Origin of the sequence: Paeniglutamicibacter cryotolerans (assembly GCF_014190875.1) — a bacterium.
Classification (GTDB): domain Bacteria; phylum Actinomycetota; class Actinomycetes; order Actinomycetales; family Micrococcaceae; genus Paeniglutamicibacter; species Paeniglutamicibacter cryotolerans.
Map to the genome: position 1 here is coordinate 1,088,713 of NZ_JACHVS010000001.1, position 57,671 is coordinate 1,146,383.

45 protein-coding genes and 2 pseudogenes (2 of these 47 only partly in view) are annotated in these 57,671 nt (G+C 64.3%); 22 read left to right on the top strand and 25 right to left on the bottom strand.

What is annotated here, in order from left to right:
* From E9229_RS05220 to E9229_RS05250, 7 genes are all read right to left on the bottom strand, one after another.
* A protein-coding gene (locus tag E9229_RS05220) for a S53 family peptidase (RefSeq protein WP_221184381.1) crosses the window boundary here: on the bottom strand, positions 1 to 599 show its 5' portion. Its footprint begins 1,072 nt before the window's first position; only the first 599 of its 1,671 coding nucleotides appear in the window; its start codon is at positions 597 to 599; its stop codon lies beyond the left edge, outside the window.
* Positions 600 to 963: 364 nt separating this feature from the next.
* The gene (locus E9229_RS05225) at positions 964 to 1,626 is read right to left on the bottom strand and encodes a response regulator transcription factor (protein WP_183510214.1); all 663 of its coding nucleotides are present in this window, start codon (positions 1,624 to 1,626) and stop codon (positions 964 to 966) included.
* Complete coding sequence (locus tag E9229_RS05230) at positions 1,623 to 3,590, bottom strand: sensor histidine kinase (RefSeq protein WP_183510215.1); 1,968 nt, start codon at positions 3,588 to 3,590, stop codon at positions 1,623 to 1,625. The genes E9229_RS05225 and E9229_RS05230 overlap by 4 nt, the downstream gene beginning before the upstream one ends.
* Positions 3,591 to 3,637: 47 nt before the next feature.
* A complete protein-coding gene (locus E9229_RS05235) occupies positions 3,638 to 4,354 on the bottom strand; it encodes a hypothetical protein (protein ID WP_183510216.1) in 717 nt (238 codons plus the stop codon).
* 242 nt (positions 4,355 to 4,596) lie between these two features.
* Positions 4,597 to 5,253: a DnaJ family domain-containing protein gene (locus E9229_RS05240; protein ID WP_183510217.1), complete on the bottom strand. Its 657-nt coding sequence runs from the start codon at positions 5,251 to 5,253 to the stop codon at positions 4,597 to 4,599.
* Between the two features lie 89 nt (positions 5,254 to 5,342).
* Positions 5,343 to 6,011, bottom strand: a complete 669-nt coding sequence (locus E9229_RS05245) for a response regulator (protein WP_183510218.1) — start codon at positions 6,009 to 6,011, stop codon at positions 5,343 to 5,345.
* Positions 5,999 to 7,225 carry a sensor histidine kinase gene (locus tag E9229_RS05250; protein ID WP_183510219.1) on the bottom strand — a complete coding sequence of 409 codons (1,227 nt, stop codon included), beginning with the start codon at positions 7,223 to 7,225 and terminating at the stop codon, positions 5,999 to 6,001. The genes E9229_RS05245 and E9229_RS05250 overlap by 13 nt, the downstream gene beginning before the upstream one ends.
* Before the next feature lie 131 nt (positions 7,226 to 7,356).
* Between E9229_RS05250 and E9229_RS05255 the strand changes: the two genes are divergently transcribed.
* A complete protein-coding gene (locus tag E9229_RS05255) occupies positions 7,357 to 8,457 on the top strand; it encodes a CPBP family intramembrane glutamic endopeptidase (RefSeq protein WP_183510220.1) in 1,101 nt (366 codons plus the stop codon).
* On the opposite strand, the gene E9229_RS05260 is transcribed toward E9229_RS05255, so the two are convergent.
* The 4 genes from E9229_RS05260 to E9229_RS05275 form a co-directional block, all read right to left on the bottom strand.
* Positions 8,447 to 9,079 (bottom strand): response regulator, encoded by a 633-nt coding sequence (locus E9229_RS05260; protein WP_183510221.1) that lies wholly within the window; start codon positions 9,077 to 9,079, stop codon positions 8,447 to 8,449. The genes E9229_RS05255 and E9229_RS05260 overlap by 11 nt on opposite strands.
* The gene (locus E9229_RS05265) at positions 9,072 to 10,370 is read right to left on the bottom strand and encodes a sensor histidine kinase (RefSeq protein ID WP_312855604.1); all 1,299 of its coding nucleotides are present in this window, start codon (positions 10,368 to 10,370) and stop codon (positions 9,072 to 9,074) included. The genes E9229_RS05260 and E9229_RS05265 overlap by 8 nt, the downstream gene beginning before the upstream one ends.
* An 84-nt stretch (positions 10,371 to 10,454) precedes the next feature.
* Positions 10,455 to 11,861 carry a phytoene desaturase family protein gene (locus E9229_RS05270; protein WP_183510222.1) on the bottom strand — a complete coding sequence of 469 codons (1,407 nt, stop codon included), beginning with the start codon at positions 11,859 to 11,861 and terminating at the stop codon, positions 10,455 to 10,457.
* Positions 11,854 to 13,302: a glycosyltransferase family 87 protein gene (locus tag E9229_RS05275; RefSeq protein ID WP_183510223.1), complete on the bottom strand. Its 1,449-nt coding sequence runs from the start codon at positions 13,300 to 13,302 to the stop codon at positions 11,854 to 11,856. Before E9229_RS05275 ends, E9229_RS05270 begins: the two co-directional genes overlap by 8 nt.
* 121 nt (positions 13,303 to 13,423) lie before the next feature.
* Here E9229_RS05275 and E9229_RS05280 point away from each other — a divergent pair, with 121 nt between their 5' ends.
* Genes E9229_RS05280 through E9229_RS05305 form a run of 6 tightly spaced genes read left to right on the top strand, consistent with a single transcriptional unit; the run spans position 13,424 to position 20,334 of the window.
* On the top strand, positions 13,424 to 14,680 hold the full coding sequence (locus E9229_RS05280; RefSeq protein ID WP_312855605.1) for an acylneuraminate cytidylyltransferase: 1,257 nt from the start codon (positions 13,424 to 13,426) through the stop codon (positions 14,678 to 14,680).
* Positions 14,677 to 15,573, top strand: coding sequence for an N-acetylneuraminate synthase family protein (locus E9229_RS05285; RefSeq protein WP_183510226.1), 897 nt, complete (start codon positions 14,677 to 14,679; stop codon positions 15,571 to 15,573). The genes E9229_RS05280 and E9229_RS05285 overlap by 4 nt, the downstream gene beginning before the upstream one ends.
* Positions 15,574 to 15,596: 23 nt before the next feature.
* Positions 15,597 to 16,682 (top strand): glycosyltransferase family 2 protein, encoded by a 1,086-nt coding sequence (locus tag E9229_RS05290; protein WP_183510227.1) that lies wholly within the window; start codon positions 15,597 to 15,599, stop codon positions 16,680 to 16,682.
* Complete coding sequence (locus E9229_RS05295) at positions 16,679 to 18,091, top strand: polysialyltransferase family glycosyltransferase (RefSeq protein ID WP_183510228.1); 1,413 nt, start codon at positions 16,679 to 16,681, stop codon at positions 18,089 to 18,091. The genes E9229_RS05290 and E9229_RS05295 overlap by 4 nt, the downstream gene beginning before the upstream one ends.
* Before the next feature lie 3 nt (positions 18,092 to 18,094).
* Positions 18,095 to 19,123 carry a hypothetical protein gene (locus E9229_RS05300; RefSeq protein WP_183510229.1) on the top strand — a complete coding sequence of 343 codons (1,029 nt, stop codon included), beginning with the start codon at positions 18,095 to 18,097 and terminating at the stop codon, positions 19,121 to 19,123.
* Positions 19,120 to 20,334 carry a DUF6716 putative glycosyltransferase gene (locus tag E9229_RS05305; protein WP_183510230.1) on the top strand — a complete coding sequence of 405 codons (1,215 nt, stop codon included), beginning with the start codon at positions 19,120 to 19,122 and terminating at the stop codon, positions 20,332 to 20,334. The genes E9229_RS05300 and E9229_RS05305 overlap by 4 nt, the downstream gene beginning before the upstream one ends.
* 16 nt (positions 20,335 to 20,350) lie before the next feature.
* On the opposite strand, the gene E9229_RS05310 is transcribed toward E9229_RS05305, so the two are convergent.
* Positions 20,351 to 20,839 carry a MarR family winged helix-turn-helix transcriptional regulator gene (locus E9229_RS05310; protein WP_183510232.1) on the bottom strand — a complete coding sequence of 163 codons (489 nt, stop codon included), beginning with the start codon at positions 20,837 to 20,839 and terminating at the stop codon, positions 20,351 to 20,353.
* 115 nt (positions 20,840 to 20,954) lie between these two features.
* Here E9229_RS05310 and E9229_RS05315 point away from each other — a divergent pair, with 115 nt between their 5' ends.
* Positions 20,955 to 21,530 carry an NADPH-dependent FMN reductase gene (locus E9229_RS05315; RefSeq protein ID WP_183510233.1) on the top strand — a complete coding sequence of 192 codons (576 nt, stop codon included), beginning with the start codon at positions 20,955 to 20,957 and terminating at the stop codon, positions 21,528 to 21,530.
* A gap of 103 nt (positions 21,531 to 21,633) precedes the next feature.
* On the opposite strand, the gene E9229_RS05320 is transcribed toward E9229_RS05315, so the two are convergent.
* From E9229_RS05320 to E9229_RS05330, 3 genes are all read right to left on the bottom strand, one after another.
* Positions 21,634 to 23,322 (bottom strand): formate--tetrahydrofolate ligase, encoded by a 1,689-nt coding sequence (locus E9229_RS05320; protein ID WP_407671325.1) that lies wholly within the window; start codon positions 23,320 to 23,322, stop codon positions 21,634 to 21,636.
* Positions 23,323 to 24,203: 881 nt separating this feature from the next.
* Entirely contained in the window at positions 24,204 to 24,797 is a 594-nt protein-coding gene (locus E9229_RS05325) for a histidine phosphatase family protein (RefSeq protein ID WP_183510234.1), read from the bottom strand.
* Positions 24,794 to 26,257 carry a CCA tRNA nucleotidyltransferase gene (locus E9229_RS05330; RefSeq protein ID WP_183510235.1) on the bottom strand — a complete coding sequence of 488 codons (1,464 nt, stop codon included), beginning with the start codon at positions 26,255 to 26,257 and terminating at the stop codon, positions 24,794 to 24,796. The genes E9229_RS05325 and E9229_RS05330 overlap by 4 nt, the downstream gene beginning before the upstream one ends.
* A 156-nt stretch (positions 26,258 to 26,413) precedes the next feature.
* On the opposite strand from E9229_RS05330, the gene E9229_RS05335 reads away from it, so the two are divergent.
* The 8 genes and pseudogenes from E9229_RS05335 to E9229_RS05370 all read left to right on the top strand — a co-directional run bounded on the left by E9229_RS05335 (position 26,414) and on the right by E9229_RS05370 (position 38,116).
* Positions 26,414 to 26,959 carry an NUDIX hydrolase gene (locus E9229_RS05335; protein WP_183510237.1) on the top strand — a complete coding sequence of 182 codons (546 nt, stop codon included), beginning with the start codon at positions 26,414 to 26,416 and terminating at the stop codon, positions 26,957 to 26,959.
* Positions 26,943 to 28,664, top strand: coding sequence for a murein biosynthesis integral membrane protein MurJ (murJ, locus tag E9229_RS05340; protein WP_246380366.1), 1,722 nt, complete (start codon positions 26,943 to 26,945; stop codon positions 28,662 to 28,664). Before E9229_RS05335 ends, murJ begins: the two co-directional genes overlap by 17 nt.
* A gap of 139 nt (positions 28,665 to 28,803) precedes the next feature.
* Positions 28,804 to 30,318: an ABC transporter substrate-binding protein gene (locus E9229_RS05345; RefSeq protein ID WP_183510238.1), complete on the top strand. Its 1,515-nt coding sequence runs from the start codon at positions 28,804 to 28,806 to the stop codon at positions 30,316 to 30,318.
* 108 nt (positions 30,319 to 30,426) lie between these two features.
* Positions 30,427 to 31,407 carry a thioredoxin-disulfide reductase gene (gene trxB, locus E9229_RS05350; protein WP_312855606.1) on the top strand — a complete coding sequence of 327 codons (981 nt, stop codon included), beginning with the start codon at positions 30,427 to 30,429 and terminating at the stop codon, positions 31,405 to 31,407.
* Positions 31,408 to 31,461: 54 nt separating this feature from the next.
* Complete coding sequence (trxA, locus tag E9229_RS05355) at positions 31,462 to 31,785, top strand: thioredoxin (RefSeq protein ID WP_183510240.1); 324 nt, start codon at positions 31,462 to 31,464, stop codon at positions 31,783 to 31,785.
* A gap of 3,372 nt (positions 31,786 to 35,157) precedes the next feature.
* Positions 35,158 to 36,370 (top strand): annotated as a pseudogene (locus E9229_RS05360) (IS110 family RNA-guided transposase).
* A 277-nt stretch (positions 36,371 to 36,647) separates the two neighbouring features.
* Complete coding sequence (locus E9229_RS05365; RefSeq protein WP_183510242.1) at positions 36,648 to 37,904, top strand: IS256 family transposase; 1,257 nt, start codon at positions 36,648 to 36,650, stop codon at positions 37,902 to 37,904.
* A complete protein-coding gene (locus tag E9229_RS05370) occupies positions 37,901 to 38,116 on the top strand; it encodes a hypothetical protein (RefSeq protein ID WP_183510243.1) in 216 nt (71 codons plus the stop codon). Before E9229_RS05365 ends, E9229_RS05370 begins: the two co-directional genes overlap by 4 nt.
* An 844-nt stretch (positions 38,117 to 38,960) precedes the next feature.
* On the opposite strand, the pseudogene E9229_RS05375 reads toward E9229_RS05370, so the two are convergent.
* The 10 genes and pseudogenes from E9229_RS05375 to rpmH form a co-directional block, all read right to left on the bottom strand.
* Positions 38,961 to 40,239 (bottom strand): annotated as a pseudogene (locus E9229_RS05375) (ISL3 family transposase).
* A 951-nt stretch (positions 40,240 to 41,190) separates the two neighbouring features.
* Positions 41,191 to 42,471 (bottom strand): ISL3 family transposase, encoded by a 1,281-nt coding sequence (locus E9229_RS05380; RefSeq protein WP_183510245.1) that lies wholly within the window; start codon positions 42,469 to 42,471, stop codon positions 41,191 to 41,193.
* A 596-nt stretch (positions 42,472 to 43,067) separates the two neighbouring features.
* A complete protein-coding gene (locus E9229_RS05385; protein ID WP_183510246.1) occupies positions 43,068 to 44,312 on the bottom strand; it encodes a ParB/RepB/Spo0J family partition protein in 1,245 nt (414 codons plus the stop codon).
* Positions 44,313 to 44,626: 314 nt separating this feature from the next.
* Positions 44,627 to 45,622, bottom strand: coding sequence for a ParA family protein (locus E9229_RS05390; protein WP_281369558.1), 996 nt, complete (start codon positions 45,620 to 45,622; stop codon positions 44,627 to 44,629).
* Positions 45,623 to 45,863: 241 nt separating this feature from the next.
* On the bottom strand, positions 45,864 to 46,505 hold the full coding sequence (rsmG, locus tag E9229_RS05395) for a 16S rRNA (guanine(527)-N(7))-methyltransferase RsmG (protein ID WP_183510247.1): 642 nt from the start codon (positions 46,503 to 46,505) through the stop codon (positions 45,864 to 45,866).
* A 24-nt stretch (positions 46,506 to 46,529) separates the two neighbouring features.
* On the bottom strand, positions 46,530 to 47,126 hold the full coding sequence (locus E9229_RS05400) for a Jag family protein (RefSeq protein WP_183510248.1): 597 nt from the start codon (positions 47,124 to 47,126) through the stop codon (positions 46,530 to 46,532).
* Positions 47,127 to 47,128: 2 nt separating this feature from the next.
* Positions 47,129 to 48,088 (bottom strand): membrane protein insertase YidC, encoded by a 960-nt coding sequence (yidC, locus tag E9229_RS05405; protein ID WP_183510250.1) that lies wholly within the window; start codon positions 48,086 to 48,088, stop codon positions 47,129 to 47,131.
* A gap of 6 nt (positions 48,089 to 48,094) precedes the next feature.
* Complete coding sequence (gene yidD, locus E9229_RS05410) at positions 48,095 to 48,466, bottom strand: membrane protein insertion efficiency factor YidD (RefSeq protein ID WP_183510251.1); 372 nt, start codon at positions 48,464 to 48,466, stop codon at positions 48,095 to 48,097.
* A complete protein-coding gene (gene rnpA / locus E9229_RS05415) occupies positions 48,447 to 48,821 on the bottom strand; it encodes a ribonuclease P protein component (protein ID WP_183510252.1) in 375 nt (124 codons plus the stop codon). Before rnpA ends, yidD begins: the two co-directional genes overlap by 20 nt.
* Before the next feature lie 74 nt (positions 48,822 to 48,895).
* Complete coding sequence (rpmH, locus tag E9229_RS05420; RefSeq protein ID WP_102158631.1) at positions 48,896 to 49,033, bottom strand: 50S ribosomal protein L34; 138 nt, start codon at positions 49,031 to 49,033, stop codon at positions 48,896 to 48,898.
* 504 nt (positions 49,034 to 49,537) lie between these two features.
* Between rpmH and dnaA the strand changes: the two genes are divergently transcribed.
* From dnaA to gyrA, 6 genes are all read left to right on the top strand, one after another.
* Entirely contained in the window at positions 49,538 to 50,950 is a 1,413-nt protein-coding gene (gene dnaA, locus E9229_RS05425) for a chromosomal replication initiator protein DnaA (protein WP_183510253.1), read from the top strand.
* Positions 50,951 to 51,391: 441 nt separating this feature from the next.
* A complete protein-coding gene (gene dnaN, locus E9229_RS05430) occupies positions 51,392 to 52,522 on the top strand; it encodes a DNA polymerase III subunit beta (protein WP_183510254.1) in 1,131 nt (376 codons plus the stop codon).
* A gap of 218 nt (positions 52,523 to 52,740) precedes the next feature.
* Positions 52,741 to 53,940 carry a DNA replication/repair protein RecF gene (gene recF / locus E9229_RS05435; protein ID WP_183510255.1) on the top strand — a complete coding sequence of 400 codons (1,200 nt, stop codon included), beginning with the start codon at positions 52,741 to 52,743 and terminating at the stop codon, positions 53,938 to 53,940.
* Positions 53,937 to 54,497: a DUF721 domain-containing protein gene (locus tag E9229_RS05440; protein WP_183510256.1), complete on the top strand. Its 561-nt coding sequence runs from the start codon at positions 53,937 to 53,939 to the stop codon at positions 54,495 to 54,497. The genes recF and E9229_RS05440 overlap by 4 nt, the downstream gene beginning before the upstream one ends.
* A gap of 260 nt (positions 54,498 to 54,757) precedes the next feature.
* A complete protein-coding gene (gyrB, locus tag E9229_RS05445; RefSeq protein WP_183510257.1) occupies positions 54,758 to 56,851 on the top strand; it encodes a DNA topoisomerase (ATP-hydrolyzing) subunit B in 2,094 nt (697 codons plus the stop codon).
* A gap of 54 nt (positions 56,852 to 56,905) precedes the next feature.
* Positions 56,906 to 57,671, top strand: the beginning of a protein-coding gene (gene gyrA / locus E9229_RS05450; RefSeq protein WP_183510258.1) for a DNA gyrase subunit A. Its footprint extends 1,889 nt past the window's final position; only the first 766 of its 2,655 coding nucleotides appear in the window; it begins with the start codon at positions 56,906 to 56,908; the stop codon falls past the right edge of the window.

Consider the following 57,671-nt stretch of genomic DNA (forward strand, 5'->3'; position numbering starts at 1 on the left):
TAGCTGGTGTTTTCAGCGCCGGCGTGGGCTACGTAAAAGGGGGCGCGGGCCGATGGCCGGTCATCCAGGCCAAGCACCGCTGTGATGACCGAGTCCAGTTCCGCCGGCACGCTCAGCCCGCCGGTACGGTGGCGATGGGTGGTGGTTGTGTGATCGGGCCCGAGGCTGGAGACCCGCTCCAGCTGCGTCCCGAAGATGGTGCACAGCAGTTCAACCGTGCCCGACACACGCAGCCGGCGGGAGGCAGCATCGGTTTCACTGACCACGGCGCCCAGCGCCGTCAGCGTGGAGGTGGCCAGCTCGATGTCGGCAGTCGATGCCCCATGCTCCGTCCGTCCGCCGACCCCGGCGAAGGCAGCCGAAAGTGCGTCTCCAGGCACCGGTTCGGCGCGGCGCAGCACCACGGTGACAGTGATTTCCTGCCCGTACAGCTCCGACTGGCGGGCATCGGGAAGCCGCAGTGCCCGCGGGGCCGGTTCCCGGTGGCTGCCGGGCAGCGGCACCAGTTCCGGGCCGGTACGTTCCCCGGCATGGCGCCCGTGGTGCGGGTCCGCCGGCGTTTGGTTGTTCCGGTTCGTGCCTGATTCATCGATGGGCATGGAAAACACCTTCTCCCTACGGCCGATGCTACGACCGTTTCCGTGCACCAACAATGCTTTGCTCCCAACCACTGGTTTCCCTTGCCCGGCGCAACGTCGGACAGCGGTGGGCTGCACCCCGCCCTTCTCGGAGTCCCCACCGGTGGCACCGGGCGGTGTTTGTTCCAGCGGGGCGGTTCCGCGGTGCTTGGTGGCCGGTGGATGGACCGGGGCATCCGGGCCCAAGAGCGTCTGTAGGAGGCTGTAACCCAGCGGCGCGGCAAACAAGGACAAGGCCGTGCAGCCCATCAACCCCGCCGGCCTGCACGGCGTTGGCCCCGTGGACCATCAGGCCAGGTGGCCCACGGCGGCCAGGTTTTTGGATTCAGCTCAGGGCCCCCTCCCCCAGCCCGGCGTCACGCGCTCTGGCAATCGCCTTGGACCGCGAATTGACTTGGAGTTTCGTGAAGATGAGCGATACAACGTTACGTACCGTCTTTTCACTCAAGCCCTGGGCCCGGGCTATCTCCGCATTGTCCCGGCCCCGGGCCATGTCACCGAGCACGAGGCGTTCACGCGGCGTCAGCCCGGGGAAGGCCAACGGCTTCAAGGCGGCGGCACCGACGTAAAAGGCCCTTAATCGACCAGTGATTTCCGCGGAAAACAAAGCCTCCCCGTGGGCCACCGAACGTACAGCGCGCTCTACCGTATCAGCGTCGGCCCCCTTCAACAGGTAGCCGATGGCACCGGAGCGCAAGGCCGTCATCACCCACTGGTCATCGTCGAACATCGTCAAGATGCAGATCCGCAACCCGGGGTCGATGTCCAATAGGCGAGCAGTCAGCTCGGCACCGTTGCCGTCTGGCAGCTGAAGGTCCACCAGCACCACATCTGCTCCGGATCCCGGAATCAGCTCCAGCGCCTGAGCGGCGGTGGCCGCCTCGGCCACGAGCAAGAAACCCGCGGCATCCAGGATCGCCGACAGGCCCTTCCTGAACGTCGGGTGGTCCTCCACCATCGCCACCTTGATCACCGGTGCAGCGCTCATCGGACCACCCAGGGTTCGGGAGCGGCCGGGGCCGCCGGAAGCACCACGGTGACCCGGGTACCGCCCGTGGGCACCGCCACCAGCTCCCAGCTCCCACCAAGTTCAGTGGCCCGTTCACACATAGAATCCAGGCCGAGCCCGGAGTGGGCGACGACGCCTCCCCGCGGCCCGATCCCGTCGTCCTCGATGTGTACCACCAGCTCCGCTGCGCGGTATTCAAGTGTCACGCCGGCAGTGCGTGCACCGGCATGCTTGATCACATTAGTCAGGGCCTCCTGGGCAATCCGGTAGGCAGCGACCTCGGTCGCAGCCGGCAGCGGCCGTGGTTCCCCGGTCTCGGCCACACTCACTTCCAGCCCGGTCGCGGGGTGCAGCCGGGAAATCGCGGCCACCAGCCCCAGGTCATCTAGGGCTGGTGGCCGCAGCCCCTGGACTAGGCTCCTGATATCGGCCACCGCCCTGCTCAGGTCGACCGAGGCCCCGGCGAGCAGTTCTGCGGCACGGGCCGGACGGGTATCGGCAGTCTTTTGGGCCGCGGCCACCGACAACGTCACCCCGGCAATCAAGGGGCCCAGCCCGTCATGCAGGTCCCTGCGCAACCTCCGCCGCTCCTCCTCCCGGGCGGTCAGCACCTCGCGGCGCGATCGGTGCAGGTCGGCTGTCAGCATGGCCTCGTGGGTGATCAACGCAAGCACCGGTTCCAAATGTCCAATGAGCCGCAGATCCGCCGGATGCACTGCAGCTGCCCCGCGACGCGGCGGTAACTGCAGCCGCGCAATCGGCATGCCTCGCCAGTACAGCTCGACGGCAACCGTCGAGCTCGCCGGGGCCGGTCCCGTGGCGCCCTCTGGCACGATGGCCAGGCCCGGGGAGTGGAGGGCTTCGGCCAGAAGCCGGCCCACCACTTCCAAGGCGCGGCTTCCGTCACCCGCCCCGGCGGCAGCCGCTGAAAGTCCGGCGCCCAGACGTCGGTGTTCGGGTCGGCCTAGGGCAAAAACCCGTTCCACGCGGTGCCCGATCCCCCGGCGCAACGGATCGAACACGCTCGCTACGACCAGCGCGGCCACGAAGGCAGCCGCCACTTGCCCGTCAGCGGCCCCGAACAGGACCCCGACCCCGACCACCGAAAGCACATAGGCGGCCCAGAGCAGACCGAACAGGACAAGGCCCACGATGGCTCGGGTAACCAGGACCGGAATGTCGAAGAGCGAACGCTGCAAGACCGCCCACAGGATCGCGGCGAGGTATCCGGTCGCAGCCAGCGGCGCCACCCACCAGGGGCCAGCGGCGCCCGCTGCCAGCAGCAGGATCCCAGCCAGCGAAACCACCCCGAGCTTCCGCCTCAACCCGGTATCTGCGCCATGCCAGCGGGCCACGATGCTCGCCACCGAGCCGAGGCTGACCATGGCCAGCAAGAGGGCCAGCGGCGCATCGAAGTATTCGAGGGCTGGCCATGGCATGGCCCGGGCCCACCAGGGATTGGGAAGCTGCGGATAAGCAGGGGAATGGGGGCCGGCCATCAACAACGCAGTGAGCAACACCGTGGCGCCCAGCGAACCGCGCCACCACCAGGACCAGAACCGGCCAGGCAGCGGGCGGCCATCGGGGAAGACCTGGGGTAGCAGGCCGAGCCCCAACATCGTGAACGGCGCCCATGACCAGCCGTTGACCCACGCGCTCCACGGTGCCCAACCAGCCGGTTCGGGACGGGCCACCCCGAGGCCGGTAAGCATTCCTGACACCAGGAAGACCCCGGCGAAGAAGCCGCTGGCCAGCATCAGCCAGCCCACCCGGTTGCCCTGGGCATGGGAGACCAGCAGCAGCCCCAACGGGGCGCCGAAAAGCGCGATCGCTGTTTCCACGCCCGTCTGCTGCCAGGTGCCCTCGGACAAGGAGAGGATCCCGGCCGCCACTGCGCATGCGGACAGCAGCCCGGCCAACACCTTCAGGAGTCCGGACATCATCGCCAGCCCTCCGCCCCTTCAGCTTCCAGTGCCCCGGTCTGATGACCCTAGCCCAGCTCCCCGGCATCCGCCCAGCATTCCTCCCCGGTTTTCAACACCGCCCACGCAGTTCCACCGGCAAAGGCCAGGAACAGGACGTGCCAGTCGATGAAGGGCAGCGGCGGCAACACGAAGTCGGCGATCAGGAACGCCAGCAGGGACAGCGTGGCCCACAGCGGAATGATGCGCGAGCGGAGGAAGGCGACGGCGCTGAGGATGATTCCCAGTGGGTTCACGATCATGAACAACGCGAATACGCCCAGGAACACCCATGAGCCGGACTGCCCGTTGATGGCCGCCAAGACCGGGGCAGGGATCTCCGGCGATGACTCGGCGGCCACCGAGTACAGCACCAGCACCGAGGCGGTCATCACGAAGAAGGCCCCCAGCCCCACGATGCTCGCACCCCAAGCGACGCGGGAAAGCACCGGGGCCCGGCGGCTGGCCAACCGCAGCAGGCCCCCGAAACCCAGCAGCATCAGGGGAATCGCCAGCAGGTTCAACGACGTGGCCACCAGGCCCAAGCCAGGGTTCTCGACGAGGGCCACGCTCCGCTCTCCACCCGCGGCATCGAGCCAGAACTGGATCAGCACCGAGGCCAGCAAATTCAGGACCCCGCCTATGATCAGGGCGGTAGCGGTTCCCCTCTTGGTGAAGAAGCGCAGGGCAGACCAATCCGCCTGCGGGCGGATGATGGAGGGCGCGGGACTGCTTTCGGGGATCATCGGTTCGTCTCCTGTTCTCGCTGGCCCGGATGATTCCGGGCCCGTGGAACCCCAGTGTGGGCGCGGAGGTGTCCCGCCCGGCAGGGGCAGGCGTCCCTCGGACCCGGGAAGAAAGTGCGCACTCCGGCACCGCATGATGCCCGCCTACTCGAATGGAATCGATCCGTGGCGTCCCAGCGATGTACGGGTTCGTGCCTACGCTGCCAACGCCCAGAGGTCCCACGGCGGTGAAACCGGGCCGGTCAATGACCCCGCGGGCCGAACAGCCGGGCAAGCCAGCCGCGCCGTGCCGGGGTTGGCGCGGCGGCCGCCGGATCGGGTGCCGCCACCGCACTGCGCTCCGTGCGACGGTCCCGCCAGGCCGTGATTTCCGCATCGATGCCGCGCAGCCTGGTGATCACCGGCGGTCCCCCGGCCAGCTGGCGGCGGGCCTCGATGATGCGGGAATTGAAGTCGGTGAGGATCTCGCGGACCCGCGCCTCGGACCCCTCGGCATCGAGCAGCTCGTCCAGCTCGGCGTCCTCCTTGCGCAACATCAGCGCCGGCGGACCGATTCCGCTGACCTGTTCGCGTTGCAGCATCCCCTTGATCCACCAGTCGGGATCGGAGTTGGTACCGAGTCCGGGGATCGGTTTACCGGCATAGGCCAAGTTGTCGAAGTCCCCGCGAGCCATCGCCGCGTCAATGGCCGAATTAGCCACTTCCCAGACCTCGTCCGTTTCGTGGAAGCGCGTCGGGGCGGTGTCTGCGTCGGCCTCGGGTTCCCCGAAGCGGCGGCCGGTGGACTGCGCGTATTCGTCCACCGGCACCGGATCGGCCGCTTCCTGCCGGGAGTCGCGGTAGCGCGCCGCTTCCAATGCATGGTCCCTAGCCCGTGCTGGATCGCTATGTCGTCCCATGGTGCCGCCTGCCTTCCGTCGACCGAGCGCTGATGTCTTAACGGTAGCCATGCAGGCAGGGTGCGGACAACGAAACGGGCCACCCGCAGCTAGCCGATTCCCGCCGCATGCAGGCACAAGGCGATTTGCACCCGGTTGTCGGCGGGCAGCTTCTCCAGGATCCGGCCGATATGCGTCTTGACGGTGGAGAGGCTGATGAAATGCAGTGCCGCAATCTCCGCGTTGGTCATCCCTTCGGAGATGGCCCGGGCGATCTCGGACTCCCGTTCGGTGAGCCTGGCGATCCGTTGGCGCGCCTCGGCCTGACCGGGATCCGGGGCCCTGCGGGTGAGGGCATCGATGAGCTGCCGGGTCACCGAGGGGGACAGCATCGGCCGGCCGGACGCCACCTGGTGGACGGCTGCGACCAGCTCGGCCGGTGGCGTGTCCTTGAGCAGGAATCCCGCGGCACCGCTCGTCAGTGCCCGTATCACCATGTCATCGGCGTCGAAAGTGGTCAGCATCAGGATCCTGAGCCCCGGATCGCGTTCGAGCAGGACTTTGCAGGTCTCGAGCCCGTCGAGCACCGGCATCCGGATATCCATCAGCACCACATCGGGTGCCGTGGCGCTGACGGCATCCAGCGCCTGCCGTCCGTCGCCGCATTCACCGACGATGCTGATTCCCGGGTCGCCCTCGAGGATCAGCCTCAATCCGACGCGGACGAGCGTTTCATCGTCGACCAGCAGCACCCGTACCGGGGATTTCAGTTCTTCCATGGCAGCCAGGCCTCCAGCACGAATCGATCGTCGGCATCGGGGCCGGCTTCCAGTTTCCCGCCAGCGAGTTCGGCCCGTTCGGCGAGTCCTTCCAGGCCCAGGCCGGAGGGCGGTGCCATGCTCCTCCGCCCGGCGACTTCCGATCCCGCGGCCGATACCAACGGGTTTTCCACACGCACCGTGACGCGTCCGACCGGACGAACGCCGAGCGTCACCGACACCGGCGCTCCGGGGGCATGGCGCCGGGCATTGGTCAGGGCCTCCTGGATGATCCGGTAGAGGTGTCGGCCGGTGGCTTCGGGCAGCAGCACCGGATCCGCTTCCAGCTCGACAGGCAGCGACAGTCCCACCACGGTTCCGGCCCCCCGGTTCTCATCGAGCAACCGCCCGAGGTCGGCCAGCGAGGGTTGCGGCAGCGACACCTCGACGGCGGAGCCGATGGATTCGGTGCGCAGCAGGCCCAGCACCTCGCGCAGTTCACCCAGCGCCAGATGCGCGTTCTCCCGGATCACCCCGGCGGCATCCCTGGTCCGGCCGGGCCCCAGATCGCTGCGGTACTCGAGCGCACCGGCGTGCAGCGCCACCAGGGAGAGGCGGTGGGCCAGCACGTCGTGCATTTCCCGGGCGATGCGGGTCCGCTCGTTGGCGCGTGCGGCATCCAGCTGGGCCCGCTGTTCGCGCAGCGAACCGGCCGCTTGTTCACGCAGCGTGACCAGCAATTGCCGGCGGCCACCGAGGTACAGGCCGATGAGGATCAGGACTCCGGTGCCCACCATCATGATCACCAGCATCAGCCACCAGGGGTCCTGCGAACCGGGGAACACGATCTGCTCCGCGGTGAGCGCCGATGCAACGAAGACGGCCGAGACAACACCGATTTCCCCGACCCGGCGCCGGGTCGCCAGCGAAATCACCGCCATCATCGCAAGTCCGGCCCCGAGTGCGGAGAATCCGGACATTGCACCGATGGCCAGGCTCACGGGCATCGGGAAACGGTGGCGCAGGGGGTACAGGACCAGAAGGAACACCCCGAACAGCATGTCCAGTGCGATCCAGCCCCCGGTGCTCCCGCCGGCTCCCAGCTCCGGTTCCACCCCATGGGCCAGGGCAAAGGCCGTCATCCCCACGGACAGCGCCAGGACCAGGCGCCAGGCACCTCCCCAGAGACGGCGCGGAAGGGCCGCCGCGGGAGTCGTTGCTGGTTCAGTGCTCATTTATCCCATGTTATCGAGCCGGTGCTCCTACCGGCATCGGCCGAAAGAACCAGATGGCACCGTCCCGACGGCGGCAAAAGATGATCCGGAAGATCGATGCCCGGGGCGCCGTACTGTTGAAGAATTGATCCATGAGCACTGAAAACGGGTTCCCGGCACCGGCCGGACCGCCGCCCGAATTGAACGGCGGACAGCCCGCGACACCGGCCCCCTGGCAGGTTCCCGGCTACCAGCAGCCCCCGGCCTACCACCAGGCACCACCGGCGCCGCCGAGGACCAGGAATCCGGCTGGACCGCTGCCCTACCACCGATTGGGCCGCGCCTGGGCGGGATACCGCTGGTACAAACCGCTGCTGGTGGGCTTGATCGCCGTCGGCCTGTATGTGGGAGCCCTGTTCCTGCTGACGCTGGCCGGGTTCTTCGCCGCCCTGCTCAACCCGGTTTTCGCCGGGCAGCTGGCCGGACTCGATGACGCCCTGTTGAACATGGACATGACGAATCCACTGGTTTTCGTCCTGTCCCTGGGCACGATCATCCTGATGCTGCCGGCGATCCTGCTGGCCACGCGCATCCTCGGGGCCCGGCCCACGGGCCTGCTCTCCTCCGTCGCCGGAAGGCTGCGCTGGGGCTGGCTGGGCTGCTGCCTGGCCATGGCCCTGGGCGTGATGGCCGTGAGCTACACCATCAGCTTCATCATCGGCACGATCCAGGGCGAGCCCTTCGCACCGGAGTTCGGGTCGGGCCGGATGTGGCTGATGATCGGGCTCACCCTGCTGCTCGTGCCGGTCCAGGCCGCGGCAGAGGAGTACGTGTTCCGCGGCTACCTGATGCAGTGCATCGGCGGCTGGCTGCGCCACCCGGCCTTCGCCATCGCGCTGCCGATCCCACTGTTCGTGTTCGGCCACGACTACGATCTCTATGGACAACTCGACGTGGGCCTCTTCGCGCTGGCGGCGGGCTGGATTTCCTGGCGGACCGGAGGGCTGGAGGCGGCCCTCGGGCTGCACATCGTGAACAATGTGGTGATCTTCGGACTCGGCGCAGTGGCGCTGGCCGATGTGAATGCCAAGGCGGGCAGCCTGCCCTCGCTGATCGCCTCCGCACTCACCATGGGCGCCTATGTGTGGGTCGTGGTGCACGTCGCGACACGCCGCAAGATCGCCCGCCTACGCGAGCCGGAACCCGGGAAACTGCGGCCGGCTCCGTGGCAGCGGCCGGCCGTCAGCGGATAAGCCGCAGCGCCCGGGCCCGGTCGATGGCCGCGGTACGGTTATCGACGGCGAGCTTGGAGTAGATGTGGATCAGGTGTGTCTTGACCGTTGATTCGGAGATGAACAGCTCCCGGGCGATCTCCTTGTTGCTCATCCCGCGGGCCAGCAGCGCCAGCAGTTCGAGTTCGCGCGGGCTCAGCTCCGCCGCATCGCGCTCCCCCGGTGCCATGCGTGCCGCTACACCGGCAGCGAGCACCTGCTTGCCATCGGCCGCAGCCCGCACCGCGGCGACGAGTTCAGCCAGCGGGGCGTCCTTGAGCAGGTAGCCCGCCGCTCCCGCCTCGAGCGCCGCCCTGATGTCGGCATCCGAATCATAGGTGGTCAGGATGAGCACCGGCGGCCCGCCGGCGGCGGTGATCCGGGCAGTGGCCTGGACCCCGTCCATGCCTTCCATCTGCAGGTCCATCAGCACCACGTCGACGCGTTCGCCCAGGGTCCGCAGCCGGGCGAGCTGGGCGATGGCATCGGCCCCGTCGGAGGCCTCGGCCAGCACCAGCAGCCCGCCCTGTTCGGTCAAGACGGCACGCAAGCCGGCCCGGACCACGGGATGGTCATCGACCAACAGGACCTGCAAGCTATCCATGGGGAACTCCTTCGGTGGCGGGCAGCGGGATTCGCACGGCAATGACCGTTCCCTCGCCGGGGGTCGATTCAATCTCCAGTGTTCCCTCGAACGGAGCCAGGCGTTCACGCAGGCCGGCCAGGCCGTAGCCGGTCCCGTCGGCGCGCGGACCCCGCGGCAGCGCGGCTGTGTCGAGTCCGATGCCGTCGTCGAACACGTCGAGGGTGACGGCATCGGGCAGGTAGCCCAGGCTGAGCACGGCGCGGGAGGCTCCTGCGTGGGAGGCGATATTGGCCAGGCCGGACTGGGCTGCACGCAGCAGTGCCTCGGCAACCGGCTCGGGAAGCCCGCGCGCCGTTCCGTCCTGCGCGAAGCTGCATTCGAGTTCACCGCCCGCTGCACGCACATTGCGTTCCGTCGCGGCGCACAGCCGCTCGAGCGCCGCGGCCAGCGAGCCCTCCTGGGCCGCATCGCCCGAGAGCCCGCGCACGAATCCGCGGGCCTCGGCGAGGTTCTCGGCGGCTGTCTGCCCGATGGTTTCCAGCCGCTGCGCCGCCAGGTCGGTGTTTCCAGATTCCAGTGCGGCGCTGGCGGCACGGGAGACCAGCACGATGCTGGAGAGCCCCTGGGCGAGCGTGTCATGGATTTCCCGGGCCAACCGGGCGCGTTCGGAAAGGGTTCCGGCCCGGCGTTCCTGCTCGGCGAGCGCCGCACGCGTCTCGCGCAGCTCTGCCAGAGCCAGGCGCTGGTTCACGCCCTCCTGGTAGAGCGCCCGGTAGGCCATGCCCATGATCACGGCGAAGACCGCGCCGAGCGCCGGGCCCAGCACCTGGGCCAGACTGAGCGAACCCGAGTGGTACCAGCCGCCGGCGATGTCGACCGCGGTCAGCAGCACCACGGCGAACAGCGCATGGCGCAGGCCCAGGATGTGCAAATGCAGGAAGAAGAGCGGGAATGCGAGCCAGGCGAAACCGGAGCTGAGGTAGAGCAGGATGACCCAGAGGACCACCACCCCGCCGAGCCACCAGATGGCCCAGCGGCCCGGATGGGCGGCCAGGCCCGCGGCATGGCGTTTCTCGCGCAGCGTTCCGGCCAGATAGAGCGCTGCCAGCAGTCCGCTGAGCACCACCACGGTGACCCGCCGGACCGCCGATTCCCCGGAGCCGAGGACCCCGAGCAGCCCAATGCCCAACAGCACGGCGAAGCTCACGTGGAGTCCGACGCGCAGGACCCGCAGCACCATGGCGCCGGCGGTCCCGGGAGCGGGCAACGAATCCGGCATCTTACGCGGCCGGGACACGGAGGTAGTCACACCACCCAGCCTAGTTCGGGCACGGTAGCGGGGGAATCAACCAAAGGGTTGAATTCTCTGCCGCTGCGGGCCGGGGAAAGCGGCTCAGCGGATTCCGAACTCCCGGCGCAGCGCGCTCTTGGCTGCCAGGTGGCCGTTCATGCCGTGCACGGCGGGGCCCGGCGGGGTGGAGCTGGAGGCCAGGTAGATGCCCTTCGCCGGGGTCTTCCACGGGTCGGCCGACAGCACCGGGCGCCGCACCATGCCCAGCAGGTCGGTGGCCCCGCCGGAGATATCCCCGCCGACCAGATTCGGGTTCTGCGCCTGCAGCCCGGGCGCCGTGACCACCTCGGCATGCAGCACCGTATCGGCGAAGCCCGGCGCGACGGCCTCGATCTGGGCGGTCATGATCGCGCCCATGTCGCTCGGATCCGCATTGGGCACATGGCAGTAGGCCCAGAGCACGTGCTGTCCCGCCGGCGCGCGGGAGGGGTCGAACCGGCTGGGCTGGGACACTATCGCATAGGGTGCGCGGGAGATGGCGGTGCGCACGCGGCGTTCCTCGCGCCGCACCATGGACGCTGTTCCGCCCAGGTGGATGGTGCCCGCGTCGGCGAGTTCCGGTACGGACCACGGAACCGGGGCGTTGAGCACGTAGTGCACCACGCAGGAGCCCGGTGGCCGCCGGGTTGACCGCAGTGCCCGCGCATAGCGTTCGGGCAGCACGGGTGCGGCGATCTCGGCGAGCGCCTCGGGCGAGGTGTCGAACAGGACGACCCGTTCCCCGACCTCGGCCAGGTGGCGCACCTCGGTATCCAGCTCGATGCTGCCACCGGCCAGCACCAGCATTGCAGCCAGCGCGTTCGAGATGGCCTGGGACCCGCCGACGGGAATGGGCCAGCCGCCGGCATGCGCCGTGGCGCCCAGGAAGAGCCCGGCACCGGTGGACGCCGGGCCGCGACCGCCGCCTGCGGCATGGGCGCTGAGCCCGGCGAGCAGCGCCGCCGATGACTCGCCGGTGCCCGGCCCGGGGACCATCAGCGCAGCGGCACGCACCCCGAAGACGGCGAGCGCCGCCGGATGCCGCGGGATCCTGAGCAGCTCGTGCATCAGCGTGTCTGCGGTGGCGTCGATCCGTTCCACGATCGGCCCGAGCAGCCGGCGGTAGCCGGGCCCCTGGGCACCGAGCCCCGCTACCGTTCGGTCGAGCTCGCGCCAGGAAAGTGCCGCCCGGCCCCCGGGCAGCGAGTGCGCGAAAGAGAGTGCGGGCACCACGAAATCGACCCGCTCGCGCAGCCCGATCTCGGTGAAGTACGGGGAGGCCAGCGCCATCGGGTGCACGGCCGAACCCACGTCGTGGACGGCCCCGGGGTATCCGAGTTCCAGCGTCCGGGCGGCGCCTCCGACCTGGCTGTTTCGTTCGATCAGCCGCACCGAAAGTCCGGCGCGGGCCAGGGTCAGTGCAGCGGCCAGGCCGTTGGGGCCGGCTCCGATGACTGCCACATCAGCCATCGGCGCCCACGCTCCGGCGTTTGAGCGGCCAGGTGAACCTGTCCGCCGCGCCAGCGAAGGGGCCGGCCTGTGGATCGTCCTGCCCGACCCGGCGCACCGGGTCGAAATCGGGGTTCATGATCGAGTGTGCCACCCGGTACATCAGGTAGCCGGTGGCAATCATGTGGCCCAGCACGGCAAAGACGTAGAACGACGGAGGGAAGGTGTTCGAGGCCTGGATGTCCGCCGTTTCGGCGTACAGGTACATCCAGATCGCCCAGAAGTGCAGCACCTCAATCAGCTGCCACACCAGGAAGTCGCGCCAGCGCGGCCAGGCCAGCGCCGCCAGCGGCACCAGCCAGATGACGAATTGCGGGGAATAGACCTTGTTGAACAGGATGAAGGCGCCAACGATCAGGAAGAGCAGCGGCGCGAAGCGCGGACGCCGCGGCGCGACCAGGCCCAACACCAGCACGCCGACGCAGGAAAGGAAGAACAGGGTGAAGGCGAGCACGTTGATCATGGAGGCATCCAGCGATGGCATCCCGGGCACCACGGCGGCCGTGAGGTTCCAGGCGTGCCAGATCGAGGACAGCCCGGCACCGCGGTCCCCGGTGAAGGTCAGGAAGTAGCTCCACGAATCGAAGTTGGCGATCGCCGCGGGAAGGTTCACGCCAACCCAGGCCACGGCCGCCCCTGCGAGCGAGAGCCAGAGCGGGCGCAGCCGTCCGCTGCGGATCGCCAGCACGATGACGGCGCCGAAGAAGAGCACCGGGTAGAGCTTCATGGCGGTGCCCAGCCCGACCAGGACACCCGCCACGAACGGCATGTTGCGCGACCAGGCCAGCATGGCCAGGGCCAGGAACATCACCGCCCACATGTCCCAGTTGATCGTCGAGGCCAGGATGATCCCCGGCGCGAGCGCCACCATGGCGGCATCCCATGGCCGCCGACCGGCACTGCGCGCGGTGGCTATCACCACGACAAACCAGAGCAGCACGGCGAAGAACACGTTCAGGTCGTAGAACGCCAGCGTGCGGTCGTAGTTCCCCGCCGGTACCAGCGCAGCGGTCAAAGAGGCGACGACAGACATCAGGACCGGATATTCGAATTGCGCGCCGGCGGCAAAGGGGGCGAACGCGTTGTCGGCGAAACCGCGGGCGTGGAAGAGCGCTGCCCAGTCCGAATAGCAGGCCCACTGGTAGGAGTTCTCCCCGCCCCAGCCGTAGAGCCGGCACATGTTCTTGGAGAGCACCGCGAGGATCGCCGCGATGCCGGTCAGCAGGATCAGCACGCGCTCGATGCGCCAGAATCCGGGGGTCACCCGGCCCGGGTCGGTATGCCGGCCCAGCGGGCCGCCCACCACCTCGGTGAGCTGGCGCAGCAACGGGTCGTTGCGGGTCGGCACGGTGATGCGGACCGGTCCGCGGCGGGGCTCCGGGACGGCGGTGTTCTCTGGCATGTGTTTCAGCCTATCGGGCGGCACTGTCGGCGGGTGTCCGCGGCGAAACGACATGCCCCGCTCACCCGTTGTTCACCCACCGGTGGCCAGCACGTTGGAATCGCTGCGTAGCGTCCTTCTTGTGAGCACGAATGAAGCACCGCAGACCCTGGTGGTGATCCCCGCACGTGGAGGATCCAAGGGCGTCCCGCTGAAGAACCTGAGCAGGATCGGCGGGAGCACGCTCTTGGCCCGGGCCATCGGATCGGCGCTTGCCACCCCGTCAGTCAGCGACGTGGTGGTCAGCACGGATCATCCCGGGATCAAGGCCGAGGCCCTCGCCCACGGTGCCGCAGTGATCGACCGCCCGGCAGAGATTGCCGGTGATGCCGCTAGTAGCGAATCGGTCCTGCTGCATGCCCTGCACGTGAGCACCAGGCGGCCCGATCTCATCGTGCTGCTGCAGTGCACCTCGCCCTTCATCGATCCGGCCGGCCTCGAGGCGGCCATCGCCACCGTCACCGCGAAACGGGCCGACGTCTGCTTCGCCGTCGCACCGGACCACGGTTTCCATTGGGCGCCGGGTCCCGTCGGGGCCATCGCCCTGGGCCACGACGCGGCCCATCGACCGCGGCGCCAGGACCGCGCACCGCGCTTCCGCGAAACCGGGGCGTTCTATGTGATGGACGTGTCCGGGTTCCTGGAGCACCGGCACCGCTTCTTCGGCACCCTGGCGATGCACGAGGTCCCCGCCGCCACGGCGCTGGACATCGATGCGGAGGACGACCTGCTCCTGGCCCGGGCCCTCGCCGACATGGCCGCCGACCGGGCCCCGGGGCACCGGGCGCCGGCGCTCGAGGTCGACGCGCTGGTCACCGACTTCGACGGGGTCCATACCCACGACACGGCGCTGCTGGGCCAGGACGGCACCGAGTCGGTGTCCGTCTCGCGCTCCGACGGGATGGGCGTGGCCCGGCTGCGGGCCGCCGGGATCAGGCAGCTGATCCTGTCCACCGAAACCAATCCGGTGGTTGCTGCCCGCGGGGCGAAGCTGCGCATCCCGGTCCTGCAGGGCATCACCGACAAGGCCACCGCGCTGCGCGACTGGATGGCCGAGAGGGCCCTGGACCCGGCCCGCGTCGCCTACCTGGGCAATGACGTGAACGATATCGGCGCCATGGCGCTGGTCGGCTGGCCGCTGGCTGTCGCCGATGCCCGGCCCGAGGCGCGCGCAGCCGCCCGCCACGTGCTGGAGCGCAACGGCGGGGACGGCGCGGTGCGCGAAGCCGCCGAGCTGATCCTGTCCACCCGCGCCGCCCAGACCACCCAGACCACCCACCCGGACAGTACCCCGGAGGCGTTCGCCCCCGGACCCCTAGGAAGAGGAAACGCATCATGAGCATCACAGCCATCCCCGCCATCGCACCCGTCGCCATCGGCGATGCGGTCCTGGGCACCAACCGTTCCGTCTACGTCATCGGCGAGATCGGCATCAACCACAACGGAGACCTGCAAATCGCCAAGCAGCTGATCGACGTGGCAGCCGCCGCCGGCGCCAACGCGGTGAAGTTCCAGAAGCGCACCCCGGAGATCTCCACGCCGATGGACATGCGCTCCAAGATCCGCTCCACGCCTTGGGGCGAGATGACATACCTGGACTACCGCTACCGGGTCGAATTCGATGCCGCGCAGTACCGGGACCTGATCCGCTACGCGGCGAACCTGGGCCTGCACGCCTTCGCTTCCCCCTGGGACGTGCCCTCGGTTCACTTCATGGAGGAACAGGGCGTGGTGACGCACAAGGTCGCCTCGGCCTCGGTCACCGACCTGGAGCTGCTGCGTGCCCTGGCCGAAACACGCAAGCCGATCATCCTCTCCACCGGCATGTCCACGATCGAGCAGATCGATGCCGCGGTGGAGACTTTGGGCACCAACAACCTGGTGCTCATGCACGCCACCTCCACCTACCCGCTGCCTCCTGAGGAGGCCAACCTGCGCACCATCGAGACGTTGCGCGAACGCTACCGGGTGCCGGTGGGCTATTCCGGGCACGAGCGCGGCCTGCAGATCTCCCTTGCCGCCGTCGCGCTGGGCGCCGTCACCGTCGAACGCCACATCACCCTGGATAGGACCATGTGGGGCTCGGACCAGGCATCGTCGCTGGAGCCCAAGGGCTTCGAAGCGCTGATCCGGGATATCCGGATCCTGGAGACCGCCATGGGCGACGGGGTCAAGCGCGTCTTTCCGGGCGAGCTGGCCCCGCTCTCGCGGCTGCGCCGCGTCGACGCCTGAGCGGGAAGGACAACGCCATCACCATGGAGCACCCGGTCCGGATCAGCATCATCGTCCCCGCCCGGGACCAGGCCCCGTACATCTGCGATGCCCTGTCCTCCCTCACTGCGGCGGCCGATGACCGGTACGGCCTGGAGGTCCTGGTGGTGGATGACGGTTCAACTGACGGCACCGGGGAGCTGGCTGCCGCGTTCGCGCAGCGCCTCCCCGGGCTGCGGATCCTGCGCAACGAGGTGCCCACCGGCGTCTCCAACGCCCGCAATGCGGGCCTGGCAGCCGCCACCGGGGAGCTGATCGGGTTCCTCGACCCCGACGACTGGCTGGCCCCGGGCCAGCTGGCGCGGGCCGCCGATGAGCTGCTGGAACTGAACGTGGACTTCGTGCGGTTCGGCCACGTGCGGGTTGCCGGGTCCAAGCGCACGCTGCACCATCCGCCGCAGGCCCGCACCTCCACGGTGCTCGATCCACGCTCGGACATCGGCCCGATCGAGGCCGCCTCCATGGTCGACTACTGCTTCGTGTGGGCCGGGCTCTACAGGCGCACGGCGCTGGAAGCCATGGGCCCGTACTTCGAACCCGACACGCACACCGCCGAGGACCGGCTGTGGATCTGGAAGCTGCACCTGAGTGCCCGCTCCTACGCGGTGATCGATGCCCCGGGCATCTTCTACCGGCGCGGACTGCCCGGTTCGCTCACGCAGGTCCACGACGAGCGCCAACTGGACTTCGCCCCCGTATACGCCAAGCTCTTTGCGCTGCTGGCGTCCGACCCGGACGCCGGGGCACTATGGCCCAAGGCGGTGCGCCAGTTCCTGGCCATCGGCTGCCACCACCTGAACCGCCCGGGCCAGTCCGATGACCTTTGCACCTCCCTGCACCGGGTGCTGCGCACCTCGCTGGCCGGCCTGCCGAAGATCCGGCTGGTGGACGGCTTGGCGGCGCTGGACCCCCGGCGCCGGGCGCAGCTGCTGCCGCTGTGCCCCGCGGGGACGGCCGCTGGCCTGCACCAGTACCGGGAGCCGACGGCGCCGGCGCCCGCCCCCCGCCGGATGCCGGTGGTTCTCGGCGCGCCCGGTCCCTCCCCCGAACAGATCAGGACCCTTCCATGACCCGGCTGCTGGTTGCCTCCACGCTCTACCAGGTGGCCTCGCTGGCCGCGATGATCGATGCCGGCGCGTTCACCGACGACCGGGACCGGGTGCTGGTGCTCGCCAACGGCGCCGCCACCCCGGAGTTGAGCGGGCGGATCCAGGACGGTTGCGGCTTCGAGCTGTTGGCTTCGCGCTTCGAGAGGCATGTCGACCTCACCGACCTCCTGCTGCCCCGGCGCCCCGCGCACTTCGACCCGCGCACCGAGGATCTGCCGATGTGGCAGGGCCTGTTACGTTCACATTGGGCCCTGGGTACCGGCCCGGTCGACCTGGTGGTGGAATCCATCCAGGTCAACCCGGCCGTCGCGCTCTGCCGGATTTTCCACACGGCGGGCATCACCGTGCATTCGGACGGGCTGATGTCCTACGGGCCCACCCGCAACGAGCTGCCGCGGCAGCTCGCCCAGCGGCTCGACGCGTTGATCTACGTCGACCTGGTCCCGGGTCTGCTGCCTGCGCTGCTGCACGAACACGATCCGTTGCTTCGCGCCGTACCCGCCGGGTACCTGCGCGCCGTCTTCGAGCAGCTGGCAGCCGCCGACGATTCGCCGCTCCCCGGTCCGGGATCCCCGGACGGCGGTGGCGCGCTGGTGCTCGGCCAGTACCTGGCCGGACTGGGCCTGATCGACACCGGCCAGGAGGCCTCGCTGCATCGGGACATGCTCGCCGCCGCCGACCGCGGCATCACCGATGTCTATTTCAAGGCGCACCCCAGCGCCGGTCCCGGAGCAGCGACCCGGCTGGCTGCCGATGCCCGGGAGCTGGGCATCGCCCTGCACATCATCGATTCGCCGATGCTGGCCGAGGCGCTGCTGGTGAGGCTGCGTCCGGCGCTGGTGGTCAGCGCGTTCTCCACCGGCCTGGCCACCGCCGCCTACCTGTTCGGCATCCGGGTTGAAGCCGTCGGCACGGCGGGGCTGCTGCGGGAGCTCGCGCCGTACCAAAACAGCAACCGGATCCCGTTGACGCTCATCCATGCGCTCTTCGTCCAGGGAATCTGCGCACCGATCGCCACCGATCCGTCCCATCCGGGGCGGCTGCAGGAACTGGCCGATACCGTGGCCTACTGCATGCAGGCCCAGCGGCTGCCCGGGCTGCGCGGAACCGCAAGCGCCTTCCTGGCCCGGAATCCCCGGGACATCCCGGTGTATTTCAAGCGACGCCGGCTCACCGCGCTTGGACTGCCCGGGGCGCTGGAACCGGTGGTGCGGCTGCCGGTAGCCGCACCACCGGTACCGGTCGGGCAGCTCGCCACAGCGGGGCAGCTGGCGCGCGAGGCGCGGCGGGCGGCACGCTGCGCCCGCACCACCACGCTGCAGGCCCTGGCCGGTTCCCTGGACCGGGCCGCCTCGAAGATCCGCCCATAGTCCATGGCGGCCCGCATCCTCCCCGCCCCGACCGAGGTCACCCGGCCGCGCTTCGGCCGCGCCGAGGCCTGGGTCGAATCTCCGCTGCAGCTGCTGTCGGCCATCGAGGCCCACGGCGCCGGGCTGCTGGGCACCAGCACCCGGATCCACCCGCGCGGCGGGGGCACCGGGCTGGATGCGACGCTGCGCACGCTGATCTCCAGCGCGCCGGCGGGCATCGAATTCGCCCGGCATTCGCTGGCGCTCCCCTCCCCCGCAGTGCCCGAGATCGACCGCTGGGTCACCGGGGACGCGTACTCGGGCAAGTTCCAGCAGGCACTACTGGGCCGCTTGGCCGTGCGCGAGGTGGTGGTGATCGATGACGGACTGGTCACGCGGAGCCTGCTGCGCACCCTGTGCGCCAACGAACCCACCCCGCTGGTGCGCCAACGGTCCGCGGCCAACCCAGCCCGTTCGGCCCTGGGCCTTGCCGCCTGGTACCGGATGCGGGCGCTGGCCCGCACCGGACGGCTCCTGGTCTTCACGGCGCTTCCAGTGGAAGCCGGGCTCGAGGCCCGGTTCCGGGAGCTCGGCGGCCACCTGGAACGGCACCGCTTCGAATGGCTCGGAACCCAACCAGTGGCCGAACACTTCCACCAGCGCACGCTCGTCGTCGGTTCGGCGCTGGCAGCCGACGGGCTGATCGACCCCGGCCCGTACCTGCACTGGGTCAACGGGCTGTGCGCCGACGGACCGCTGGCCTACTTCCCGCACCGCCGGGAGCGGCCCGGTTTCCTGTCCGAGCTGGCCCGGAACCCGCTGATCACCCTACATGCGCACACCATCCCGGTAGAGATGCGCCTGCGCGGCCTGCGCACCGGGCAGACGGTGCGGGCGCTTCCATCCACCGTGTTGCCCTCGCTGCGGCTGCTGCTGCGCCCGAACGGGGTCCGCGTCGAGGGACGCGCGGTGCCGGACCACTGGTGGACCGATGAAGCGGCCCCGGGACTGCGCGAACACTTGAGCACATCACTTCAGGAAGAGGGACCATGAACACCACCCGCCCCGTGATCACAGCCGTCGCCGACAGCGACTCCTACCTGAAACTGGCCTGCGCCACCCTGGAAAAACTGGGCCCGGGCTGGGACCGCAAGGTTCTGCTGGTGCGCAGCCCGCTGCTGCCCACCACCGAGCAGCTGGGTGCCGCCACACTGGGCACCTTCATGGAGGGCATCAACCCGAGGATCCTGCCCATGGGCGCCCTGCCGCAGGCATTGCGGGGCTCAGGAGTCGTCTTCGCCGCCGCCACCGGTCCGATAGTGCAGGAGCTCTTTGCCCGGATCACCGCCGCCGCACCCGACGGAATCCGACGCAGCGCCCTAGTCTCGGCGCTGCCCGGAGTCGCCCTGCCGGCCACCAAGAAGGCGATGCGCTTCCGCTCCCTGGCCGATGCCTTCATCACCCACAGCCATGCCGAGGCCGAGGCCTTCTCCGGACTATGTGCCGAGCTGGGAACGGCGGCCCCCGAACGGATCCTGGTCGCCAAGCTCCCGTTCCTGCATTCACGCGGCTTTCCGGCACCGGACCCGGCACCCGTCACCCGGCTGGTTTTCGCCGCGCAGGCCAAGGTCCCGTCGGCGAAGGCGGAACGCGAGCAGCTGCTGCTGGCACTGGACCGCGCCTCGCGGCTGAACCCGCAGGTGGAGGTGCTGGTCAAGGTACGTGCCTGGCCGGGCGAACCGCAGACCCACCTCGAGCCGTTCCCCTACGACGAACTGCACGACGAGCTGTTGCGCAGCGGTCGGCTCGCATCGTCCCGGGTGCGCTTCCGGGCCGGGTCGATGGCAGCGCTGTTGACCCCGGGCACGGCGCTGGCCACCGTCTCCTCCACCGCGGCGCTGGAATCGCTGGACCGGGGCCTGCGCACGCTGATCCTGTCCGACTTCGGCGTCAACCAGCGGCTGCTCAACGCGGTATTCGAGGGCAGCGGACTGCTGGGAACCCTCGACGACGCGGCGGCCATGGATTTCGGCCGGCCGGGGACCGCCTGGCTGCGGGAAAACTACTTCCATGCCGCCGACGTCGAGCCGGAGGCCGCGCTGCGCTCGCTTGCCCTGCGGGCCGCCGGTTCCGGATTCCGGATCGCCCCGGAGCGGATCGCCCTGGCCGCCGGCATCTCCCGCAAGGCAAAGGTCCGCACAGCGCTGCCGCGGCCCGCACTGCGTGCGGTGCGCCGGTTGCGGCGGATGCTGCAGGGAATTTAGGGGTCCGCCGGCCCCTTTACTTGCACTCCGGCAGGCCCGATGCGCGGGCGGCGTCCCCGACCCGTTGGAGCATGTCGCCCAGGGCGAGGGCCTCTTCCCGGCTGAGCACGTCAAAGAGCGTGGAGCGGACGAATCGCACGTGGTCGGGAGCGGCGGCGTCGATCATTTCCCGGCCCTGCTCCGTGAGGACCAGGTCGGCCCCGCGCCCGTCGCCCTCGATGGCACGGCGTCGGAGCAGCCCCTTGGCCTCCATCCGGCGCACCAGATGCGAGATACGGCTGCGTTCCCACCCCAGCTCCCGCGCCAGTTCCCCGGCGCGCAGGGCGCCACAGGTGTCTTGTGAAAGTGCGGCGAGCACCGAGTACTCTCCCGTGGACAAACTTGAATCACGCATCAATTGCCGGTCGAGCGCCGCGGGAAACTGCCATAGCAGCTGCCTGAAATGCAGCCAGGTCTCGCGTTCTTCGGAGTTCAGCCATTGCACAGCCTCGTTAGTGTCGCTCATCACGCTTCCCTCAATGTTGTTGACACGTCAATCATTACCGTCCATGCTTGAAGCAACAAGTATTTAGTTCGCCGCCCGAAACGGCCGGTGCCACCCAGTGAATAGGATTCAGCACATGACCAAGATTGCCATCGTCACCGGTTCCACCCGTCCGGGCCGCAACAATCTGGGCGTTGCCCAGTGGGTCCTGGACCAGGCCAACCTGCGCGGCGACGCCGACTACGAACTGGTCGACATCGCGGACTTCAACCTGCCGGTGCTCGACGAGGCCTACCCGGCCGGCTACCAGAACTACCAGAACGACCACACCAAGGCCTTTGGCGCCAAGCTGGCCGAGTTCGACGGCTTCATCTTCATCACCCCGGAATACAACCACTCAGTGGCCCCAGCCCTGGCCAACGCCCTGTCCTACGTGAACGTCGAATTGGCCAACAAGGCAGCGGGCATCGTCGGCTACGGTTCGGCCTTCGGCGCACGCGCCGTCGAGCACCTGCGCGGGATCCTCTCCGAACTGCAGGTGGCCCACGTGCAAAAGACCGGCATGTTCTCCCTGTTCACCGACTTCGAGAATTTTTCCGCCTTCAAGCCCACCGAATTCGGCGTGGCTTCGATGGCTCCGATGTTCGACCAGCTGGTTCCCTGGACCGTCGCCATGAAATCGGTCCGCGAAGCCGCCCTGGTTTCCGCCTAGCAGGTGAACATCGCGGGATCCGTTCCCGCGGCAATCGCCGTGCACAACAGTGGCTCCGTTCAACCACTGATGCGCATGGCGATTGCCGCTTAATCGGGCCGTCCTAGAACAGCCCGACGGCACGCCCCTGCGCATCGACGTCCATGCGCATTGCGGCCGGAACCTTGGGCAGGCCCGGCATGGTCATCACCGATCCGGTCAGCGCCACGATGAATCCGGCGCCGGTCTTCGGGATCAGGTCGCGCACGTGCAGCGTGAAGCCCTCCGGGGCGCCGAGCAGGCTCGCATCGTCGGAGAACGAATACTGGGTCTTGGCCATGCAGACTGGCATCGCATCCCAGCCATTGGCATGGATCCGCTCCAACGCCCGGCGCGCCTCGGCCGAATACTCGACCCCGGCGCCACCGTAGATCTCGCGGACGATCGTCGAGATCTTTTCCTCCACGGACAGCTCCAGCTCGTACAGCGGGCTGAATTCCTGCGGCTTCTGGATCGCCGCAAGGACCTTCTGCGCCAGTTCGGCACCGCCGGCGGCGCCACGGCCCCAAACCTCGGCCACCGCCGCCTCGACTCCCCGCTCTCGGCACCACTGAATCACCACATCGAGCTCGGCCTCGGTATCGGTGTGGAACCGGTTGACCGCCACCACGGGGGTGACCCCGAACTTCCCGATGTTTGTCACGTGCCGCTCCAGGTTGCACAATCCGGCCCGCACCGCGTCTACGTTCTCGGCGCCGAGCGCGTCCTTGGCCACCCCGCCATGCATCTTCAGGGCCCGCACGGTGGCCACCACGACGGCTGCCGACGGTTCGAACCCGGCGAAGCGGGCCTTGATGTCCATGAACTTCTCGGCACCGAGGTCGGCTCCGAAGCCGGCCTCCGTGACCACGACATCGGCCAGTGCCCGGGCGGTGTTCGTCGCGATGACGGAGTTGCAGCCGTGGGCGATGTTGGCGAAGGGTCCGCCATGGATCAGCGCGGGCGTCCCGGCCATGGTCTGGACGAGGTTGGGCTTCAGCGCATCCTTGAGCAGCATGGTCATCGCGCCCTGCGCGTTCAGGTCGGCAACGGTGACCGGCTTCCGGTCGAAGGTATAGCCGACGGTAATGGCCGCAAGGCGCTCACGCAGGTCATCGATGCCCGTGGCGAGGCAGAAGACGGCCATCACCTCGGAGGCGACGGTGATGTCGAACCCGGCCTCGCGCGGCATGCCCTCGGTGGGGCCGCCGAGCCCGATGACGATCTGGCGCAGCGCGCGGTCGTTCACGTCGAGCACGCGCCTGAAGGTGATCCGGCGCGGGTCGATGCCCAATTCGTTTCCGCGGTGCAGGTGGTTGTCGACCAGGGCCATGAGCAGGTTGTTGGCGCTGGTAATGGCATGGAAGTCGCCGGTGAAGTGCATGTTGATGTCTTCCATCGGCAGCACCTGCGAGTACCCGCCGCCGGTGGCCCCGCCCTTCATCCCGAAGATCGGCCCCAGCGAGGGTTCGCGCAGCGCAATCATGGTCCGGGTTCCGGTAGCGGACAGGGCGTCGCCCAGTCCGACGGTGACAGTCGATTTACCCTCACCGGCGGGCGTCGGTGACATCGCACTGACCAGCACGACCCTTCCCCGGGCGGTTCCGGTGCGCTCGTGCAGCAGACCCGTGTCGATCTTCGCCTTGTAACGGCCGTACAGCTCCAGCGCCTCCTCTGGGATTCCAGCCCGCTGCGCAATATCCTGGATCGGTTCCAGGTTTGCCCGCGAGGCAATCCCCAGGTCACTCATGTCCATTTCAGACAACGCCGTCATCGATTTGCCTACTTTCTTCCGGCCCTGGGCCGCTCACGAGCTTTGGATCCCGCTGGAACCTCTGTGACTTCAAGTTACCAGCAGGCGGCCCGGGGAGGCAGCGGAGAGTCTCCTTTTAAGCGGCAAAGCCCGCCGGGGAAGCCGGCGGGCTTTGCGGTGCGGAATCCTGCGGTTTTCATCTCTACCTCACCGGTGGTTGTGATGGCCAGGGCCTGACGGATGCTGATATCTGTCATTAGCGCAGGCGGACAACCATTTCGATGGGCAGTTTCCTCTCATCGGCGATGCGGTGCGAGGGGTTGTATTCGGTGGCCAGCCACTTGGGCAGGCGCGGTTTGCGGCTTTCGGACTTCATGCGATTCACCTCCCTCCCTTCAGGTCATGGGTGCGGGTGGGATTCCGGGGTACCCTGGCGGCTGGGCGCGCGCGCAGGACCTCGGGTCCGGTGAAGATGAATTCAGCCGTGGGAAATCGGCTGGTCGCGATCTTTTTGATCGGGTTCGGCATGGCGGGTGTTCCTCTGGATTGGCCTCGACGTGAAACGGAGGCCTCGGGAACGGGTATGCGTCCTGGGGCGAGAAAAATCCCTAGCAGGAAGCCGTTCCGGAGGCGGAGGTGATGGCACGGGTTCGGTAACCGGTGCTGCCGGAGACTGCACGCAGTCCCATCAGGGCAATTGAATTCATCATCATTTCCACCTCCTTTTCGGAAGAACGTGCCGAGTGGGTCGGCGCCAATAGAATCCGCGGATTCCGAAGTCTCATTGAGACTTCTCAATCACAAGTATCAGGCTATACGCGCAGGGCCCCCACGACAACGGGCTTCCTTAAAAGATTCCGTTTTTTTCCACGAGTTCGGCGTGTCCAACGCAACACGCCGAACTAAAGTCCCCAGGCTTCGACGGCGGGGGTATCCCGATCCCATCCGAGGCGGCAGACCTCCGCGGTTCCCAACAGGAAGTGCCGCCCCATGCCGGGTTCCATCCCCAACCAGCGTGCGGCGAGGATGCGGCTGAAATGTCCGTGGGAGAACACGATGGCATTCCCGCCCGCATCCAGTTGCGTGCACACGCGGTCGACGAGCGCATCGGCCCGCGCAGACACCTGCGCCAGGGTCTCCCCGTTGGGCACGCCCTGGTCCCAGATCAGGTATCCCGGACGATCCCGGCGGATCTGCGCCGATTCGACGCCCTCGTAGTCGCCGTAGTCCCATTCCCGTGCCAGCGGCGTTCTTTCGGCGGCATCGAAACCCGCCAGTGCGGCAGTCTCCACGGCCCGCAGCAGCGGGCTGGTGAGCACCAGCCCGAATCCGATCCCGGCGAGCTGGGCCGCCCGCAGGACGTCCCCCGCCCGGTCGGCTTGCAGACGCCCCTCCTGCGTCAGCTCAAGGTCCGTCAGCCCCGTGTAGCGGCCGCTGCGAGACCATTCGGTTTCGCCGTGGCGCACCACCCAAAGCCGCGGATGTTCCTGGGTCATGGCGCTTCCACTCCCCTGACGGGCTCCGGCGCGGATTCGGGCTGCTCGGACCACCAGGCAAAGAGCTCGCGCTCGGCGGTATCCCGATCCATCGGTCCGTTGTCCATGCGCAGTTCCAGCAGGTACCGGTAGGCGCGGCCGACCACCGGTCCGGGCTTGATGCCCAGCAGCTCCATGATCACAGCGCCGTCGAGGTCCGGGCGCACCGACTCCAGTTCCTCCTTGGCCATCAGCTCCTCGATCCGCTGCTCCAAGTCGTCGTAGGCGAAGGCCAGCCGTTCGGCCTTCTTGCGGTTCCTGGTGGTCACGTCCGAACGGGTCAACCGGTGCAGCCGCGGCAGCAGTTCCCCGGCATCGGTGACGTAACGGCGCACCGCCGAATCGCTCCAACCGGCCTCGCCGTAGCCGTAGAACCGCATGTGCAGTTCTACCAGCCGGGCAACGGCCTTAATGCTGTCGTTGTCGAAGCGCAGTGCGCGCATCCGGGCTTTGACCAGTTTCGAGCCGACCACGTCGTGGTGGCGGAAGCTGACCGCGCCGGTGGGTTCGAAGCGTCGGGTCGCGGGCTTGCCCACGTCGTGCATCAACGCGGCAAAACGCAGCACGAAGTCAGGTCCGGGGACCGCACCGTCGGGGCCCGTTTCATGCCCCGCTGCCTGTTCAAGTACCTGCAACGAGTGCTGGTAGACGTCCTTGTGCCGGTGGTGCTCGTCGACCTCCAGCTTCAGCGCCGCTACCTCGGGCAGCACCAGCTCGGCGAGGCCGGTGTCCACCAGCAGGTCGATGCCGGTTCGAGGGTCGGCGCCGTTGATCAATTTGACGAGTTCGTCACGGACCCGCTCGGCGGAGATGATCGAGATGCGTTCGGCCATGTCGGTCATGGCCGTCCGTACTTCGTCGGCGACCGTGATGCCCAGCTGCGAGGCGAAGCGTGCGGCACGCATCATGCGCAACGGGTCATCGGAGAAGGAGAGCGAGGGCGGGCCCGGGGTGCGCACGATGCGCGCCTCGAGGTCGATGGCCCCGTTGTAGGGGTCGACGAGCTCGAGTGACGGCAAGCGCAGGGCCATCGCGTTCATGGTGAAGTCACGCCGGTAGAGGTCGTCGGTGAGCGAGGTTCCGAAGGCCACCAGGGGCTTGCGCGAATCGGGGTCATAGGATTCGGCGCGGTAGGTAGTCACCTCGATGGTGTCCTTGCCCTTGCGCAAGGCGATGGTGCCGAAGGCGCGCCCCACCTCCCAGGTGGCGTCGGCCCAGCCGGCCACCACGGCCAGCGTCTGGTCCGGCGTGGCGTCGGTGGTGAAATCGAGGTCCGGAGACACCCTCCCGAGGAAGAGGTCGCGGACGGGACCGCCCACGAGGGACAGCTCGTGACCGGCATCGAGGAACAGGCGGCCAAGGTCCATGACCACGGATGGCAGAAGGGCCTGAAGTGAGGAGGAGTGCGGAAGCTGCAGCATAGTTCTTTAAGCGTGCCAGATATTTTCCCGGAAGCCATGCCGGGTCGTGTTTCCCGAGCACCCCGGCGACAAATTGCCCGGGAAACACGACCCGGGGCGCGCGAGCTGCGCGCCCAAGGCAACTACGGGCGCTAAAAGGTAGATAAAGTGGACTCCATGGCTCATCCAGTTCCCAGCGCCCCGAAGCGCACGCCGTTGACTGCGTCAATGGCCCATGCGCAGGCGCAGGTGAGTCCGGGGCATCACACCCTTCCCACGGTGGAGGAGGTTTCGGCAGGCGGAGTGGTCATCGACATCACCGATCCGGCGCTTCCGGTGGCCATCATCGCCCGCTATAACCGCGGTGGCCGGCTTGAATGGTGCCTGCCCAAGGGCCATCCCGAGGGCCTTGAATCCAATGAGGAAGCCGCGGTCCGTGAGATCGAGGAGGAGACCGGCATTGCCGGGCACGTCCTCGCCCCGCTGGGCAGCGTCGACTACTGGTTCACCGTCTCCAGCTACCGGGTGCACAAGACTGTCCACCACTACCTCCTGCGGGCCACCGGCGGGAACCTGACCATTGAAAACGATCCCGACCACGAAGCAGTGGACGTGGCCTGGGTCCCCATTGCAGAACTAGGTAAGCGATTGTCCTTCCCGAACGAACGCCGGATTGCCGAATTGGCCCGCGAAGTTCTCCCGCACCATGTCCCAGGCTTCTAGCACCCGCAACGGCCCGTCCGGCGCCGCACCCGCCACCGGAAAGAAGGGCGGCAACTCCAAGGCCTACGCCCTCATGGCCTCCGGGACCATGGTCTCGCGCGGGTTGGGCTTCCTCCGTACGGCCCTGCTGACCTATGCCATCGGCGCCCTGACGCTGGCCGACATCTTCGAGAAGGCGAACGTCATCCCGACGATCATCTTCATGTTGCTGGCCGGCGGCATCTTCAACGTCGTGCTGGTCCCGCAGCTGATCAAGGTCAGCAAGCGGGCAGACCGCGGCTCCGACTACACCAGCCGGCTAATCACCCTCACCGTGGTGGTGATGGGTGCCGCCACCATTTTGCTGACGCTGCTGGCCGGGCCGATCATCAAGATCCTGACCCTGAACTGGTCGGATGCGGAACTGGCCCTGGGCACCACGTTCACCTACTGGTGCATGCCGCAGGTCTTCTTCTACGGCGTCTACGCGGTGGTCGGGCAGGTGCTCAACGCCCACGGACGCTTTGGCGCCTACATGTGGGCGCCCGTCGCGAACAACGTGGTCCAGCTGGCCGTCATCGGCACCTTCATCGGGCTCTTCGGAGCCTACGACGGTGCCAACCGGCAGGTGGAGGACTGGACATCCCAACAGACGGTGCTGCTGGCCGGAGGTTCGACGCTGGGCATCGCCATCCAAGCACTCGTCCTGTTCTGGCCGCTGGCACGCACCGGGCTGGGTATCCGGCCGAAGTTTGGCTGGCGCGGCATGGGTCTGCGCCACGTGGGCAAGTTGGCCGCCTGGACGCTGTCGGCCATGGCGATCGGCAATATCTCCTCGCTGATGTTCTCCCGCCTGGTCTCCGGGGCGACGGCCGTCCGTGCCGAGATGAGCCTCGTCGCTGGTGCATCGGTCCAGGGCGAGGTCCAGCTGAACATCACCCAGCTGATCACCGTGCTCCCGCACTCGATCTTCGCGCTGTCGCTGGCAACGGTGCTCTTCAACGAGTTCACCAAGGCCTTCCACGATAACCGCCACCAGGAGATCGCCCCGTTGCTCTCCCGCGGCCTGCGCAGCACGGCAGTGCCCGTGGTCTTCGCTTCCATCGCCTTCATCGTGCTCGCTGGGCCGCTGGGCCGAATCTTCGCCAGCTCGGCCAGCACGGCAAACCAGACGGGTGCGGCGATCGGCCAGCTGCTGGTGCTCACGGCGCTCGGCCTGCCGTTCAAGAGCATCTCGTTCTTCCTGATGCGCGTCTTCTACGCCGAGGAGGACACGCGCACCCCGATGATCATCCAGTCGGTGGTGGCGGTCCTCGGCGTGGCGACCGCCTACCTGTTGGCGCTGGTCGTGCCGATGACGAAGATCGCCATCGTGATCGCGCTGCTGTTCGGACTCATGAACATCCTCTCCGCCGTAATCGCCCACGTGCTCGTCGTGCGCCGCTACGGCGACTACGGCACCGGTGAAGTTGCCGACGCGTATATCAGGATCGGTTGGATGTCGGCGCTCTCCGGCGTCGTCGGCGCCGTGGTCCTGGCTCTGATGGGCGGCTACAACTACGGCTTCGCGTGGGATTCCATCGGGCACGCGGTCCTGAGCATCGCCATCTCCGGCAGCTGCATGCTGGTGGTGTTCCTGGTGCTGTTGCGCACCGCCAGGTCTCCGGAGCTCGAGGAATTCCTGGGGCCGCTGGCCCGAAGGATCCCCTCGCTGCGCCGCCACTGACCCGCCCGCACCGGGACCTCGGATAACCCACCCTGTGTGAAGCGTCGCGATTTCCCGAGGAATACAGCCCGCACCGGTAGCATGGGACTGGGCGTCCAAGAGGACGCCGCGCATCGCCGAGCAATCACGGGAGTCAATCGTGTCGCAACCCATCGACGCAGGATCCGTACTAGGCGGACGGTACCAAGTCACTGAACTGATACTGACCTCCGCCGACGGGGACCTCGTCCTGGACGGGATCGATCAGGTCCTCAACCGCCCGGTCAGCATCCTGCTTGGTTCGGCCGAGAACTCCAGCCAGCTGACCGCCAGCGCCCGTGAGATAGCCAACGGCGCTCGCTTCGCTGCCATGCAGGTCCTGGACCTCGGAATCTCCGGGGGCCGCTCCTACTTGGTCACCAACCTGGCCGATGCCGCAGACCTGCTCGACTTGGTCATCCAGACCGATGCCCCCTATGTCGAGCCTTTCTTCACCGACACCCTGGGTTCCGAGATCTTCGGCGTTTCCCGCTCCACCGAGCCGCAGACATACGCCGACGACGAGGAATACTACGAGGATCTGGACGCTCAGGAAGAGGGCCGCCCGGCCATGCTGGGCCGTCTCCCGGAGTTCAATCTGAACGACCAGATCACCGGTTTGAAGGGACGTTTCGCCCGAGGCCGAAGCTCCGCCGGCACGCCGGTGGCAGATGATTCATATGATTCCCACACCGCGCCCTCGGAACTCCTCCGGCAGGAAACCGAGGAAACCGGTGAAAACAACGCGGTGTTCCCACCCGCGCCCGCTGCCCTGCCCAAGGTCCAGCGGATCCCTGCTACCCCGCCGACCCCGGTCGGCGAACCCGTCGTGACCTCGACTGCCGCCCTTGCCTCCGCAGCACGGTCCCGCGGGGCTGGAATCGGTCCCGACGGCCAACGCAACGCCACAACCTTCCCCGCCGCCGCACGCGATTACGCTGAGGCCGAAGAGCCCTACGTGGACTATGAGGAAGAGGAAGCCGGCGAGGGCCGCAACAAGACCATGCGCCTGCTCGTCGGAGCCGTGCTGTGCATCGTTCTGGTGGTCGCCGTCGTGTTTGCCTTCAACGCGCTTGGCCCCAAGGCCCCGGGCCCGGTGGCCAACAGCAGTCCCGTCGGCACCACCGAAGGGTCCTCGCCCGGCGGCTCGACCGCTCCTGTGACTACCGCCAAACCCGTGATCAACGGTGTCACCCGTCTGGTTCCCGGCAATCAGGGGCTGAACGCCGACACCGACGGAACCCTGTCCCGGCTGATCGACGGAAACCCGGCCAGCATCTACAGGTCATACTCCTTCTCCACCCCGAAGTTCGGCGGACTTGCCTCGAACATGGTTCTGGTCGCGGAACTCAAGAAGCCGTCCGATGTCAGCAAGATCGAGCTGGTCGGGCTCAACGGTTCGGGCGGCGCCTTCGAGATCCGTGTCGGCAAGACGGACAGCCTGGCCGATTCCAGCGAGGTGAGCTCCGGTTCCTTCACCGGCCCCACCGTCACGGTTCCGGTCCCCTCCGGGGACAACGGCGGCACCGGGGTCCAGTACGTCTTCGTAAACGTCACCGAGCTGCCGAAGCTGGCATCGGGGGGCAACAACTCGCGCCCCTACGGCCTGCAGATCGGCGAGATCAAGGTCTCCTAGACCACCTTCGGGAATAGCGCGTCACTATGGATCGTTATGCCCGACAGAACAACAATCCCATCGTGGTGGCGTTTAGGCGCCGCGACGCCAACGAAAGGTTCGCTCCGCGTGGCCATTGAATCAAACGACGTGCGTGACGTCATCATCATCGGTTCCGGTCCTGCCGGCTACACCTCGGCCATCTACACGGCTCGGGCAAACTTGGCGCCGCTGGTCATCGCCGGTTCGGTGACAGCTGGCGGCGAACTGATGAACACCACCGATGTGGAAAACTTCCCCGGGTTCCCCGAAGGAATCATGGGCCCAGACCTCATGGAAAACATGCGCGCCCAAGCTGAGCGCTTCGGCGCCGAGATCCTCTACGAGGATGTCACTTCGGTGGACCTGTCCACCGAGATCAAGACGGTGACGCTGGGCGGCGGAGAGGTCCACAAGGCACGTTCCATCATCCTTTCCACCGGATCCGCATACCGCGAGTTGGGACTGCCCGACGAGAAACGGTTGTCCGGCCACGGCGTGAGCTGGTGTGCAACCTGCGACGGATTCTTCTTCCGTGACCAGGAAATCGCCGTCGTCGGCGGTGGCGATTCGGCCATGGAAGAGGCACTCTTCCTGACCAAGTTCGCCAGCAAGGTCACCGTGGTGCACCGCCGCGACACCCTGCGCGCCTCGAAGATCATGGCTGACCGCGCTCTGGCCAACGAGAAGATCGAGTTCGTCTGGAACTCCGAGGTCGTTGCCGTCCGCGGCGAGTCTAAGGTCACCGGCCTGGGCCTGCGCAACCTAGTCGACGGAACCGAACAGGAACTCGCCGTCACCGGAGTATTCGTCGCCATCGGCAACGATCCGCGTACCGAGCTGGTCAAGGACCAGCTAACGCTGACGGTCGAAGGTACCATTGCCGTTGATGCTCGAAGCTCCAAGACGAGCCTTCCGGGCGTCTTCGCCGCAGGCGATGTCATCGACCCCACCTACCGCCAGGCGATTACCGCCGCCGGTTCCGGTTGTGCCGCAGCCCTTGACGTCGAGCACTTCCTTGCAGGTCTGCCTGCGCTGACCGAGCCGGCAGCGGAACACGCCAGCATCTAGTAATTCGTTTCCCCGGGTCCTCCGGGGATCACCCCCACCAGAAAGGGGCCGGACATGAGCCAGGCCAAAGACGTAACCGACGCAACCTTCCAGAGCGAAGTCCTCGAGGCCACCAAGCCGGTCATCGTCGATTTCTGGGCCGAGTGGTGCGGCCCGTGCCGCATGTTGTCCCCGATCCTCGATCAGATTGCCGCGGAGCACGCGGACAAGGTTGACGTCGTCAAGGTCAACGTCGACGACAACCCGGGCATCTCTGCCAAGTATGGCATCACAAGCATCCCTGCCGTCTACGTCTTCAAGGACGGCGAGCACGTAGCTACCTCGATCGGTGCCAAGCCCAAGCCTGCCTTGGAAAAGGAATTCGCCGCATACCTCTAACCCGAGGAGCTGAAAATGGGTCTTCCCGTCCGATGCCGGACGGGAAGACCCATTTTTTCTGCCTACCTGGGCTCGCGGAAGCGCTTCATGCCCGCAGGACTGCGCTCACTCAATACGATCACCTATTAAACTATTATCGTTTGTTTTTATACTTTTTAGAATAAATACAGGTCCTGCGTCGGCATTTATGGTCCCTCCTGCGTACATCCGCTTGCGCGCCCTGCCGCTTTCCCGAAGTGCTCCGTGCTAGCTGGGCCCCGGTCCTAAATCCAAATTTTCGCCGGATTTCCGATCACGCTTTTGCCATTCCAATCGCTGCCCGGGTTCTCCTTGCACCGCTCCTCAGCGGCGAGTTTCTCAGTTGAGAGCAGCTACCCTCATAGCTCGGATATCAAAAGTCTCGCCGAGGTCCGGAATTTTCAGCTCTGCTCCCTCATCCATCATGAACGCTCTAGAGCCTTGTTTCACGTGAAACACCCAGGGCTGTCCAGAGCAGACCCGCCCAGCTCCCCGCAGCTTCTGACACCCAGTGTCATCTCCCTTCTTCGCTGGCCACTCCCCCCTTCCCCGCCGTCATCTTCTCTTTTTTCCGAACCCCTCTTCTAGAATCCGCTCGCACCCTTCCTCACCGCGGCAGCAAACTGTCTGTCTCTTCGTTTTCCACCGACACACACTGCCTGCTCCCCCGATGCTACTTCCCGACAAGCAGCGTCTGCTTCGAGCAAATCAGGTGCTGGGCGCCCTCAACCAGCGCTTGCGAAAGCCCCCTAGTGCGTCGGTCCGAAGCTCTACCTGGCATCCTGACTGGCCTCTTTCATCAGGTAGAACTAGCCCGATCGTCCGACGTTTCCAATGCCCGTCCTAGTTCTCAGCCAAGATACACCGGGCAGGTTTGTTGTTCATATCCACCGTGGTTTGCACCTCCATCCCCGGAAACCATCGTGTCTCGACCACGCATTCGCTCGGTGCAACGGGTGCCCCGTTGTCCACTTGATGATTGTTGCCCGACGGACCACCTAACGCAGGTGCGGATCGGTCGGATGATGGTTACCCAAGGTGAAACAACGACAGATCCTGCTCGACTGCTCACAATGACTCGGATCCTCCGTTGCGTTGAACACGAAGTAGCGCAGCACGGTGAACCGGGCTTCAATCCGGTGCCGGTGCGAGCCCTAGAAGGGAACATAGGCGAGTCCGACATGGATCGCTGCCACCCAGTCACCGATTCACGCATCCGCCTCCGTGGATCGGTGCGGTCGTCGTGGTCCAAGACCACCGCTATGGATTCGGTGAGCGGATGCAGCGAACGCAGGTAACGGGCGCCGACCAAGACATCTCGCGCTGTTGGGTCTTGACGTGTCCGTAAAGCCTGTCGATGGAAGAGGTCATTGTCGACGAGCATGTCCCTGACCCCGTACGGGCCCTGGTAGGAGGTCCGCAGGCCTCGTCGGCAAGGGGCTGTTGGTCCCCCGGGGGCAGTCTCTGCCGAGGCCCAATGGTCTTCGGGGTCGGCCTGCACGCCCAGGAGCCCGAACTCGCCCATGCAGATCATTACCAACGGCTCCCGGATACCTGCTTCCCCTCAAAGATTACCTAGAGCGACATGAGGTTCATCCTCCGGGTCGTTGCTGGCCTTCCAGGTTTTGATGGACTTAGAATTTGATGGACTTAAAAGGAGACACCTTCCTTGCGAAGCACTAAGCACAGCCCTTCAGGGGAAGGGTGCCTGGCCATCCCCTGGTCCACCAGATAATCGGTCAGTTTCTACAGGCTCCAGGTGGCGAACGGCAAACCATCATTGTCGGGGCGTCCCAGCGCCATCTAACGGATCAGGCCTCATCGTTCGGAGCTGCCTCTCGGTGGGCGGTCACCGGTGCACCAAGGATGCCGGGAGTAGAACCCATCGTGATTGGCTTTGTGCAGCACGTAGCGGACCGGCATCAGGGCTGGTGAACATGACCTGGGATCATTGCCCGTCCCGACCCTAAGCCGAGCGCAGAGCACCATCGTGGCCCTGCGCCAGATCACCGTCAAGTCCGAACTCCGATGGGCGATCTGTATCAGCCGGCCGTCTTCGTTACCCTGAATTTCCCGAACCTGAACGCGCCATGGACTCGAAATTGCGTCTAAACCTGTGCGGATTTCCGCATCGATCAGACTGCCTCCAAACCACCGTGCATGCACCGGGGCTCCTTCCCGAGTACTCACCGGGACCGAGCGAACCTTGCAGTTCTCGGTTGAATATCTGCTCGTGTGGGAGTCAGGAATATTGCGCATGGGGACCATCGCAGGAAAACGTGCATATTCTCCGTGAGAGCCACCCCCGGCGTTACCGGGAGCCACTTAGCCGGCGGGGTTGTTGGCGCCGCCACGACGTGAGCAGGTCCAGTCTGGACTGGTCGCCCCTGCAGGCTGCCGGGCACTGCCAACCACGGAGAGTGCATAGCGGACACCACCGGCGATAGCGGAGCAGCTGTCTGGCAGGGGCCCTGCGGCGAAGCCCCTCCGTAGGCGGCGCGTACCCAGGGAACAACATTGCAGCCCGCACTCCGTGTTCTGCACGAGGAGTCCGCAGGTGGACCGGCACCGGCGTCCACACCGAGGTGGACATGGGCCGGGACGTCAACCACCGCATCCGGATCTGAGTCGGAAGGTGCACATGACGCGAGAAGTTCAGCGCCATTCAGAAATGGAATGACCCTTTGGAGGCCGGTGGCTCCCACTCGGTGAGGTACTAGCTGCCAACGGCAATATCAGTGGCTCCCAACCGCAATAATGGGTGGTCCCCGAAGCGTCGAATACTTACGGTACTAGCTGTCGCTGGCTTCTGTCCGGATTTTCGGGTTTCTCTGTCACTATCGAGATGTCAGCATTCTTCCTGTTTCATTTTTCAAAGACAATTCGCCCACACCCTTCAGACCTAGAAAGCTGCATGCCATCGTGGACACTTGAGCGTAGCGTCCAGCGAGATATCATCCGCCACGATGAGCTCAGTTGTGCGCTCCACTCGGCACCCCTCCCGAGGACCACCGACAGAAGAGAAGGGACCGATTGCAGTCGCCAAAGGTCACGGAAGTGAATGCACCGTCCCCTCCCCCGTCTTTTGAGTAGCCCTTTACCGGACTTCCCGAGGAAGGATAGGGGTTGCTAGCCTGTCATCCCGGCATGATCTCCTCCCCCTGTTAATCCATGGTCCGGTGGGAGTGCTGTCACCGGGGACCCGATAGGTACCAGGGATATCGCTCATAGAGGCCGGACCAGGACAAACACCATCATCCAAGGTCGGCCGTAACGTGGATGCCAAGCCGTGGAGCCACAGAGGCAAGCCAGCACCGTTTCATCCGATACCGCCCCACCGGGGCGATCCAACGAATGAGGCGCATAGAGATCAACGGTCATGAAACCATCGACGTGTTCATCGGTGTCGATGTCGGCAAGACCAACCACCACGCCGTCGCCCTGGACCGGCCCGGCAAGAAGCTGCTGGGGCAAGGCCCTGCCCCAAGACGAGGCCAAGCTCCGGGCCATCATCCGGTCCCTGGCCAAGCACGGGACACTCCTCTTCGTGGTGGACCAGTCCGCGACCATCGGCGCGCTGCCGGTCGTCATCGCCCACGCCGCAGGCATCCAGGTCGCCTGCCTGCCCGGACTGGCCATGCGCCGGATCGCGGACCGGCACCCAGTGGAGGCCAAAGCGATCCGAAAGACGTGTTCATCATCGCCAACGGGGCACGCACCCTGCCCCACACACTGCGCACCATCGAGGTCCCGCAGGAACAAATCGCCGAACTGTCGATGCGCTGAGTTTTCGATGAGGCCCTGGCCAAGCAGGGAACCGCGACCTCCAACCGGATCCGCGGGCTACTCACCCAGATCCACCCCGCCCTGGAACAAGTCATCGGCAAGCACCTGCACCACTTGGCAATGGCCGAACTCCTCGTCAAATACCCGACCCCCGCAGCGCTGCGCCGGGCCGGCGAAGCCCGCAGCGGACCCTGCTATCCAAGCACCACGCGCCGGAAGCCGCTGGGCGCAGGAGATCACCGCTGCCCTGGCCGCCCAGACCGTGGTCGTTTCCGGCACACAGGGCACCGGTATTGTCCTGCCCGAGCTAGCCCGTACCCTGGCCCAGACCCGGGCGGCCCGGGATGCAGTTCTAGTGCGGGTGGAGGAACTGGTCAAGGACCATCCGCTGCACGTGATGTTGTCCTCCCGGCCCGGGGTCGGGCTCCGCACCGAGGCGCGGATCCTCACCGAGATCGTCGGCAAGGACTTCGACACCCCCGGCCATCTGGCCTCCTACGCGGGGCTGATACCAGTGACATGGCGGTCCGCGACCTCGATCCCTGGAGATCATTCCTCGCGCAAGGGCAACAAGATCCTCAAACGCGCCCTTTTCCTTTCAGCGTTCGCGTCCCTGAACTGCGAGGACCCCACGTCCCGGGCCTACTACGACCGCAAGCGGGCCGAAGGCAAGAAGCATAACCAGGCGCTCATCGCGTTGGCCCGCCGGCGCTGCAATGAACTGTGCGCGATGCTGCGCGACGGAACCATCTACGGGGCACCGGAGGCTCTCGCCGCCTAATATCTCAAACCGCAAGCAGGCCCATAGTCCGGCTTGGACCCTTCAATCCGGACGGAAAGCCATTCCCAAAAAGCACCGTTCCCAGGGTCCCCAAAGGTCTTCCGGGAAAACCCCGAAAGACCTTGCGAAAAAGATAGGGTACCCCCCCATCCTCCAGTAGTAGTGCCCCGTAGAGTGGTGTAACACCCACCAGTGACCTGTACGTTCGTGAAACGGGCGCGGTCACCGTGGGTCCTTCGAGGAAACTCTCACATCCCACTCGAAAGGACATCTCACGATGACCGCTCCTCATATTGTCGACCCTGCCACCGTACTTTCCGAAGCATTAGGCGACGCGTCGCCCGATCTGATGCGTCACTTGCTGCAAACCATGATCAATGCCCTGCTTTCAGCCGACGCGGACGCCGTGGCCGGCGCCGAATGGGGCAAGCCCTCATCCGAGCGCCTGGCCCAACGCAACGGCTACCGCCACCGCGAGCTCGACACCCGCGCCGGCACCATCGATGTCGCCATCCCGAAACTGCGCCAGGGCACCTACTTCCCCGACTGGCTCCTGGAGCGCCGCAAGCGCGCCGAAGCGGCCATGATCACCGTCGTCGCTGACTGCTACCTTGCCGGGGTCTCCACCCGGCGCATGGACAAGCTCGTGAAAACCCTGGGCATCCACTCCCTGTCCAAATCACAGGTCTCCCGCATGGCCACGGACCTCGACGAGCAGGTCCACGCGTTCCGCACCCGGCCGCTGGGCGATGCGGGCCCGTTCACGTTCGTCGCCGCCGACGCACTGACGATGAAGGTCCGCGAGGCCGGGAGGGTGATCAACGCGGTGGTCATGGTCGCCACCGGCGTCAACGCGGACGGTCACCGCGAGGTCCTCGGGGTCCGCGTGGCCACCAGCGAGACCAAGGCCGCCTGGAACATGTTCTTCGCCGACCTGGTGGCCCGCGGCCTGACCGGGGTCCTGATGGTCACTTCCGACGCGCATGCCGGCCTGGTCGAGGCCATCGCGGCGAACCTTCCCGGGACGTCCTGGCAACGCTGCCGCACCCACTATGCGGCGAACCTGATGTCAGCGACCCCGAAAAACCTCTGGCCGGCGGTGAAAGCCATGCTGCACTCGGTCTATGACCAGCCGGATGCAGCCAGCGTGAACGCCCAGTTCGACCGGCTCCTGGACTACGTCGAGGAAAAGCTCCCGAAGGTGTTCGAGCACTTGGACGCAGCCCGTGCCGACATCCTCGCGTTCACTGCGTTCCCGAAGGATGTCTGGCAGCAAGTCTGGTCCAATAATCCCAATGAGCGTTTGAACAAGGAGATCCGCCGCCGGACCGACGTGGTCGGGATCTTCCCCAACCGCGACGCGATCATCCGCCTGGTCGGGGCCGTCCTGGCGGAGCAAAGTGATGAATGGGCCGAGGGGCGCCGCTACTTCGGCCTTGAAGTCCTGGCCCGCTGCCGCCTCACCATCGTGGACTCCGGCCCCGAAACACGCAGCGACCTGCCCGGACTGGAAACCCTGGAAGCCGCCGCATGAGCCACACCCGGACCGCTGCCCCGGAACGCGGGGACGACCCCGCGCTTCTTGCTGCCGGCCACGACACCGGCTGGTGGGACGAGCACGGCTGCCCGGCGCCCTGGCCCGCGGACTTCTGGCAGCCCGACGGCACGATCAACCCCGCTTGGCAGCACGCCGGCATCACCCACGAGGAGGTACCCTTCACCGAGTCAGATAACCACAGCTTCTAGCCCTCACCAACCTCGAAGCACCAAAACGGTTACACCACTCCACGGGACTTGACCCCTCCAGTACGACGAACAGACTCAACCGCCACCGCCACCGCGGACAGCAACTGAATCGTGCCCCGTACACGATCTCCCGAAGCCAAATGATCTACGATCACATAACCATCGCCGACATCGGACGGTGGACCGCCCAAGGAAAGACCTTTCGAGAGACCTGATGCTGCGTTAAAGGATTCATAGCTCCCAATTCTTCGGAGGGCTACGAACCCTCCTGACGTAATCAACGTGAGGTCGTCGCTCCTCTCCATCCCGCAAGGACTACCCCAACTCAGCTTTAGCTGCCCACGTTGCAGCGTCTGGTTTTCAGTAGGAATTTACCTCCGTCTATATTCTGAATGCCAAAGAAACGTCCAAACGTCCGTAACTGTGTGATGGGGATCAACGTCTCCATAAGACCTGTCGGTGGGGGTCCCTCGAACAATCAGGCAACCTTTCACCTTTCATTCTCGGTCCGTCCTTTCCACACAAGAAGGCACTTCGCGGATCAGGCATTCACCACTGTTTTCAAGGGCTCTCCCCTGTCGAACGATGAGCCGATAACATCAGAGATGCTACTACAGCTTAAGCACGGCAGCATAACGAAGCGGCATAAAATTACCGGCCCTGGATCGGCACCGTCGTTCCATTCCCCTGAACGTTTCACGTGAAACAAAACGATAGCGACGTCCTCATTTACACCTTCGGTGCAGGGGTCCCGCGGTCATGAGACCCGTCGGCATCAGGTGATCCGGCTGGATCCATTGTGCCAGGATAAGGGGCTCTTGAACTTTGGACGTGGTGCTGGTGTTCAGCACGGCCGGAGGCCCGCTGTGGACAACAACATCCGAAGCCGATAGTTGCGATGGTTCCGGTAGCCTCGCCCGATTCTCTTCATGTTCTTCACGGTCAGGTTCGCGGCCTCGCTGCGGGCATTGGTCAACCGCCTCACGCAGAACACCTGAAGTTCCACCTTCCACGATGTCAGCGACTGCAGCAGCGATTTCGCCTCCGGCATCGTGGTCACCCGCACGCCGGCTTCCAGCGCCTCCCAGGCCGTACCGAACGCCTGCAGGTCCGTGGTCTTCAGCAGCTCCCGTACCTTCTCCTTCACCGCATAGACGACCCCGAGCTCAATGTCCGCGGCGATGATCTCCTCCAACCGCACCTGCTGTCTGGAGCTCATGTTCTCCACGTTGCAGGTCAGCAACTTCCGGTACTTGTAGCTCGGTTCGGTCATCCGTCCGCGCCGGCCCACCGTCTCGTGGGAGCAGCGCAGCCGCACCACGGCGACCATCTGGTTCGCTCTCATGAGCAAATAGAAATGATCCACGCTGATCTCTGCGGCCGGTAACGCCTCGCACACCGCCTCGCGGAACTCGGCTGACATGTCCATCGCCACGAGCTGCATCCGCGCCCGTCAGGCCCGCGGCCGCTGGGCGATCCAGGAGGTGGCTGTGGGTCCGCGCCGACCATCGACAACGTCCAGGATCGTACCGGTTTCCAGATCCGTGAACACCATCGACCACGGTTCGACCCGCATCACCTTGCCCGTGGTTCCCAGCACGTAGCGGACCTTGGTCGAACCGGTGCTCATCGACGCCCAGCCAGCGCACGTGGCGCCCATCCACGTCCCCGACGCTCTTCTCCGTCGCGGTCAGTTTGCGCATCACCGTCGGCCAGGAGACACCGGTGGCACGGGCGATGCCCGTCACGGCGCGCAGCTCGTTCATGCCGGCGTCCACGATCTGCCCGACCAGGCGCGTGGTCAGCCGGGAGCGCAGCGGCAGCTGCGCGGTGGTCTGCACGAAGGAGCGGCGCTTGCAGGCAGCCTCCCGGCAGGCGAGCCGGCGTTTGCGCACCCAGACCTGCAGGTCCTTCCCGCCGCAGGCCACGTCTTTGACCCGGTGCACGGGTCTGGCCTGGATGCGCGAGGAAAGAACCCCGCAGGAGGGACATCCGGCCTCGGTGGAAGTGGGCTCGACGACAACGGTGCGCCCGGCCGTGGAAGTCTCCACGGACAGCACCCGGTAGTCCTCGAGATTGAACAAAATCGACGCGGCATCAACAGCGCCGGTATCCTTGAACACGGCTCGTAGTCCTCAGTATGAATGTCTTGAACAACACCAATACTTGCAGGGCTACGAGTACTTCCCTTTCTGGGACACCACGCTGTGAGAGAACCGGATAGACTGTTCAACTTTGGACGTGGTGCGAGTGCTCAGCATGTCCAGAAGCCCGTCGTGCACAACAATATTCGAAGCCGGTCATTGCGATGCTTCCGGATAACAGGGCCGATACCCTCCATCTTCTTGGCCATAAGGCTCGCTGCTTCGCTGCGCACGCTGACAACCTTCGTGTAGATGCATATATCCAGATGTGTGTCCCCTCGTCTTAAGGTTCTCGACAACGACCTCGCCTCCGGAGTCGGGGACTCCCGCACCGCAACTCTCAGGGTTTCCCGGGCTGTAGAAAAGCCCTGAATATTGGACTTCGTGAGAGCCAGAAATATTGAGCAAGTAGGTCACGGGTGCACGACGAGAATATTGCCTGTGCGGACTACCTGTAGCATTCCTGGAGCAACGAAATTTGCTCCTAGCACCCTGATCGCAATAGCGGTGTTCTGTCCCATCAATAGTCACAACAGGTCAGCAAAAGACGCCCGGTGAGACATGTCCTGCTTCCGTGAATGTCGCATAGGCCAGCGCTGAGCATGGTCCGCATATGGGATCCGCATGCGGGTTGTGGGCATTGACAGCATGGTTTCCAGCCATCATGCATATGGAACCATGGCATGGCTCATCCACGAAGCCACTGCGGACGAATGCATGCAAAACCCGGGCTGGAGGAGGCCTTAGTGGTTTGGAGAGGGGTCTGGACCATTGGTTTGTAAGCGGATCCCACCAGCGCCGGTCCCGGCCCCAACGGCAACATCAAGGGCTCCCCCTGGCGATGTCCTGTGGTCCTCAAAGCGTCGAATATTCACCAGCTCATCGGGGTCCTGTTAACGGGCTCTTGAACTTTGGACGTGGTGCTGGTGTTCAGCACGGCCGGAGGCCCGCCGTGGACAACAATATACGAAGCCGATAATTCCGGTGATTCCGGTAGCCCCGACCGATCCGTTTCATATTCTTCGCCGTCAGGTTCGCGGCCTCACTACGGGCATTGGTCAACCGGCTCACGCAGAACACCTGAAGCTCCGCCTTCCACGACTTCAGGGTCCGCAGCAGCGATTTTGCCTCCGGCATCGTGGTCGCCCGCACGCCGGCTTCCAGCGCCTCCCAAGCCGTTCCGAACGCCTCCAAATCGGTGGTTTTCAGCAGCTCCCGCACCTTCTCCTTCACCGCATACACGACACCGAGCTCAATATCGGCGGCGATGATCTCCTCCAACCGCACCTGCTGTCTGGAGCTCATGTTCTCCACGTTGCAGGTCAGCAGCTTCCGGTACTTGTAGCTCGGTTCGGTCATCCGTCCGCGCCGGCCCACCGTCTCATGAGAGCGGCGCAGCCGCACCGCGGTGACCATCCGATTACTCAAGGCAACAACGTGGAAATGGTCCACCGTGATCTCCGCTTCAGGCAGCGCCTCGCGGACCGCCTTGCGGAACTCGGCTGACATGTCCATCGCCACGATCCTCACCCGGTCCCTCCAGGCTCGGGGCCTCTTTCCGATCCAGGAGAGCACGGTGGGTCCGCGCCGGCCATCGACGACGTCCAGGATCGTGCCGGTTTCCAGGTCCGTGAACACGATCGACCACGGCTCGACCCGCATCACCTTCCCGGTGGTTCCCAGCACGTAGCGGACCTTACGAAACCGGTGCTCATCCACCCCGAGCCAGCGCACGTGTCTCCCGTCGACGTCCCCGACGGTCTTCTCCGTCGCGGTCAGTTTGCGCATCACCGTGGGCCAGGAGACACCGGTGGCACGGGCGATCCCGGTCACTGCCCGCAGCTCGTTCATGCCGGCGTCCACGATCTCCCCGACCAGGCGCGTGGTCAGCCGTGAGCGCAGGGGCAGTTGCTCGGTGCACTGCACAAAGGAGCGCCGCTTGCAGGCGTCCTCCAGACAGGCGAGCCTGCGTTTGCGCACCCAGACCTGCAGGTCCTTCCCGCCGCAGGCCACGTCCTTGACCCGGTGCACGGGTCTGGCCTGGATGCGCGAGGAAAGAACCCCGCAGGAAGGGCACCCGGCCTCGGTGGAAATGGGCTCGACGATGACGGTGCGCCCGGCCGTGGAAGAGGCCTCCACGGACAGCACCCGGTAGTCATCGAGATTGAACAAAATCGACGCGGCATCAACAGCGCCGGTATCCTTGATCACAGCTCGTAGTCCTCGGTTATGAATGTCTCGACAACACCCATAATCGTAGGGCTACGAGCCCTATCTATATTTGGGACACCACGCTAAAAGTCCGAGAGCCTGTTAACGTGAACGACTACCCCGTGATCCATCCAGGGTCACAAGGAGGACGCTAGATGAATCACGGACCTATCCTCGGGAGCTAGGGCAGTACGACGCGGCTTACACCTTGGGGCCGTCGCAACTCGACCGGATAGTCCTCCATCGTCTCCCAGCGGCCACAGGGAGGGTCTTGGGCGACGCGAGTGGGCACAGGTGCCGATCGTCGTCCAGATTCGCGGGTGTGTGTCATCTGGCGGGCTCCTGGGGTCTTGCAAGCGGACGATTCAGTAGGGAAGCCAGTTCTCGATTCAACTGCGACTTATCCGGTCATTGTGAGCCTCGTGTTTCGTGCTGTCGACCCACCAACTAATACGACAAGAAGTCACAGCATCTCCTTCCCCTGAGTCGAAGAGTCGAGACTTTCTCTGCGTAGTGCTGACACGTTTAAGCAGAAAATCAGGTGGTGGTTTGTTTCACGTGAAACAAACCACCACCTGATTAGAACCGCCGCTTCATCAGCTACCCGGGGCAATAACCGCCATGATCCGGTTCAGGTCGTCAACGCTAGCAAACTCAATGCTGACCTTTCCCTTTCGCGCGCCCAAGGAAATCTTCACATTGGTGTCCAGGCGATCGGAGAGTGCATTGGCTAAGAAATCTAAGCGCTCATGACGGGCCGATGGACTTGGCTTCCCTTCGCGTTTTGGTCGGCGGATTCCATCCGACAGGGCAACGATCTCTTCCGTCGCCCTTACCGAAAGACCCTCGTTGACTATCCGCTGCGCCAGTTCTTCCATCCCGGCAGGATCAGCCAGCGCCAACAAGGCCCGGGCATGCCCCGCAGACAGTACCCCCACCGCTACTCGACGCTGGACCAGTGGAGGAAGTTTCATCAGTCGGATTGTGTTGGAGATTTGCGGCCTTGAACGCCCGATCCTCTCCGACAATTCGTCCTGTGTACAGCCGAATTCCTGGAGCAGCTGCTGGTATGCTGCGGCTTCCTCCAAGGGGTTGAGCTGGGATCGGTGAAGGTTCTCCAGCAGCGCGTCACGAAGGAGATCCACATCTTGCGTTTCACGGACGATGGCTGGGATGACGTCAAGCCCGGCAGCCTGGGTTGCGCGCCAACGACGCTCACCCATGACCAATTCAAATTCTTTATCGCCTGATTCGGTGCTCGGGCGGACGACGATTGGCTGAAGCAGGCCCACTTCCCGGATCGAGTGAACGAGCTCAGACATGTGCTCTTCATCGAAATGAGTTCTTGGCTGCTTTCGGTTCGGGTGGATATTTCCAACCGAAATTTCAAGAAAGCGTGCTCCTGGGACCAGCACCAACCCATTATCAGCCGGAGTGGCTGCATCTCCGTCGTGAGCGCTCGCAGCTGAGCTTGCCGATCCGGGTTTGGCCAGCAGCGGCATTTGGGCCCTGCGCTTCTTCGCCGGGCTCACGCTCGTTTGCTCGCTTGACGATCCTGTTTTCTCTGCCTTGGCAGTTTCTTCCGCTGCCTCTTCCTCGGTTTTTCCAGGCACGAAGAACATGTCCACTGGACGGGCCTTCTTCGTGGCTGCCATCGCGGGCAAAGCCGTCCGCTTCGTCGTGGAGGAAGGGCTCTTTCGGACAGGCTTGGTCGGAGTCTTCTCCGGAGCTGTCGTTTCACGTGAAACGTTCACCGACTCGTCACCATCGGTTGCCGTTGCAGGACTGTTCGAAATCAGGGCACCAAGCCCTCGTCCTAGACCGCGTCGTTTCTCCGCCATTGAAGCCCCTCTCACTCCCAGACACCAAAGATTATTGGTGAACCGTGCTCTGCTTGATTGTACTTGCAACTCTGGGTAATCCGGGGACCGGCATTTGTTCGGAGGGCTGTTCGAATGGAACATTGCCGTTTCCTTCACCCGTGACGCAAAGCCCGTTTCTGGAATCGCTCTCAGATCTAACCAAGCCCATAAAACATTGAATTTAGTATGTTTCAGAGACTCATTTGGTCAGGATGACTCCTGTGATCCACAATAGTTGATTTGAGATTCCCCTAGCCCAGCCCGCACACTCCCCCGGACTAAGATGCAAGGGGTTAGGCCCGTTCCGCGATCTCCGCTGCTGCTTCAAGATACGAAAGCGCGCCCGTTGAACTCGAATCGTAGGTGATGACAGTTTGCTGGTAGCTGGGAGCTTCAGAAATACGAACGCTACGAGGAATCAGTGCCTGCAACACCTGATTCGGAAAATGTTCCCGGACCTCATTGGCAACCTGGGCGGCGAGGTTGGTTCGTCCGTCATACATGGTCAGTAGAATCGTAGAGACAACCAGATCGGCGTTCAGATGCTTCTGAATCATCTCGATGTTCTTCAGAAGCTGGCTCAAGCCCTCCAATGCGTAGTACTCGCACTGTATCGGGATAAGGACTTCTCTGGCGGCCACGAAGGCGTTGACGGTCAGAAGGCCAAGGCTTGGCGGGCAGTCAATGAAAACATAGTCGAGCCGTTCCATCCCCTGGGCCTCGCGGTACTTCGCATAAACATCGAGGGCACGGCGTAGGCGCTGTTCTCGGGCTACTAATGAAACCAATTCGATTTCGGCGCCGGCGAGATGAATCGTCGCAGGAGCAATCAACAAATGATCGATATCTGGGCAGCTGGCAATGACGTCCGCCAACGGCATGTCATTAATCAGAACATCGTAAATACTGTCGACATCAGCGTGGTGTTCCACTCCGAGCGCGGTCGATGCATTTCCCTGTGGGTCGATGTCCACCACAAGCACGTTCAGGCCGGCAATAGCCAGTGCGGCCGCCAGGTTAACCGTGGTCGTGGTCTTACCGACCCCGCCCTTCTGGTTGCTTACAGTCATGTACCGGGTTGTATTCGGCCTAGGGAGCTTGCGTCCACTCAGGCGTTCACGACGCTGGTGCTCGCTGGCCAACTGACTGGCCAGCGGGGAAGTCTCATCCATGGTGTCCATCACGTTTCGAACCGGGGCCGCCTCTGGCCGTTCATTCGCCTTCACTTCGATCGCCTCTCCGTGAATCCTGTTGTCTACTTTTTCGACCACAACTGCCTCGAGAACCATCAATGCGGCTGTTTCCGGAGCTGACTCCGGCGTTGTTTCACGTGAAACAATTTCATCAAATGAATCATTTACAATTGGAATCGAATGTTTTTCGGATAATGCTTCTCTCCGTGTTCCAAATGAGGAACTGAACAGAGCCGCAAAGGGCGGAATCTTGCTGCCCGGCTTCTTCACGACTTATTACTCTCCCTATTGCACGTTTGGTGACCCTATGTCACCGGTAAAGACTATCTGGTGAAACTCAACCTACTTGGATGCGCACCACGGTTGTCGGTTCGGCCAAGATCGAATCCCCGACCGTAAGAACCTCTGTGTTGCGTCCTCCAAGCTTACGGATGACCTTGGATGCCTTGTCCACTTCCTCCACGGCAGAGCGTCCCTTGATCGCCAGGACCTGGCCCTTGCCATGAAGAAGCGGAATGGTAAGTCCGGCAAGGTTTGTCAGTGCGGAGACGGCTCGGGCAGTGGCAAAATCAGCGTCGACCTGCTCCACGACCTGCTCGGCTCGGCCGCGCATGACCGTCACGTTATCCAGTTCCAGGTCCTCACAGACCTCGTGGAGCCAGATGCAGCGCCGTTCCAGCGGCTCGATCAACGTGATGTCAAGGTCGGGCCGGGCCAGCGCAAAGGTAAGCCCCGGAAGGCCAGCTCCGCTACCGACATCCGCAACACGCGCATTCTGGTCGATCAGCTCGGTAACCACGGCACAGTTCAATACATGGCGGTTCCAGAGGCGGGGCACCTCACGAGGGCCCAGCAGTCCACGTTCCATGCCGGTTGTTGCCAAGTGCTGCACATAGCGCTCGGCAAGTCCCAGCCGGTCTCCGAAGACCTTCGTCGCTGCGATGCGTTCCTCGTCGGTGAGTTCAACCTGAATGCTCATGGTGTCTACCTTGTTCCGGGGGTATTAGGCGGCGTTCAGCGAAATCACGATGTGGCGGCTTACGCCTTCACCGTCCGATTCGCTGTGCAGGCCGAGGGTGGCGACTGCGTCGTGGACCAGCTTGCGCTCATAGGCACTCATCGGGGTAAGCGCTACTGCTTCCCCTGTTTTCTTCGCCTTCGCGACGGCTTCCTCAGCGATCTGCTGAAGCTCTCCAGCACGTCCCTGGCGATAGCCGGTGATGTCCAGAACAAGCCGTGAGCGGTTACCCGTGGCCGTTAAAACGGCCAAGCGGGTTAGCTCCTGCAGGGCGTCAAGGGTTGCGCCGTTGTGGCCGACAAGCCGGCGAAGTTCGTCGCTTTCCTCGTCTTCGGCAAGAATCGATATGTAGGTCCGCCCGTTGCGGACCTCAATATCGATGTCGCCGTCCAAGTCGGCAATGTCGAGCAGTTCCTCGAGATAATCAGCGGCAATGTCGCCTTCCTCCTCTACCGAGGTGACGCGCGGTGCAGTAGACACAGCGATTGCCTGTTCCGGCGTCGTCTCAGTCTCGGTGGTTTCAAGGGCCTCTGTGGCCTCACCGATGTCGTCCAGGACAGGGGATTCTTCAACATTGCTCATGGCTACTTCTTCTTCCTGTTCTTGCGCGCGGGCTGCGAACGCTGCACCTTGGGCTCAACGATCTCTGGCACTATTTCTTCATCGGTTTTCTTCTGGCCGAGCGGCGGAAGGCCCTTAGCGGCACGACGTTCGTTCAGCTCGATGGCTGCCTGGGAACCCGGGGTCGGGTTGTTTCGGATGACGTAGAACTGCTGGCCAAGGGTCCAGACGTTGGATGCGGTCCAATAGATGAGCACGCCGATGGGGAAGTTAATGCCACCGATGCCGAAGACCAGCGGGAGGATGTAGAGCATCATCTTCTGCTGCTGCATGAACGGACCCTCGAGGGCCTCCTTGGTCATGTTCTTTGTCATGATCTGCTTCTGCGTAATGAACTGCGAACCAGTCATGGCAATGATCATGATAAGCGCGATGACGATAACGGAGACGTTTGCGGCACCGCTGTTGATAGTGCCCAGGAACGTCTGCGAAAGGGGAGCCCCGAAAATCTGGGACTTATCGAAGCTCTGAATGTGCTGGGCACTGAGTGCGCCGATGCCGACGTTGTCGTTGTTGGCCTGCGAAGCGCTGTTCAAAACCCGGAACAGGGCGAAGAAGAACGGCATCTGTACAAGGATCGGGAGGCACGACGACAGTGGGTTGGTCTTGTGCGTCTTGAACAGGGCTCGCTGCTCGGCAATCATCGCCTGCTGTGAAAGCTGGTCCTTCTTGCCTTTGTACTTTGCCTGCAGCTTCTTCAGATCGGGCTGCAGGGCCTGCATCGCGCGCTGTGCCTTGATCTGCTTGACGAAGACCGGGATCAGCGCGGTACGAACCAGAAGCACCAGGAAGATGATGGACAGCGTCCAAGTCCATCCGGAGTTGGGATCCATCCCCATAAAAGAGAACAGCTCGTGGAAGGCCCACAGGATCCACGAGACCACATACCTGAAGGGTGTCAGCAGAGTGTCAATGAAATTCATTACCGGTCATGCTCCTCGGTCCGCATCTGCGGCATCTTCGTCGGCGGGAATCGGTGGATGATTCAACACCATGATCTTTGGGGTCTTGCCCTCTGGCCAAACCCGGTGTCCGTCGGGGACGTAATCGATCCCACCGTGACTGAACGGGTTGCAGCGCAGAATTCTCCAGCCGGTCAGGACCGAGCCCTTAACGGCACCATGTACCGTTACCGCTTCGAGGCCATAAGCCGAACAGCTGGGAAAATAGCGACAGACGTCACCGTAAAGTGGGGAAATCAGCTTCCGGTACGTCATGAGAAAAATGATTATGAGGTTCCGCGGGATATCGATCAGGAACCATATCGGTCCGGTACGTGGCTTAGCCGTTGACTGAGTCATCTGTACCACCAGCCTTTCGCACGGCCGATCCTAGGGCGGAGTTCACCTGTTTACCGAGCTCGGACCAGTCCTGCTCGGCGGCGCCGGGAAGCGCCCGAATGACAATGTCCAGCCCGACCGGCCCCGTCGCGATGACTTCCGCTGCAAGTGCGCGAAAACGCCGCTTGACTAGGTTCCGATGAACGGCATTACCCACTGCCTTGGACACGATAAAACCAAAACGAGTCGGTTCATCCGCGCCAAAAGTGCGAAGACGTGCATATAGCACTACGTTCCGGCGCCCAGTGCGGGTGCCGGAACGTACGGTAGCTGCAAAGTCCTGCGAGAAACGCAACCGGTGATCCTTGGGCAACACGGCGTTACACGCCGATCTTGATGCTAAGGGAACGCATGGCTGAATGCGTCGCTGCGGGCCAGTACTGCTCGATGTTATGCAGAAAGTTCGGTACGGCCCTTGGTGCGACGGGCTGCCAGGATGGCACGGCCTGCACGGGTACGCATACGAAGGCGGAAACCGTGCTTCTTGGCACGACGACGGTTATTGGGCTGAAAAGTCCGCTTGCTCACGGTAGTAACTCCAAGACGATCAATTGATGCGCCTTGCCCGTTGCTACTAAAAGAGGGAAGAACAGGCCGACGCTCGTATTCACGTGGCCCCCTTGGCCGCCGGCTACCTCCATTCAATGAATTGAACTGAGGGACGCCAAACAATGCCAAAAGTGCACACATAGGACTACACAACGGTAGGGGACAGAAGAGCCCTACGTCAAACCGACCCGATCCTACTCTTTACCCACAGCCTGTGAATAGCATTTTGGAAGCTGTGGATAGTTTTCGGATCAGCAAAGGGGCAACCGCCATGAATGAGAGGTCTTCCACTGACCCCGATGTCAGTGGTTACATGGCAAGTAAGGCTTTGGCAAGGGGAACCTCCCCACGAGTCCCCGATATCAGCTGGCTGTGCATAACACTGTGGATGACGGTTAGAATCTATTCTCTGGCACCCCGATTCCCTCGGGAGGCCGCTCCGTCGTCCGCGTGGACGCCGGTCATTATTGAAGGGGCTTAATTGTGAGCACGGACGAGTCGAACAGCGTAGGCAGTTCTTGGCGACAGGTTGTACGCAACCTGGAACAGGACGATCGCGTGACTCCCCGTCAGCGTGCTTTCGTGGTTCTGGCCCAGCCCCAAGGCCTCATCGGAACGACTCTGCTGCTGGCAGTTCCCAATGAGCTGACACGCGAAGTCCTCCAGACCCAGCTGAAGGAACCACTCGATGACGCGCTGCGCGCCACGTTCCGTTCCGATATCCGTTGTGCCTTCAGCATCGATGCAGATCTCGTCCCCGACAACGAGGAGCCACCTGCAGTAGAACAGCCCCCGGTGCCCAAGGAACGAATCAGCGACAATCGTCCCCAGCCTGCCCCTCCCTCGACATCACAGGAATTCGGCCGCCTGAACCCGAAATACATCTTCGATACGTTCGTGATCGGTTCATCGAACCGTTTCGCTCATGCCGCAGCTGTTGCAGTGGCTGAGGCTCCGGCCAAGGCGTACAACCCGCTGTTCATCTATGGGGATTCGGGACTTGGTAAGACCCACTTGTTGCACGCAATTGGCCATTATGCGCGGCACCTCTATAACGGGATCCGAGTCCGTTACGTGAATTCGGAGGAATTCACCAACGATTTCATCAACTCGATCCGTGACGATGAGGGTGCCACCTTCAAGCAGACCTACCGTAACGTCGACATCCTGCTGATTGACGACATCCAATTCCTGGCAAACAAAGATGCGACGCAGGAAGAGTTCTTCCATACCTTCAATGCCCTGCACAATCACAACAAGCAGGTAGTCATCACCTCAGACCTGCCTCCCAAGCAGCTCGCTGGCTTCGAGGACCGCATGCGCTCGCGCTTTGAATGGGGCTTGCTCACCGATATCCAGCCTCCGGAGCTGGAAACGCGCATTGCCATCCTTCGCAAGAAGGCAACAGCGGAAAACCTGCATGCTCCGGACGAGGTCATGGAATACATCGCATCCAAGATCTCCACGAACATCCGCGAACTCGAAGGCGCGCTCATCCGTGTTACTGCCTTCGCCTCTTTGAACAACCAGGTCGTTGACATGTCACTGGCCGAAACGGTGCTTAAGGACCTGATCACCGATGAGGGCGCCCAGGAAATCACGCCGGCCACGATCGTGGCGCAGACAGCGGAGTATTTCAACCTTTCCATAGAGGAACTCAACAGCAAATCCAGGACCCGAACGTTGGTGACGGCACGCCAGATCGCCATGTACCTGCTGCGCGAGCTCACCGACATGTCTCTACCGAAGATCGGGCAGGAGCTGGGAGGCCGTGACCACACCACGGTGATCCATGCGGACCGCAAAATCCGCGAACTCATGGCCGAACGGCGAGCAATCTTCAACCAGGTGACCGAACTGACGAACCGAATCAAGCAGCGTCAGCGCGAGGGTTAGCCTCCTCACAGCATGTGACGCCCACAGCTTAACCACAGCTGTGGATAAAGCTGTGGATCATTAAGTGGACGAGTGGCATTTACCTGAGGACAACTCGGGGGCTACCTGTGGATCCCTTAATCGGCGCGGAAAGTTATCCACTGGGACGTGACACTGAGTTCCACTCCTGATCACATGTTGTGCACATGCATAAATCCCTGCGTTCCGCGGTGCAGGTCGGTTATCCACAGTATCCACAGGGGTTATTAACACTACTAATCCCAACTTCTTCCTTCTTCCAGATAACAAATTCATTTTTCGGACCGTAAACTCCAGACTTCGTTCACGAGAACGATTTCTGGTTCTAAGTTCGAGAGCCGCGATGTTTCTCATCCTTGGCAACCGCTAAGCTTGCTTCCGAATAGTTGTCAGCAAAATCTGTCGTGAAAGGCGGAACGCTTCGTGAAGTTCAGAGTCGAGAAGGATGTCTTGGCCGAGGCCGTATCCTGGACTGCCCGCTCGCTTTCACAGCGCCCGCCTTCTCCGGTGCTTTCCGGAATTCTCATCACCGCGGCAAGCGGAACGGTTTCCCTGGCTGGTTTCGATTACGAAATTTCTGCCCACCTGGAAATTGGCGCCGATGTCGTCGAAGAAGGAACCATCCTGGTTTCTGGAAAGCTCTTGGCCGAGATCTGCCGCAGCCTGCCGCAGTCAACGGCAACGGTTGAAACCGATGGTTCAAAAGTCACGATCACTTGTGGCCGCAGTCGGTTCCATCTGGCCACCATGCCGGTAGCCGACTACCCGGAACTTCCGGTCCTTCCTGAAGTTTCCGGTGTCGTTGATGGCGAAGCCTTTGCCCAGGCCGTCAGCCAGGTGATCGTCGCTGCGTCCCGTGACGACACATTGCCCATCCTCACCGGCGTGAAGATGGAAATCGAAGACGACCTGATTACCTTCCTCGCAACGGACCGCTACCGACTAGCCATGCGTGAAGTCCGCTGGAAGCCCAGCACGCCAGGACTTTCCACATCAGCACTGGTCAAAGCCAAGACATTGAGTGAAGTTGCTAAGACTCTGGGTAACGCCGGCGAACTAAAAATCGCGTTAGGCGAAGGCAACGAACTCATCGGATTCGAAAGTGGAAGCCGCCGGACTACCTCGCTGCTGGTCGACGGCGACTACCCCAAGATCCGTTCACTATTCCCGGAAAACACACCGATTCATGCCACGGTACGCACCAGTGAACTGATCGAGGCAGTACGCCGCGTCGCTGTCGTTGCTGAACGAAACACCCCGGTGCGGCTTTCCTTCACCTCCGGCCAGCTTTCGTTGGATGCCGGTACGGGCGAGGATGCCCAGGCCGAGGAATCCATCGAAGCACAAATCGATGGCGAGGAAATCACCGTTGCGTTCAACCCCGCCTACCTGGGTGAAGGACTAAATGCGTTCGACAGCGACTATGTGCGCTTCTCATTCACCAGTGCACCGAAACCGGCCATGATGACGGCCCAGGCCTCGCTCGACGGTGAAGACAATGGCGACTACCGCTACCTGGTCATGCCCGTACGACTGCCGAACATCTCCGGCTAGAACGGCCCAAAACCCCGATTCCCGGGACCACCAACCATCAAATCCAGCGTGGAGGATTCATGCACATCGGACTAGTCGGCCCCGGGAAAAGTGTTCTCACCTCGCGGCCGCATGCGGCTGGTTTCGTGGCATCCCCCACCCTGGCGCCCGCGGTAGCGCCGGCTCACCCCTGTGGCGGGGCCACAGCAAATAATGCCCGAGTCTAGCGAAGCCACACGGTGTACATTTCACATGTTTCGCTGACGGATTTCCGCAGCTACGACCAGCTCGACCTTGAGCTGGCTCCCGGGACCAACGTACTGGTCGGAGCGAACGGCGTGGGTAAGACAAATATCGCGGAAGCCATCGGATATTTGGCCACGCTGTCTTCGCACCGGGTCCCGAACGACGGTCCGCTGCTTCGTTTCGGCACTGAACGAGCCATGGTCCGGGCCCGGGTTCACCGCGGACGCCAAACCACGGCGCTCGAGGTGGAAATTACCGCTGGCAAGGCTAACCGGGCAAGAATCAACCGAGCCAATCCAGTACGTTCACGCGAGATCCTGGGCATTGTGAAGACCGTGCTGTTTGCCCCCGAGGATCTGGCGCTGGTTAAGGGTGATCCGTCCAACCGCCGCCGGTTCCTAGATGACCTGCTCGTTTCCCTGCGCCCGGCTCAGGGTGCGAACCGCGGGGATTACGACAGGGTACTCAAACAGCGCAATGCCCTATTGAAATCCGCCCGCAAAGCTGGGAAGCTCAGCGAAACCCACGAGGCGACGCTGGAGGTCTGGGATCACCACCTGGCCCAGGCCGGTGCACGGCTGCTGCGTGGACGCCTCGAAGTGTTGGGCCTGCTCGCGCCGTATCTGGGGGCGGCTTACGCCTCGCTGACCGATGGCAGCAAACCCGCCTCCGCGTTCTACCGTTCCACCATCGTTGAAGACATCGAGGATGACGGGTCACCCGTTACTGCGACTCCCGGCATGATTCCGGGCTCCATCGCCTCCCCCGCACTGCTCGAGGCGGGGCTGCCCGAACTCGAGGAAATGTTCATGGCTGCCATCGCCTCGCACCGAAAAAAGGAAGTAGAACGCGGGATGACGCTTGTCGGCCCGCACCGGGATGAACTCGTGCTCTCGCTTGGACCCGCCCCAGCCAAGGGATATGCCTCCCACGGGGAGACCTGGTCGCTGGCCCTGGCCCTGCGTCTTGCCTCCTACAAGGTATTCGGGGAGGACGACCCGCGCGAGGGCGCCGGTCCGATCCTGATCCTCGATGACGTGTTCGCTGAACTCGATGTTTCACGGCGGGCCAAGCTCGCGGCCATAGTTGCCGGGGCGGATCAAGTCATAGTCACGGCAGCTGTGGCGGCGGACGTCCCAGCGGAACTCTCTGGCCGCGTGCTGAACGTCGGCCCGGGTGGCGTCACACCATGACGCAGCCCCCCGACGAGGGACCGACGGAGTTCGATGCGGCCCGGGCCATGCTCAACCGGATGCGGCAAGCAGCGCTAGCCCGCGGGGAAATCAGGATCGATGCGGCTTCAGCCCAGCGCATCAACCAGAAGATCTCCGAGCGCAAGGACGCGGACCGGTCCAAGCGGCGTAATTCGGCCGCCCCCGCCCAGTACAAGGATGGTCGGGACCCCCAGGGCATCGGCAACGTCTTCGGCCGGCTGGTGCGCGACCGCGGCTGGACTTCGCCCGTTGCCGTCGGATCGGTGATTTCGCGCTGGCCGGAGCTCGTAGGGCCGCAAATCGCCGAGCACTGCACGCCCGATTCGTTCGAGGACTCAACGGTGCTGGTGCGCTGCGATTCCACCGCCTGGGCGGCCCAATTGAAGTTGCTGAGCCACAGCCTGCTCAAGCGATTCGACGAAGAGTTGGGACAGGGTGTGGTCACGGTCATCCGGGTCTTGGGTCCCGCTGCACCGAACTGGCGCCACGGTATGCGAAGCGTTCCGGGGCGAGGTCCGAGGGACACCTACGGCTGATTAACGGCCGGGCACCAGCTTCGCCGCTGCCGAGTTAACAGACCCGGCGGCGCATGGAACCTCATTAAGGTCACTTTTGTGCCCTCCTGTGGAGCTTTTTAGGCCACTGAAGGGCAATTGGGGTGCGGTTATGCGCCGCAGATTACACGAAACGCGGTAGAATTCTAGACAGGGCGTCTGGCCGCAAGGTGCAGGCGCCGGTTCATGATCGGGTGCCTTGGGTTCCCGGCCTTCCACTGCACGAGGAGTCTGTAGCACCTGTGTCTACCGAGAACACCGAACCCCAGGATCCATCCGACGGCGAAGCAGTCGACCCCGGCACCGGAACCCAGGCGGCCCCGGCTGCCGCGAGCGGCAAGGTAGAGCACACCTACGGCGCCCAGGACATCACGGTGCTGGAGGGACTCGAGGCAGTACGCAAGCGTCCGGGCATGTACATCGGCTCCACGGGCCCGCGCGGCCTGCACCACCTCGTGTACGAAGTCGTCGACAACTCCGTTGATGAGGCGCTGGCCGGCTACTGCGACCACATCAAGATCACGCTGCAGGACGACGGCGGGGTCAGGGTCGTCGATAACGGCCGCGGTATTCCGGTGGACATCCACCCCACCGAGCACAAGCCCACGGTCGAGGTCGTCATGACGATCCTGCACGCCGGCGGCAAGTTCGGCGGCGGCGGCTACGCCGTTTCCGGTGGTCTGCACGGAGTCGGCATCTCCGTCGTGAATGCCTTGTCGGCACGCGTGGACACCGAGGTCAGGCGCCAGGGCAGCGTGTGGCGGATGACCTTCGCCGATGGTGGCAAGCCGCAGGGCACCCTGGTCAAGGGAGAAGACACCGACGAGACCGGAACCATCCAGACCTTTTACCCGGATCCGACGATCTTCGAGACCACCGTCTTCGATTTCGAGACGCTGCGCGCCCGCTTCCAGCAGATGGCCTTCCTGAACAAGGGCCTGCGCATCACCATGACCGATGAGCGTGCCCCGGCCGTGGACGGCGACGAGATCGCCACCGAAATCGATGAGGACGCCGAAACGGCACCCAAGCACAAGGTCGTCGACTATTTCTACAAGGACGGGCTGCTGGACTACGTCAAGCACCTGAACTCCTCCAAGAAGGTCGAACTCGTCCACGAGGACGTCATCGCGTTCGAATCTGAGGACACCACCAAGGGCATCTCCGTCGAGGTGGCGATGCAGTGGACGAACGCGTATTCCGAGTCGGTCCACACCTACGCGAATACCATCAACACCCACGAGGGCGGCACCCACGAAGAGGGCTTCCGCGCCGCGATGACCGGCCTGATCAACAGGTACGCCCGCGAAAAGGCGATCCTGAAGGAAAAGGACGAGAACCTTACCGGCGACGACATCCGCGAGGGCCTGACGGCCGTCATCTCGGTGAAGCTCGCCGAACCGCAGTTCGAGGGCCAGACCAAGACCAAGCTAGGCAACTCCATGGCCAAGGGCTTCGTCCAGGGCGTGGTCAATGAGGAACTCGGTGACTGGCTCGAGCGCAACCCGAACACCGCGCGGGACATCATCCGCAAGGCCCAGCTCGCCTCGCAGGCCCGCATGGCAGCGCGCAAGGCACGCGACAACGCGCGCCGAAAGTCCCCGCTGGAATCCTTCGGCATGCCCGGAAAGCTCTCAGACTGTTCCTCGAAGAACCCGGTCGAGTGTGAGGTCTTCATCGTGGAGGGCGACTCGGCAGGCGGTTCGGCCAAGCGTGGGCGCGATCCGCGCGTACAGGCCATCCTGCCTCTGCGTGGCAAGATCCTGAACGTCGAACGCGCCCGGCTCGACCGTGCGTTGGGCAATGCAGAGGTCCAGGCCATGATCACCGCCTTCGGTACCGGCATCGGCGAGGAATTCGACCTGGCCAAGCTTCGTTACCACAAAATCGTGTTGATGGCAGATGCCGATGTCGACGGCCAGCACATCACCACGCTGCTGCTGACGCTGCTCTTCCGTTTCATGCGCCCGCTGATCGAAAACGGCTATGTGTACCTGGCGATGCCGCCGCTGTATCGGATCAAGTGGTCCAACTCGGCGCACGAATACGTGTACTCGGACAAGGAACGCGACGAGGCCCTGCTGGCCGGTTCGGCCAAGAACAAGCGCCTGCCCAAGGACAACGGCATCCAGCGCTACAAGGGCCTGGGCGAGATGGACTACTCGGAGCTGTGGGACACCACCATGGATCCGGCTCACCGCACCCTGCGCCAGATCACCATGGAAGACGCTGCTGCATCTGACCAGGTCTTCTCCGTACTCATGGGTGAGGACGTCGAATCCCGACGCAACTTCATCCAGCAGAACGCCAAGGACGTGCGCTTCCTGGACATCTAGTCCCGGCCCGCCCCACCCTGCGTTCCCCCAGACTGTGACAAAAGGAAGAAACCGATGAGCGACGAGAGCATCCCACAAGCAGACGGCCTCGAGCCGGCACCCATCGAGGGTGCCGTGGTCGACCGCATCGACCAGATCGACCTGCAGACCGAAATGCAGCGGTCCTACCTGGACTATGCCATGGCGGTCATCGTCGGCCGTGCCCTGCCCGACGTGCGCGATGGCTTGAAGCCCGTACACCGCCGCGTCATCTACGCGATGTTCGATGGCGGCTACCGCCCCGAGCGCTCGTACAACAAGTGCGCCCGCGTCGTTGGCGAGGTCATGGGCCAGTACCACCCGCACGGCGATACGGCGATCTACGATGCGTTGGTGCGCCTGATCCAGGACTGGACCATGCGTTACCCGCTGGCCCTGGGCCAGGGCAACTTCGGCTCCCCCGGCAACGACGGCGCCGCCGCGCCGCGTTACACCGAAACCAAGATGGCCCAGCTGGCCATGGAAATGGTCCGGGACATCGACGAAGACACCGTCGACTTCCAAGACAACTACGACGGCAAGAACCAGGAACCCACGATCCTGCCGGCGCGCTTCCCGAACCTGCTGGTTAACGGCTCCTCCGGCATCGCCGTGGGCATGGCGACCAACATCCCGCCGCACAACCTGCGCGAGGTAGCCTCCGGAGTCCAGTGGTACCTGGAGAACCCCGAGGCCTCACGCGAGGAGCTGCTCGAGGAGCTGCTGCTGCGCGTCAAGGGCCCGGATTTCCCCACCGGCGCGCTCATCCTGGGCCACAAGGGCATCGAGGACGCTTACCGCA

Bases quoted from the DNA above. Each gene is read 5' to 3' on its own strand.
- murJ (WP_246380366.1), top strand. From the start codon at position 26,943: ATGTCCCAGGCTTCTAGCACCCGCAACGGCCCGTCCGGCGCCGCACCC.
- E9229_RS05390 (WP_281369558.1), bottom strand. From the start codon at position 45,622: ATGGTTCTCGAGGCAGTTGTGGTCGAAAAAGTAGACAACAGGATTCAC.
- E9229_RS05320 (WP_407671325.1), bottom strand. From the start codon at position 23,322: ATGACGGCGTTGTCTGAAATGGACATGAGTGACCTGGGGATTGCCTCG.
- yidC (WP_183510250.1), bottom strand. From the start codon at position 48,088: ATGAATTTCATTGACACTCTGCTGACACCCTTCAGGTATGTGGTCTCG.
- E9229_RS05295 (WP_183510228.1), top strand. From the start codon at position 16,679: ATGACCCGGCTGCTGGTTGCCTCCACGCTCTACCAGGTGGCCTCGCTG.
- E9229_RS05260 (WP_183510221.1), bottom strand. From the start codon at position 9,079: ATGGATAGCTTGCAGGTCCTGTTGGTCGATGACCATCCCGTGGTCCGG.
- E9229_RS05370 (WP_183510243.1), top strand. From the start codon at position 37,901: ATGAGCCACACCCGGACCGCTGCCCCGGAACGCGGGGACGACCCCGCG.
- E9229_RS05245 (WP_183510218.1), bottom strand. From the start codon at position 6,011: ATGGAAGAACTGAAATCCCCGGTACGGGTGCTGCTGGTCGACGATGAA.
- E9229_RS05325 (WP_183510234.1), bottom strand. From the start codon at position 24,797: ATGACCCAGGAACATCCGCGGCTTTGGGTGGTGCGCCACGGCGAAACC.
- E9229_RS05330 (WP_183510235.1), bottom strand. From the start codon at position 26,257: ATGCTGCAGCTTCCGCACTCCTCCTCACTTCAGGCCCTTCTGCCATCC.
- E9229_RS05235 (WP_183510216.1), bottom strand. From the start codon at position 4,354: ATGATCCCCGAAAGCAGTCCCGCGCCCTCCATCATCCGCCCGCAGGCG.
- E9229_RS05440 (WP_183510256.1), top strand. From the start codon at position 53,937: ATGACGCAGCCCCCCGACGAGGGACCGACGGAGTTCGATGCGGCCCGG.
- E9229_RS05385 (WP_183510246.1), bottom strand. From the start codon at position 44,312: ATGGCGGAGAAACGACGCGGTCTAGGACGAGGGCTTGGTGCCCTGATT.
- E9229_RS05305 (WP_183510230.1), top strand. From the start codon at position 19,120: ATGAACACCACCCGCCCCGTGATCACAGCCGTCGCCGACAGCGACTCC.
- E9229_RS05365 (WP_183510242.1), top strand. From the start codon at position 36,648: ATGACCGCTCCTCATATTGTCGACCCTGCCACCGTACTTTCCGAAGCA.
- rsmG (WP_183510247.1), bottom strand. From the start codon at position 46,505: ATGAGCATTCAGGTTGAACTCACCGACGAGGAACGCATCGCAGCGACG.
- E9229_RS05270 (WP_183510222.1), bottom strand. From the start codon at position 11,861: ATGGCTGATGTGGCAGTCATCGGAGCCGGCCCCAACGGCCTGGCCGCT.
- yidD (WP_183510251.1), bottom strand. From the start codon at position 48,466: ATGACTCAGTCAACGGCTAAGCCACGTACCGGACCGATATGGTTCCTG.
- E9229_RS05255 (WP_183510220.1), top strand. From the start codon at position 7,357: ATGAGCACTGAAAACGGGTTCCCGGCACCGGCCGGACCGCCGCCCGAA.
- E9229_RS05400 (WP_183510248.1), bottom strand. From the start codon at position 47,126: ATGAGCAATGTTGAAGAATCCCCTGTCCTGGACGACATCGGTGAGGCC.
- E9229_RS05285 (WP_183510226.1), top strand. From the start codon at position 14,677: ATGAGCATCACAGCCATCCCCGCCATCGCACCCGTCGCCATCGGCGAT.
- E9229_RS05300 (WP_183510229.1), top strand. From the start codon at position 18,095: ATGGCGGCCCGCATCCTCCCCGCCCCGACCGAGGTCACCCGGCCGCGC.
- E9229_RS05230 (WP_183510215.1), bottom strand. From the start codon at position 3,590: ATGATGTCCGGACTCCTGAAGGTGTTGGCCGGGCTGCTGTCCGCATGC.
- E9229_RS05250 (WP_183510219.1), bottom strand. From the start codon at position 7,225: ATGAGCACTGAACCAGCAACGACTCCCGCGGCGGCCCTTCCGCGCCGT.
- E9229_RS05275 (WP_183510223.1), bottom strand. From the start codon at position 13,302: ATGCCAGAGAACACCGCCGTCCCGGAGCCCCGCCGCGGACCGGTCCGC.
- E9229_RS05290 (WP_183510227.1), top strand. From the start codon at position 15,597: ATGGAGCACCCGGTCCGGATCAGCATCATCGTCCCCGCCCGGGACCAG.
- E9229_RS05225 (WP_183510214.1), bottom strand. From the start codon at position 1,626: ATGAGCGCTGCACCGGTGATCAAGGTGGCGATGGTGGAGGACCACCCG.
- E9229_RS05335 (WP_183510237.1), top strand. From the start codon at position 26,414: ATGGCTCATCCAGTTCCCAGCGCCCCGAAGCGCACGCCGTTGACTGCG.
- E9229_RS05315 (WP_183510233.1), top strand. From the start codon at position 20,955: ATGACCAAGATTGCCATCGTCACCGGTTCCACCCGTCCGGGCCGCAAC.
- E9229_RS05310 (WP_183510232.1), bottom strand. From the start codon at position 20,839: ATGAGCGACACTAACGAGGCTGTGCAATGGCTGAACTCCGAAGAACGC.
- E9229_RS05240 (WP_183510217.1), bottom strand. From the start codon at position 5,253: ATGGGACGACATAGCGATCCAGCACGGGCTAGGGACCATGCATTGGAA.
- trxA (WP_183510240.1), top strand. From the start codon at position 31,462: ATGAGCCAGGCCAAAGACGTAACCGACGCAACCTTCCAGAGCGAAGTC.